53 protein-coding genes and 1 pseudogene are annotated in these 51,752 nt (G+C 73.6%); 26 read left to right on the top strand and 28 right to left on the bottom strand.

From position 1 onward, the window contains the following. The 4 genes from VKZ81_RS11220 to VKZ81_RS11205 all read left to right on the top strand — a co-directional run. A partial coding sequence (locus tag VKZ81_RS11220) for a TetR/AcrR family transcriptional regulator (protein WP_324241423.1) occupies positions 1-444 on the top strand: 444 nt, incomplete at its 5' end. Then, a complete protein-coding gene (locus tag VKZ81_RS11215; RefSeq protein WP_324241422.1) occupies positions 441-881 on the top strand; it encodes an SRPBCC family protein in 441 nt (146 codons plus the stop codon). The genes VKZ81_RS11220 and VKZ81_RS11215, both read left to right, overlap by 4 nt. Before the next feature lie 334 nt (positions 882-1,215). Then, positions 1,216-1,602 (top strand): Uma2 family endonuclease, encoded by a 387-nt coding sequence (locus VKZ81_RS11210; RefSeq protein WP_324241421.1) that lies wholly within the window; start codon positions 1,216-1,218, stop codon positions 1,600-1,602. A gap of 103 nt (positions 1,603-1,705) precedes the next feature. Then, positions 1,706-2,035 carry a helix-turn-helix domain-containing protein gene (locus VKZ81_RS11205; RefSeq protein ID WP_324241420.1) on the top strand — a complete coding sequence of 110 codons (330 nt, stop codon included), beginning with the start codon at positions 1,706-1,708 and terminating at the stop codon, positions 2,033-2,035. A 31-nt stretch (positions 2,036-2,066) separates the two neighbouring features. Here VKZ81_RS11205 and VKZ81_RS11200 read toward each other — a convergent pair whose 3' ends face one another. The 4 genes from VKZ81_RS11200 to VKZ81_RS11185 form a co-directional block, all read right to left on the bottom strand. After that, the gene (locus VKZ81_RS11200) at positions 2,067-3,386 is read right to left on the bottom strand and encodes an Nramp family divalent metal transporter (RefSeq protein WP_324241419.1); all 1,320 of its coding nucleotides are present in this window, start codon (positions 3,384-3,386) and stop codon (positions 2,067-2,069) included. Positions 3,387-3,477: 91 nt separating this feature from the next. Further along, on the bottom strand, positions 3,478-4,410 hold the full coding sequence (locus tag VKZ81_RS11195) for a TAXI family TRAP transporter solute-binding subunit (RefSeq protein ID WP_324241418.1): 933 nt from the start codon (positions 4,408-4,410) through the stop codon (positions 3,478-3,480). Then, positions 4,407-5,786: a sensor histidine kinase gene (locus tag VKZ81_RS11190; protein WP_324241417.1), complete on the bottom strand. Its 1,380-nt coding sequence runs from the start codon at positions 5,784-5,786 to the stop codon at positions 4,407-4,409. Before VKZ81_RS11190 ends, VKZ81_RS11195 begins: the two co-directional genes overlap by 4 nt. Then, positions 5,783-6,445: a response regulator transcription factor gene (locus tag VKZ81_RS11185; protein ID WP_324241416.1), complete on the bottom strand. Its 663-nt coding sequence runs from the start codon at positions 6,443-6,445 to the stop codon at positions 5,783-5,785. The genes VKZ81_RS11190 and VKZ81_RS11185 overlap by 4 nt, the downstream gene beginning before the upstream one ends. A 422-nt stretch (positions 6,446-6,867) precedes the next feature. Between VKZ81_RS11185 and VKZ81_RS11180 the strand changes: the two genes are divergently transcribed. The 5 genes from VKZ81_RS11180 to VKZ81_RS11160 all read left to right on the top strand — a co-directional run bounded on the left by VKZ81_RS11180 (position 6,868) and on the right by VKZ81_RS11160 (position 10,037). Beyond that, on the top strand, positions 6,868-7,053 hold the full coding sequence (locus VKZ81_RS11180) for a hypothetical protein (protein ID WP_324241415.1): 186 nt from the start codon (positions 6,868-6,870) through the stop codon (positions 7,051-7,053). Between the two features lie 144 nt (positions 7,054-7,197). After that, positions 7,198-7,638: an NfeD family protein gene (locus VKZ81_RS11175; protein WP_324241414.1), complete on the top strand. Its 441-nt coding sequence runs from the start codon at positions 7,198-7,200 to the stop codon at positions 7,636-7,638. Between the two features lie 2 nt (positions 7,639-7,640). Beyond that, positions 7,641-8,687, top strand: coding sequence for an SPFH domain-containing protein (locus VKZ81_RS11170; protein ID WP_414709363.1), 1,047 nt, complete (start codon positions 7,641-7,643; stop codon positions 8,685-8,687). A gap of 14 nt (positions 8,688-8,701) precedes the next feature. Further along, positions 8,702-9,757 carry a YihY/virulence factor BrkB family protein gene (locus tag VKZ81_RS11165; RefSeq protein ID WP_324241413.1) on the top strand — a complete coding sequence of 352 codons (1,056 nt, stop codon included), beginning with the start codon at positions 8,702-8,704 and terminating at the stop codon, positions 9,755-9,757. Then, a complete protein-coding gene (locus VKZ81_RS11160) occupies positions 9,645-10,037 on the top strand; it encodes a PPOX class F420-dependent oxidoreductase (RefSeq protein ID WP_324241412.1) in 393 nt (130 codons plus the stop codon). The genes VKZ81_RS11165 and VKZ81_RS11160 overlap by 113 nt, the downstream gene beginning before the upstream one ends. A 48-nt stretch (positions 10,038-10,085) precedes the next feature. Here the strand turns inward: VKZ81_RS11160 and VKZ81_RS11155 are convergent, their stop codons facing one another. From VKZ81_RS11155 to VKZ81_RS11135, 5 genes are all read right to left on the bottom strand, one after another. Further along, positions 10,086-11,477, bottom strand: a complete 1,392-nt coding sequence (locus VKZ81_RS11155; RefSeq protein ID WP_324241411.1) for an APC family permease — start codon at positions 11,475-11,477, stop codon at positions 10,086-10,088. Beyond that, a complete protein-coding gene (locus VKZ81_RS11150; protein ID WP_324241410.1) occupies positions 11,438-12,796 on the bottom strand; it encodes a DJ-1/PfpI family protein in 1,359 nt (452 codons plus the stop codon). Before VKZ81_RS11150 ends, VKZ81_RS11155 begins: the two co-directional genes overlap by 40 nt. Before the next feature lie 29 nt (positions 12,797-12,825). Next, the gene (locus tag VKZ81_RS11145; RefSeq protein ID WP_324241409.1) at positions 12,826-13,221 is read right to left on the bottom strand and encodes a hypothetical protein; all 396 of its coding nucleotides are present in this window, start codon (positions 13,219-13,221) and stop codon (positions 12,826-12,828) included. Between the two features lie 81 nt (positions 13,222-13,302). Further along, positions 13,303-13,965 (bottom strand): response regulator transcription factor, encoded by a 663-nt coding sequence (locus VKZ81_RS11140; RefSeq protein ID WP_324241408.1) that lies wholly within the window; start codon positions 13,963-13,965, stop codon positions 13,303-13,305. Further along, positions 13,962-15,053, bottom strand: a complete 1,092-nt coding sequence (locus tag VKZ81_RS11135; protein ID WP_324241407.1) for a sensor histidine kinase — start codon at positions 15,051-15,053, stop codon at positions 13,962-13,964. Before VKZ81_RS11135 ends, VKZ81_RS11140 begins: the two co-directional genes overlap by 4 nt. 19 nt (positions 15,054-15,072) lie before the next feature. On the opposite strand from VKZ81_RS11135, the gene VKZ81_RS11130 reads away from it, so the two are divergent. Continuing rightward, a complete protein-coding gene (locus tag VKZ81_RS11130; RefSeq protein WP_324241406.1) occupies positions 15,073-15,978 on the top strand; it encodes an arginase family protein in 906 nt (301 codons plus the stop codon). A 117-nt stretch (positions 15,979-16,095) separates the two neighbouring features. Further along, entirely contained in the window at positions 16,096-16,320 is a 225-nt protein-coding gene (locus VKZ81_RS11125) for a hypothetical protein (protein WP_324241405.1), read from the top strand. 103 nt (positions 16,321-16,423) lie between these two features. Here VKZ81_RS11125 and VKZ81_RS11120 read toward each other — a convergent pair whose 3' ends face one another. From VKZ81_RS11120 to VKZ81_RS11090, 7 genes are all read right to left on the bottom strand, one after another. Further along, entirely contained in the window at positions 16,424-17,590 is a 1,167-nt protein-coding gene (locus tag VKZ81_RS11120; protein ID WP_324241404.1) for a M20 family metallopeptidase, read from the bottom strand. 9 nt (positions 17,591-17,599) lie between these two features. Further along, positions 17,600-18,265 (bottom strand): DUF1028 domain-containing protein, encoded by a 666-nt coding sequence (locus tag VKZ81_RS11115; RefSeq protein ID WP_324241403.1) that lies wholly within the window; start codon positions 18,263-18,265, stop codon positions 17,600-17,602. Continuing rightward, a complete protein-coding gene (locus VKZ81_RS11110) occupies positions 18,262-18,684 on the bottom strand; it encodes a RidA family protein (protein ID WP_324241402.1) in 423 nt (140 codons plus the stop codon). The genes VKZ81_RS11115 and VKZ81_RS11110 overlap by 4 nt, the downstream gene beginning before the upstream one ends. Before the next feature lie 55 nt (positions 18,685-18,739). Next, the gene (locus tag VKZ81_RS11105; protein WP_324241401.1) at positions 18,740-20,014 is read right to left on the bottom strand and encodes a flavin-containing monooxygenase; all 1,275 of its coding nucleotides are present in this window, start codon (positions 20,012-20,014) and stop codon (positions 18,740-18,742) included. Positions 20,015-20,221: 207 nt separating this feature from the next. Then, positions 20,222-21,607 (bottom strand): MFS transporter, encoded by a 1,386-nt coding sequence (locus tag VKZ81_RS11100; RefSeq protein ID WP_324241400.1) that lies wholly within the window; start codon positions 21,605-21,607, stop codon positions 20,222-20,224. Between the two features lie 196 nt (positions 21,608-21,803). Then, positions 21,804-22,751 carry a LysR family transcriptional regulator gene (locus VKZ81_RS11095; RefSeq protein WP_324241399.1) on the bottom strand — a complete coding sequence of 316 codons (948 nt, stop codon included), beginning with the start codon at positions 22,749-22,751 and terminating at the stop codon, positions 21,804-21,806. 3 nt (positions 22,752-22,754) lie between these two features. Further along, complete coding sequence (locus VKZ81_RS11090; RefSeq protein WP_324241398.1) at positions 22,755-23,516, bottom strand: GntR family transcriptional regulator; 762 nt, start codon at positions 23,514-23,516, stop codon at positions 22,755-22,757. 154 nt (positions 23,517-23,670) lie between these two features. Here VKZ81_RS11090 and VKZ81_RS11085 point away from each other — a divergent pair, with 154 nt between their 5' ends. Together VKZ81_RS11085 and VKZ81_RS11080 are read left to right on the top strand one after the other, a co-directional pair. Further along, complete coding sequence (locus VKZ81_RS11085; RefSeq protein ID WP_324241397.1) at positions 23,671-24,360, top strand: hypothetical protein; 690 nt, start codon at positions 23,671-23,673, stop codon at positions 24,358-24,360. A 36-nt stretch (positions 24,361-24,396) separates the two neighbouring features. Next, positions 24,397-25,347: a PDR/VanB family oxidoreductase gene (locus VKZ81_RS11080; protein WP_324241396.1), complete on the top strand. Its 951-nt coding sequence runs from the start codon at positions 24,397-24,399 to the stop codon at positions 25,345-25,347. Positions 25,348-25,357: 10 nt separating this feature from the next. Here VKZ81_RS11080 and VKZ81_RS11075 read toward each other — a convergent pair whose 3' ends face one another. Then, entirely contained in the window at positions 25,358-27,028 is a 1,671-nt protein-coding gene (locus VKZ81_RS11075; protein WP_324241395.1) for an alkaline phosphatase family protein, read from the bottom strand. A 184-nt stretch (positions 27,029-27,212) separates the two neighbouring features. Between VKZ81_RS11075 and VKZ81_RS11070 the strand changes: the two genes are divergently transcribed. After that, positions 27,213-27,425, top strand: a complete 213-nt coding sequence (locus tag VKZ81_RS11070) for a hypothetical protein (protein ID WP_324241394.1) — start codon at positions 27,213-27,215, stop codon at positions 27,423-27,425. Positions 27,426-27,501: 76 nt separating this feature from the next. Then, entirely contained in the window at positions 27,502-27,768 is a 267-nt protein-coding gene (locus VKZ81_RS11065; protein ID WP_324241393.1) for a DUF3040 domain-containing protein, read from the top strand. A gap of 4 nt (positions 27,769-27,772) precedes the next feature. Here the strand turns inward: VKZ81_RS11065 and VKZ81_RS11060 are convergent, their stop codons facing one another. The 4 genes from VKZ81_RS11060 to VKZ81_RS11045 form a co-directional block, all read right to left on the bottom strand. Continuing rightward, positions 27,773-29,239 carry a DHA2 family efflux MFS transporter permease subunit gene (locus tag VKZ81_RS11060; protein WP_324241392.1) on the bottom strand — a complete coding sequence of 489 codons (1,467 nt, stop codon included), beginning with the start codon at positions 29,237-29,239 and terminating at the stop codon, positions 27,773-27,775. Beyond that, on the bottom strand, positions 29,236-29,808 hold the full coding sequence (locus tag VKZ81_RS11055) for a PadR family transcriptional regulator (protein ID WP_324241391.1): 573 nt from the start codon (positions 29,806-29,808) through the stop codon (positions 29,236-29,238). The genes VKZ81_RS11060 and VKZ81_RS11055 overlap by 4 nt, the downstream gene beginning before the upstream one ends. 219 nt (positions 29,809-30,027) lie before the next feature. Next, positions 30,028-31,086, bottom strand: coding sequence for an NAD(P)-binding domain-containing protein (locus VKZ81_RS11050; protein ID WP_324241390.1), 1,059 nt, complete (start codon positions 31,084-31,086; stop codon positions 30,028-30,030). Between the two features lie 39 nt (positions 31,087-31,125). After that, positions 31,126-32,124, bottom strand: a complete 999-nt coding sequence (locus VKZ81_RS11045; protein ID WP_324241389.1) for a threonine ammonia-lyase — start codon at positions 32,122-32,124, stop codon at positions 31,126-31,128. A 56-nt stretch (positions 32,125-32,180) separates the two neighbouring features. Between VKZ81_RS11045 and VKZ81_RS11040 the strand changes: the two genes are divergently transcribed. After that, positions 32,181-32,621, top strand: coding sequence for a hypothetical protein (locus VKZ81_RS11040; protein WP_324241388.1), 441 nt, complete (start codon positions 32,181-32,183; stop codon positions 32,619-32,621). A gap of 130 nt (positions 32,622-32,751) precedes the next feature. Here VKZ81_RS11040 and VKZ81_RS11035 read toward each other — a convergent pair whose 3' ends face one another. From VKZ81_RS11035 to VKZ81_RS11025, 3 genes are read right to left on the bottom strand one after another with little or no spacing between them, the layout of a single operon-like run. Beyond that, positions 32,752-34,461: a glycerol-3-phosphate dehydrogenase/oxidase gene (locus tag VKZ81_RS11035; protein ID WP_414709362.1), complete on the bottom strand. Its 1,710-nt coding sequence runs from the start codon at positions 34,459-34,461 to the stop codon at positions 32,752-32,754. 37 nt (positions 34,462-34,498) lie between these two features. Beyond that, a complete protein-coding gene (gene glpK, locus VKZ81_RS11030; RefSeq protein ID WP_324241387.1) occupies positions 34,499-36,016 on the bottom strand; it encodes a glycerol kinase GlpK in 1,518 nt (505 codons plus the stop codon). 29 nt (positions 36,017-36,045) lie between these two features. Next, a complete protein-coding gene (locus tag VKZ81_RS11025; protein WP_324241386.1) occupies positions 36,046-36,900 on the bottom strand; it encodes an MIP/aquaporin family protein in 855 nt (284 codons plus the stop codon). Positions 36,901-37,062: 162 nt separating this feature from the next. Here VKZ81_RS11025 and VKZ81_RS11020 point away from each other — a divergent pair, with 162 nt between their 5' ends. The 7 genes from VKZ81_RS11020 (at position 37,063) to VKZ81_RS10990 (ending at position 43,890) form a co-directional block, all read left to right on the top strand. After that, complete coding sequence (locus tag VKZ81_RS11020) at positions 37,063-37,827, top strand: IclR family transcriptional regulator (protein ID WP_324241385.1); 765 nt, start codon at positions 37,063-37,065, stop codon at positions 37,825-37,827. A gap of 31 nt (positions 37,828-37,858) precedes the next feature. Beyond that, positions 37,859-39,355: a glycerol kinase GlpK gene (gene glpK, locus VKZ81_RS11015; protein WP_324241384.1), complete on the top strand. Its 1,497-nt coding sequence runs from the start codon at positions 37,859-37,861 to the stop codon at positions 39,353-39,355. Between the two features lie 114 nt (positions 39,356-39,469). Continuing rightward, the gene (locus VKZ81_RS11010; protein ID WP_324241383.1) at positions 39,470-39,994 is read left to right on the top strand and encodes a potassium channel family protein; all 525 of its coding nucleotides are present in this window, start codon (positions 39,470-39,472) and stop codon (positions 39,992-39,994) included. Between the two features lie 163 nt (positions 39,995-40,157). Beyond that, positions 40,158-40,637 carry a hypothetical protein gene (locus VKZ81_RS11005; RefSeq protein ID WP_324241425.1) on the top strand — a complete coding sequence of 160 codons (480 nt, stop codon included), beginning with the start codon at positions 40,158-40,160 and terminating at the stop codon, positions 40,635-40,637. Positions 40,638-40,667: 30 nt separating this feature from the next. Beyond that, positions 40,668-41,990, top strand: a complete 1,323-nt coding sequence (locus VKZ81_RS11000) for an alkaline phosphatase family protein (protein WP_324241382.1) — start codon at positions 40,668-40,670, stop codon at positions 41,988-41,990. A 102-nt stretch (positions 41,991-42,092) separates the two neighbouring features. Beyond that, positions 42,093-43,490 carry a chloride channel protein gene (locus tag VKZ81_RS10995; RefSeq protein ID WP_324241381.1) on the top strand — a complete coding sequence of 466 codons (1,398 nt, stop codon included), beginning with the start codon at positions 42,093-42,095 and terminating at the stop codon, positions 43,488-43,490. 112 nt (positions 43,491-43,602) lie between these two features. Then, the gene (locus VKZ81_RS10990; protein ID WP_324241380.1) at positions 43,603-43,890 is read left to right on the top strand and encodes a hypothetical protein; all 288 of its coding nucleotides are present in this window, start codon (positions 43,603-43,605) and stop codon (positions 43,888-43,890) included. A 13-nt stretch (positions 43,891-43,903) separates the two neighbouring features. On the opposite strand, the gene VKZ81_RS10985 is transcribed toward VKZ81_RS10990, so the two are convergent. The 4 genes from VKZ81_RS10985 to VKZ81_RS10970 all read right to left on the bottom strand — a co-directional run bounded on the left by VKZ81_RS10985 (position 43,904) and on the right by VKZ81_RS10970 (position 48,840). Then, positions 43,904-45,262 carry an NAD(P)/FAD-dependent oxidoreductase gene (locus VKZ81_RS10985; protein WP_324241379.1) on the bottom strand — a complete coding sequence of 453 codons (1,359 nt, stop codon included), beginning with the start codon at positions 45,260-45,262 and terminating at the stop codon, positions 43,904-43,906. 18 nt (positions 45,263-45,280) lie between these two features. Next, positions 45,281-46,669: a glucose-6-phosphate dehydrogenase gene (gene zwf, locus VKZ81_RS10980; RefSeq protein WP_324241378.1), complete on the bottom strand. Its 1,389-nt coding sequence runs from the start codon at positions 46,667-46,669 to the stop codon at positions 45,281-45,283. A 15-nt stretch (positions 46,670-46,684) separates the two neighbouring features. Next, positions 46,685-48,274 carry a GMC family oxidoreductase gene (locus VKZ81_RS10975; RefSeq protein ID WP_324241377.1) on the bottom strand — a complete coding sequence of 530 codons (1,590 nt, stop codon included), beginning with the start codon at positions 48,272-48,274 and terminating at the stop codon, positions 46,685-46,687. A gap of 65 nt (positions 48,275-48,339) precedes the next feature. Beyond that, positions 48,340-48,840, bottom strand: coding sequence for a DUF7144 family membrane protein (locus VKZ81_RS10970; RefSeq protein WP_324241376.1), 501 nt, complete (start codon positions 48,838-48,840; stop codon positions 48,340-48,342). A gap of 180 nt (positions 48,841-49,020) precedes the next feature. On the opposite strand from VKZ81_RS10970, the gene VKZ81_RS10965 reads away from it, so the two are divergent. The 3 genes and pseudogenes from VKZ81_RS10965 to VKZ81_RS35125 all read left to right on the top strand — a co-directional run. Further along, entirely contained in the window at positions 49,021-50,853 is a 1,833-nt protein-coding gene (locus tag VKZ81_RS10965; protein ID WP_324241375.1) for a glycoside hydrolase family 15 protein, read from the top strand. Positions 50,854-50,869: 16 nt separating this feature from the next. After that, positions 50,870-51,587 (top strand): annotated as a pseudogene (locus VKZ81_RS10955) (cytochrome ubiquinol oxidase subunit I). Next, on the top strand, positions 51,476-51,752 hold a 277-nt coding region (locus VKZ81_RS35125), incomplete at its 3' end, for a cytochrome ubiquinol oxidase subunit I (RefSeq protein ID WP_414709361.1). The pseudogene VKZ81_RS10955 and the gene VKZ81_RS35125, both read left to right, overlap by 112 nt.

Here is a 51,752-nt window from a genome sequence, read left to right as displayed (position 1 = left end):
TACCATCTCGGCTCCAAGGAGGGCTTGCTAGTCGAGGTAGTCCGGGAGGTCGAGCGGCAAAAGCGCCAGGCGCTCGCGGAGCTGGAACGCGAGCTCGACGCCGGCGTCGACGGTGTCGCCGCGGCGGCCGAGCTGACACGTCGCTTCTGGTCTCGTCTGGCCGATCCAGCCATGGCTCCGTACGAGCGGCTGTTCTTCGAGCTCTACGGCCGGGCGCTGCAGGGCGACCCCGGCGCGGCGCCGATGCTCGAGTGGGTGGTGCCGTCCTGGCTCGACCAGCTCACCGCGCTCCTCGTCCGCCGGGGCTGGGCGCCCGACGACGCGGCCGCCGCCGCGCGGCTGGGGCTCGCGACCGTGCGCGGCCTGCTGCTCGACCTGCTCGCCACCGGCGACCGCGCCGGTGCGGACGCCGCCATGGAGCTGTTCATCGGGAGGATGACGTGAAACTCCAGCACATCGCCGCCGAGGCGACCAGCAGCGCCACGCCGGAGGAGGTGTGGGCGCTGCTGTCCGACCGGTCCACGTGGCCGAGCTGGTCGCCGCTCGGGTCGCACTCCGCGGAGCGGCCCGGCGCGGACGGCACCCCCGACGGGATCGGCGGCATCGCCGTGTTCGTCACCGGCCGCCACCGCGTCCGCGAGGAGATCGTGGAGCGGGAGGCGCCACGCCGGCTGAGCTACAAGCTGCTGTCCGGGCTGGCGCTGCGCGACTACACGGCGGTGGCGGAGCTCACCCCGGTCGAGGCGGGCACGCGCATCCGGTGGAGCGCCACGTTCCGCCCCGCCGTCCCCGGCACCGGCTGGATCTACGCGCGCACGCTGACGCGGGTCTTCCGCGGCATGGTCACCGGGCTCGCCGAGGCCGCGCTGGTCCGCCGCTGATCGGGGTACCCGGCGCGGGAACGCGACCCCGTGCCCGCCTGCTCTGCGGGAATCGCGGTCCCGAGGGGAGGGGCCCGTGACGATCCGGCCGGTCGCCCCGCGACACCTGCCGACCGTGGCCGAGCACCTCGAGATCGGCGAGATCGAACTCGGCTACAGCGGCTGGTGGAGCGGCGGTTGCTGACGTCGCCGAGCCCGGCGTTCGACCACGACCACGCCACCTTCGAGCCGGCCGTCATGCTCCGGGCGCAGGTGCCGGAGGGGCTGTGCAGCCGGCGCCGCTGGAAGCGCCGGGTACCGGGTCCGACCGCTCGTCACCCCCGAAGCGGCCCGGATGCGGGTACGTCGCGAGGGTGGGGTCCTCCGGGCGTCGGAGGTCGTCCTCGTGGTCGAGGTCGTCTCCCCGGGGTCGGTCCGCACCGACCACGTCCAGGAGCGCAGCGAGTACGCCGACGCCGGGATCCCGCACCACTGGACGGTGGACCCGGCCGAGCCGGTGTCGCTGCCTGCCTGCCACCGGGCGGGCGGGTTCGGCTACGTCGACGACGGTGCGGTCACCGGCACGTTCACCGCGGTCGAGCCCTTCCCCGTCGAGATCGACCTGGAGGCCCCGCGCCGACCTCGGGGACACCCCGCGTTCTGTTGCCGACATCTGCAGTCGGGACTACAGTTTTTGGTGTCCGGAGCTTCCACCGGAAGCCCGAGTGGCACGGGGAGGTGATGATCGCCTGGACGTAGCGAGATCATCTACACCGATGTCAGGTTGAAGTGCGGGCCCGGTCGGAGGCGACCGGGCCCATCCGTGTGCGGGAGGCCTTTCCGAGGTGGGAGTCGATCGGCTCGACGACGATGACTACCCATCCATGACGATGGGCCAGGCCGCCGAGCTGATCGACGTGCAGCCGGCGTTCCTGCGCAGCCTGGACGCCGCGGGCGTCCTCACCCCGGCGCGATCGGCCGGTGGCCACCGCCGCTACTCGCGGCGGCAGCTGGTGCTGGCCACGCGGATGCGCGCCCTGTTCGACGAGGGGCTGACGCTCGACGCCGCGGCCCGGATCGTGGCGCTCCAGGACGAGCTCGCCGCGGCGCGCCGGCGGATCGCGGAGCTGGAGGAGCAGCTCGCCGGGCGGGGCGGCGACGGCCCCGACCGCTGACCGGCCGGGGCCGCGCGGCCGCGAGGGCGGTTCAGGAGAACCGGTTCACGAGGTCGGTCACCAGCAGCACGACGAACAGCGCCGACGCCACCCCGAGGAGGCTGTTCGACAGCCAGCCCGACCGGCCGTCCGGCGCGATCCGCTTCGAGTTCAGAAGCAGCATCAGCGTGATGCCGAGGAACGGCATGAACGCCGCGCCGAGCACGCCGTAGACGAGCGTGAGCGCGAACGGGCGGTCGAAGAACAGCAGTGCCATCGGCGGGATCGTGAGCCAGATCAGGTACGCGCGGAACGGCAGGCTGCGCTCGGCGGCCCTGGCCTCGTAGCCGGTCTCGGTGGCGGTGGAGTGCTCGGTGCGCAGCGACTCGGCCGCGATCTCGGCGGCCGCGCCGTGCGGCATCCGGATCGCGCGGGTCCAGTCGGTGAACAGCAGGCTGACGCCGTTCCACACGCCGAGCAGGGACGTGGTGGTGACGGCGAGGAAGCCGACCAGGAACAGGATCCGCGCCCAGTCGCCGTAGCGGCCGCCCAGCTCGGTGGCGAGGACGAGCAGGCCGCGGTCGTTCTCGGTGAGGTCCTGGCCGAGCAGCAGCTCCGCGCCGACGATGAGCATCGCGATCACGAAGATCGCGGTCATCGTGTAGCCGACGGCGTTGTCGAGCCGCATCATCGACAGCCAGCCGGTGCCCTTCCAGCCCTTCGCGATCATCCAGTAGCCGTAGGCGGCCATGGTGATCGTGCCGCCGACGCCGCCGATCAGGCCGAGCACGTAGATCACCGAGCCGTCGGGCAGCCGGGGCGCGAGCCCACCGGCGAGGGCCACGAGGTCGGGCGCCACGAGGACGGCCACCGACACCACCGTGACGAACTTGATCAGCACCAGGACGGTGATGAACTTCTCGAAGATCTCGTAGCGCTGCAACCACACCAGCACGAGCCCGACGACGCCGGCGATCATCGCCCAGTAGCGGACGTCGAGACCGCCGAACAGGGCGTTGAGCGGCAGGCCGACGGCCGACATCGCGGTGGCCCCGTACACGAAGCCCCAGATCACGATGTAGACGCCGAAGAAGACCGTCGCCCAGCGGCCGAGCCGCCGCCAGCCGTCGAGCAGCGTGGAGCCCGATGCGAGGTGCCAGCGACCCACGCCCTCGGCGAGCGCCAGCTTCAGGATCGCGCCGAGCACCGCCGCCCACAGCAGCACGGTGCCGAACCGGGCGCCGGCGACCATCGTGGCGACGAGGTCGCCCGCTCCGACGCCCGCGGCCGCGGCGAGCAGTCCCGGCCCCACTTGTCTGATCTTCGCGCCGAACCCGGTGGGTGGGCTCACCGTCGTGGTCTCGGTGCTCATCTCCCGCTCCTCGTCGATGTCGGGGACTGTCCTCGCGCCGACCGTAAGGTGGCGAAAGGGGAGCGCCGCGCGTTCTTAACCGGCTCTTAGGTCAGCCGTGCAGCTCGCGGTACGCGGCCGCGGCACCGGGGTGCAGCGGGACCTCGCCGGTGCCGATGAGCGAGCGCTGGTCGAGGTACTGGGTGCCGACCGCCGACTCCGGCACCAGCGCGGGTGCGGCGGTGACGAGGGTGCGCGCCACCGCGGCCGCGGTCTCGTCGGGCAGGGCGGCGGTGCAGATCAGCAGGTTCGCCACCCCCACGGTCGGCACCGGTGCGGCGGGGCCGTACGCGTCGGCGGGCACGGTGACGGGCCCGTAGACCTCGCCGTGGCGGGCGCGCAGCGCGGGCAGGTGCTCCGCGAGCGGCAGCAGCCGCATCGGGCGGCGTGCCGCCAGCTCGGCGAGCGCGGGCGTGGGCACGCCTCCCGACCACAGGAGCGCGTCGGCGGTGCCCGCCTCGAGCGCGGCCACCGCGTCGCGCAGCGGGCGGTGGGTCACGTCGGCGGCGATGCCCGCGGTCGCGAGCAGCCGGTCGCCGAACACGGCCGCACCCGAGCCGACGGCGCCGAGCGAGACCGGGCGCCCGGCCAGGTCCGCGGTGCTGGTCGCGGGGTCTTCGGCGCGGACCACCAGCTGCATGTAGTTCTCGTAGACGCGCCCGAGCGCGAGCAGCGGGACCGGGCCGCCGAACGGGTCCTCCCCGTTGCGGGCGGCGAGGGCGATGTCGGTGAGCGCGAGGCCGATCGCGGCGGCGCCGTCGCGGAGCTGCTGGATGTTCTCCACGCTGCCCCCGGTGTTGACGACGGCCGCGGGCACGCCGGCCGCCCCGAGCGCCTCGGCCAGCAGCTCGCCGAACTCGACGTAGAACCCGCCCGGCTCGCCCGCGGCCAGCACGAGCGGGCCCGCCGACCCGCCCGTGCAGCCCGCGACGAGCGGGGCGGCGAGGAGCCCGCGCAGGAACGCGCGGCGCGACGGCCCGCTCATGCCGGCAGCTCGATCGTCACGACGAGCCCCGCCCCGGGCGGGGAGGACAGGCACAGGGTGCCGCCCCGGGCGGTGACCAGGCGCTCGGCGATGGGCAGGCCCAGCCCGGAGCCGCGGGCGGTGCTGCCGGGCGCCCGCCAGAACCGCTGCGTGGCCTGCTCCAGCTGCTCGGCGGGCAGGCCGGGCCCGTCGTCGCGCACCTCGACGAGCGCCCGGGCGTCACCCGCGGCGACCGAGATCCGGACGGTGGCGCCGCGGCCCGCGTACTTGACCGCGTTGTCCAGCAGCACGTCCAGCAGCTGCTCCACCTCGGACGCGGTGCAGGCCGCCTCCACCGGCTCGGGGTGGGGAGCCGCCTCCAGGCGCACCCCGGCCTCGAGCGCGGCCTCGCGCCACGCGTCGAGCCGCTCCGCGACGACGGCGGTGAGCTCGACGCGGTCGTCCGACGGGGCGCCCGCGGCGAGCGCGGTGGCGCGGCTCTCCGCCGAGGCCAGGTCGAGCAGCCCGTCGAGCAGCGCCTCCAGGCGGTCGAGCTCCAGCACGGTGGACCGGTAGGTGGCCCGGCCCTCCGGGACGACGTGCGGGTCGAGGGTGTCGACGCGCAGCCGCAGGGCGGCGAGCGGGTTGCGCAGCTGGTGGGAGGTGTCGGCCACGAGCCTGCGCTGCTCCTCGGCGCTGGTGGCGACGGCGTCGGACATCCGGTTGAACGTGGCGGCCAGCTCGCGCAGCTCGACCGGGCCCGCGCGCGGCGACACGTGCGCGCCCGGGTGGCCCGCCGCGACCGCGCCGAGGCCGGCCGCGAGCTCCCGGATCGGGCGCAGCACCCACCGGGCCAGCAGCAGCGCGAGCACCGCGCAGGCCAGCGCGGCGACCAGCGCGCCGAGCAGCACCACCGCCCACGCGGTGGCGATGTCGGCGGCCGCGGCGGCGGGTTCGGCCCGCAGCACGACGGCGCCGCCCACCTGGGTGCCGGTGCCGATCGGGCGGGCGAACAGGATCGGGGCGGTCGACCACGGCCGCAGCCCGACCGGCCGGGCCGTCGGCTGGTTGCGCAGCGCCGCGTCGACGGCGGCGACGACGGCCGGGTCGTCGGCGCGCAGGCCCGCCTCGACGATCGCCCGGCCGGAGCGATCGACGACCACGACGCCCTCGCCGTAGACGGCGTGGTGGGCCTGCACCTCCTGCGCGAGCTGTCCCGCCCCGGACGGCCCCGTGGCCTGCTGGGCGAGCGCGGCGAACCGGTCGAGGTCGCCGGTGCGGGTCAGCACGAACTCCTGGGTGCGGCCCGCCGCGGTGCTCTGCAGCAGCGGCACCGCGAACCCGGCGACCGCCGCCAGCGCGAACGCCGAGAGCACGACGAGGAGCCTGCGCCTCACGATCGGCCGAGCCGGTAGCCGAACCCGCGGATGGTGGCGAGCAGGCCGGGGCGGCCGAGCTTGTTGCGCAGCGACGTGAGGTGCACGTCCAACGAGCGCGAGACGGCGAGGTAGGCGTCGCCCCACACCTCGTCGAGCAGCTGCTGGCGGCTGACCGCCGCGCCCGGGCGTCGGGCGAGCGCGGCGAGGATGTCGAACTCCTTGGCGGTCAGCGCGATCTCGCTGCCCCCGACCGTCGCCCGGCGCGCGGTCAGGTCCACCCGCAGGTCCTCGATCTCCACCACGTCGGCGGGGGCGGCCGCCGCGGCGCGCGTGCGCCGCACCACGGCGTCGACCCGCGCCAGCAGCTCCCGCAGCCGCACCGGTTTGACCAGGTAGTCGTCGGCGCCGAGGCGCAGGCCGCGCACGACGTCCCGCTCGGCGTCCCGCGCGGTCAGCACCAGCACCGGCGTGGTCGTGACCCGGCGCAGCCTGCGCAGCACCTCCATGCCGTCGCCGTCGGGCAGGCCCAGGTCCAGCAGCACGAGGTCGGCGCCGCGCAGGTGCGGCCACACGTCCACCGCCCGCCCGACCCGCTCGACCCGGTGTCCGTGCGTCGCGAGCGCCTCCACCACCGCGCCGGCCACGCCGTCGTCGTCCTCGACCACCAGCACCTGCACGAACAGGAGCGTGCCACGCGGTTACGCCGGGGGTGCGTCCTACCGTCGCCGCGTGGACCGCCCGCGCGTCGTCGCCCACGTCGCGGTCGCACTCGACGGCGCCACCACCGGTTTCCTCCCGGACGTCGGCCGCTTCCACGAGCCGGCGGGAACGTGGTCCGAGGACGTCACGCTGGTCGGCGCCGACACGGTCCTGGCCGAGGAGCCGGCGCTCGCGGGGGCGCCGCGCAGGCCCGCGCCGCCCGGCGCCCCGTTGCTCGCGGTGGTCGACGGCCGGGCCCGGGTGCGCGAGTGGGAGGCGCTGGCCGGCGTCGCCACTGGTCGGGTGTGCTCGCGCTGCGCGCCGCGCCACACCGGGGCATCCGCCCCGGGCCGACGTCCCCGAGCTGGTCGTCGGCGACGAGCGGGTCCTCGCCGCCGCGTTGACCGCGCTCGCCGAGCGCCACGGCGCCCGCGTCGTGCGGGTCGACAGCGGCGGCGCGCTGATCGGCGCCCTGCTCGAGCGCGGCCTGCTCTGCCAGGTCAGCCTGCTCGGCCACCCCGTGCTCGCGGGCCGGGGCAACGGGTGTGGCACGGCGGCCGGGCCCCGGCGCGGTCGCTCGAGCTGATCTCCAGCGCGGCGCTCCCGGGCGGCCCGGTTCGGCTGCGCCACCGCATCGGCTGACCCCGCGGGGCCGCGAGCCCTTCTTTCCGCAGGTACGCGGGCGCATACTGGGGTGGTCAGCCCCCGTTGTCGTGGGCGGGAGGGTGCGATGGCCGTGGACATGTGGGTCATCTGGTTGGTCGCCGCCGTCGGTCTGATCGTCATCGAGATCTTCACGCTCACCGCGGCGGTGGGGATCCTCGGTGGCGCAGCCCTGATCACCGCGTTGGCCGCGGCGCTCGGGCTCCCGGTGCCGGTGCAGTTCGTCGTGTTCTCCGGCGCGGCCGTCGCCGGCGTCGGGTTGCTCGCCCCCGTCGCGCGGCGCCACCTGACCGGCTCGGGCAGCAGCACCCGGTTCGGGACGGAGGCGCTCGTCGGCAAGCCGGGGTACGTGGTGCAGGAGGTCACCGGGCAGGCCGGTCGCGTGCGGATCGGCGGTGAGGAGTGGACGGCGCGGTCGATCGACGACTCCGTCGTCATCCCGGCCGGGGCCGCGGTCGGCGTCCTGCAGATCGACGGCGCCACCGCCGTCGTCTACCCCAGGGAGTGACCATGACCTCCGACTACGCCCTGATGGTGGTCGGCCTGCTCATCGCGCTGTTCGCCGTGGTCACGGTGGTGAAGGCGGTGCGGATCGTGCCGCAGGCGCGGGCGCGCAACGTCGAGCGGCTCGGCCGCTACCTGCGCACGCTGCAGCCGGGCCTGAACTTCGTGATCCCCTACATCGACCGCGTCTACCCGATGATCGACCTGCGCGAGCAGGTCGTGTCGTTCCGGCCGCAGCCGGTGATCACCGAGGACAACCTGGTCGTCGAGATCGACACCGTCCTCTACTTCCAGGTCACCGACCCGCGGGCCGCGGCCTACGAGATCGCCGACTACCTGCAGGCCGTCGAGCAGCTCACGGTCACCACGCTGCGCAACGTGGTCGGCTCGATGGACCTCGAGGAGACCCTGACCTCGCGGGACCGGATCAACAGCCTGCTGCGCGGCGTGCTGGACGAGGCCACCGGCAAGTGGGGGCTGCGGGTCAACCGGGTGGAGATCAAGGCCATCGACCCGCCGCGGACGATCAAGGACGCGATGGAGAAGCAGATGCGCGCGGAGCGGGACAAGCGCGCGGCGATCCTGTCCGCGGAGGGCCAGCGGCAGTCGCAGATCCTCACCGCGCAGGGCGACAAGCAGGGCGCGATCCTGCGGGCCGAGGGGGAGCGGGCCGCCGCGATCCTCAAGGCCGAGGGCCAGTCGAGGGCGATCGACGAGGTGTTCCAGGCCGTGCACCGCAACGACCCGGACCCGAAGCTGCTCGCCTACCAGTACCTGCAGGTCCTGCCGCAGCTCGCCCAGGGTGAGGGCAACACGTTCTGGGTGATCCCCAGCGAGGTCACCTCCGCGTTGCAGGGCGTCTCGAAGGCCTTCTCCGAGGCCGTCCCGCGCTCGCCCGCCACCCGCGAGCGCACGGTGGAGTCCGACGAGCTGGCCGCGATCGCCAAGGAGGACGCCGCGCAGGCCGAGGAGGCCGCGGCCGAGGCGGTCGCCGACGCGGCCGTGCCCGAGGGCGTGCCGCACCCGAACGGCAGCCCGCAGCGTCCGGCCTAGGCGAAGGGCGCCCGGTGCCCGGCGCCGCGCGGGGCCCGGCGCCCGCCCGGCGTGTGCTCACCCGGCTGCTGGTCAGGGCGTGGGACGACGACGTGCTCGGCCAGTCCGCGTCCGCGGCGTTCTGGCAGACGCTCTCGCTGCCCCCGCTGCTGCTCGGGCTGTTCGGCCTGCTCGGGTACGCCGAGCGCTGGTTCGGCCCGGACACGGTGGTGGCCGTGCAGGAGTGGATCACCCGCACGTCGGGCGGCGTGTTCAGCCGCAACGCCGTGGAGGAGATCATCGCCCCGACCGTGGCCGAGATCCTCACCTCCGCGCGGGGCGAGGTGGTCTCGATCGGGTTCCTGCTGAGCTTCTGGTCCGGCTCCTCGGCGATGGCCACGTTCGTCGACGCGATCACCCGGGCCCACGACCAGTTCCCGGTGCGCGGCTGGCTGTGGCAGCGCAGCCTCGCGATCCTGCTCTACCTGGCCGGCCTCGCCGTCGGCATCGTGGCGCTCCCGCTCGCCGCGCTGGGGCCCGAGCGGCTGCTCCCGCTGCTGCCCGACCCGGTCGAGCCCGCGGCGTGGACGGTGGTGAACGCGGTCTACCTGCCCGCGCTCGTCGTGGTGTTGGTGCTGGCGCTCGCCACGCTCTACAAGATCGCGCTGCCGCTCAAGCCGCCGTGGCACCGGGGGCTGCCCGGGGCGGTGCTGGCGGCGGTCGTGTTCCTGGTCGGGGCCACCGGCCTGCGGCTCTACCTCGACTGGATCACCAGCACCGGCTACACGTACGGGGCGCTCGCGGCGCCGATCGCGTTCCTGCTCGGCATGTACTTCATCGCGCTCGCGGTGATCATCGGGGCGTACCTCAACGCGGCGATCCAGGCGGTCCGCCCGGCGCCGCTGCGCAGGCGCGGCCGGCTCGTCACAGCCGGCCCCGGTGCCTCGTCTCCGGTCGGGACCCGACCGACTGGAGGTGATGATGGCGATCGCACCGCCCGCGTTCACGAGCCGCCGCACCGTCGCCATGACGACGTTCCGCCGGGACGGCACCCCGGTCAGCACGCCGGTGAGCATCGCGGTGAGCGGTGACCGCGCGGTGTTCCGCTCGTTCGCGAAGGCGGGCAAGACCCGCAGGCTGCGTCGCGACCCGACCGTCGAGGTGGCCCCGTCCACCTTCTTCGGCAGGCCGCTCGGGCCCGCCGTCCGCGGCACGGCGCGGCTGCTCGACGGAGAGGAGGCGAAGCGGGCCGCGTGGCTGCTGCGGCGCAGGCACCCGTTCCTGCACGGCGTGGTCGTGCCGCTCGCCCACCGGATCGGGCGGCGGCGCACCGGCCGGACCGTGCACTTCGAGCTGGTCACGACCGGCTGACCGGGCGCACCGGTCCCGGGCCGACCCGGGACCGGTGCGCCGCGCGCGTCACTTCGGCGGGTCGATCGGGTGCGAGTGCTCGCGGCTGTCGTCGAGGTGGCTGGGGTCGAACTCCACCCGGCCCACGACGAGGTGGTTGATGCCCCACAGCACCACGCCGACCGCGAGCAGGATGCCCGCGATGAGGAACTGCACCGCCGGGCGGCCGGACAGCGGGGTGGCGAGGAAACCGCACAGGAACACGCTGAGCACGGGCGCCCACGTCGGGGCGCGGAAGTGCCGGTGCTCGACGGGCCGCTTGCGCAGCACCAGCACCGCGACGTTGACGACCGTGAACACGGCGAGCAGGAGCAGCGCGGTGGTGCCACCCAGCACGCTGATGTCGACGCTGACCACCAGGACGTAGGCGATCACGCTGCTGAAGATGATCGACACCCACGGCGTGCGGCGGGTGGGGTGCACGGTGGCGAACACCCGCGGCAGCACGCGCTCGTTGGCCATGCCGTAGAGCAGCCGGCTCGCCATCAGCATGTTGATCAGGGCGGAGTTGATCACGGCGAGGAGCCCGATCCCCGCGAACAGCTGCAGCGGGAAGCCGGGCGAAGCGACCTCCAGCACCCGAAGCAGCGCCCCGCTCTTCGCCGCGGCCAGGTCCTCGGCGGGGATCAGCATCGAGGAGACGATCGCGACGAGCACGTAGATCGTGGCGGCCACCCCCATGCCGAGCAGCATCGCCCGCGGGAAGATCTTGACCGGGTCCTTGGTCTCCTCGGCCATGTTCACCGAGTCCTCGAACCCGACCATCGCGAAGAACGCCAGCGAGACGGCGGTGGTGATGGCCAGGACCGGCCCCGTCTCGCCCGTGTTGATCTCGACGAGCCGGCCGGCGTCGCCCTGGCCGGCCCCGATCGCCCAGAACCCGAAGATGATGATGATCGCAAGACCGCTCACCTCGATGCAGGTGAGCAGCACGTTGGCCTTCACCGACTCGCCGACCCCGCGGTAGTTGATGATGGCGAGCCCGGCCACGAAGACCAGGGCCACGAGCCACAGCGGCAGGACCGCGAACTCCCTGAGGTAGGTGTCGCCGAACGCCTTGGCCGCCGACGCCGCCGAGGTCACGCCCGAGCACATGACCGTGAACGTGACCATGAAGGTCAGGAACTGGATGCCGAACGCGCGGTGGGTGTACAGCGCCGCCCCGCCCGCGCCCGGGTACTTCCCGACGAGCTCCAGGTAGCTGAACGCGGTCAGGAACGCGACGACGAACGCGCCGAGGAACGGGATCCACAGCGCGCCGCCGATCACTTCGGCGACCGACCCGGTCAGGGCGTAGATCCCCGTGCCGAGGATGTCACCGACGACGAAGAAGAGCAGGAGACCTGGGCCGATGGCCCGTTTCAGCTCGGGTTGGGCCTGGGTCGGTGCTGAGTCCGCCATGCCGACTGAGTGTGACCCCTGCCACGACGGCGGTCGAGGATCTTGGCGATGATTTGATGTAACAGCAACCCCACGAGCACCAGCGCCGCGAGCACGAGGGTCGGGAGCCACGGCCAGGCGGGGCCGTCGAGCGCGAGGTCGTCGTCGGGCAGCTCGAGCACCTTCGCCACCCAGCGCGCCGTCGCCACGTCGGTGGTCGCGGCCAGGTCGGCCACGGTCGCGTCGAAGGCGAAGCGGTCCTGGGGCAGGTACTCCGGCTGGGGCGCGCCCGGCACCGGCGCGACCGGGCCCCCACCGGGCACGATCAGCCGGTCGAGCCGGGGTGCTGCGCCGGCGAGCTCGGCGCGCGGCAGGAACGTCAGCCCGTGCCGGGAGCGCACCGGGCCGCCGTCGTCGCTGACCGCGAGCGCGCGGGTGGCGAGCGAGCGGGCCTGCGTGTTGAACACCGCGGCGAGCGCGAGCTCGCCGACGCCGTCGGTGAGCGCCACGCCGACCGTCGGGGGGTCGGGCAGGAAGCCGCCGTTCAGGATCACCGCCGGGTCGGGGACGGGGGGCCCGGTGTGCACCGGGGAGTCGGCGCCGTAGTGGCGCCAGCCGATCGCGGTCGCGGCGTCGCGGGCCACGGCCGGCCCCAGCATCCGCTCCACCACGTGCAGCGTCCCGTCGATGCCGGACAGGATGCCCGCGGTGCTGACGACGTCGCCGTCGTCGACGAAGCGCCGGCCGGGCACCCAGCGCACCTGCGGGTACTCGGCCTGCATGCCGCGCAGCTGCATCCAGTGGGCGGCCGCGGGGCGGCCGTCGAGCAGGCCGGCGGAGGCGAGCACGCCCGCGCCGTTGCAGATCGACAGCAGCCGGGCGCCGCGGCCGGCCTGAGCGGCGAGCCACTCGGTGACCGGTGCGGTGGTCGGCTCGCCCAGGTCGGGCAGCGCCGGGACGACCACGAGCGCCGGGTCGGCCAGCTCGGCGAGCTCGTCGAACGTGAGGTCCGGCACGAGGTCCAGGCCGCCGGTCAGCGTGACCGGCGTGCGCTGCGGCCCCACGGTGTAGACGTTGAAGCGGTCGGTCGCAGCGAGGATCTCGTACGGGGCGAGGGTGTCGGAGACCTCGGCGCCCACGGCGCCGACGACGACCACGGCGGTCGGCTTGGCCGGGTCGTGCCGGACCGGCGCGGCCGCGGGGACGGGCCGCTGCGGGCCGGGTGCGTAGTAGGCGCCGAAGGCCGCCGTGGCGGAGACGGTCGCGACCGCCGCGGGCAGCGCGAGCACGGCGACCAGGACGGCGAGGATGCGGACGGTGTGGCGGAGGACGCGGTCCATCTCGGTGCCCGTCTCGGGGTCGGTGGGGCTCAGTGCCAGTAGTCGCAGCGGCGCCAGATCATGACGACGAGCATCAGCGGGAACATGATCACGTGGGCGGCGACCATGACGGTCGTCGCGGAGATCGCGCCCAGCCAGTAGGGCACCAGCAGAACCGCGAACGGCACGACCATCGCCGCGCACATCTCGGCGGTGCGGGCCCACGAGTGGCCGCGGACGCTCATCCACAGGCCCATCGCGATCGTCATGTTCAGCGCCATCGCCATCGCGTGCACGTCCGGGCGGACCACCCAGTCGGCGGGCCAGAGCGGGCCGAGCGCCACCATGCCGACGACCATGGCGACGACCATCTCGACGTAGTGGGCGACGAAACGCAGCAGGCGGCGGGAGGTGGTGCGGCCGAGGTTCGGGTGCGTGGTTGTCATGGCCGGAAGCCTCGCCGCGGACGGCCGTGCAGCCACGTGCCGGAAGTCATGACCGGGGGTCATGACCCGGCATGACCCCCGCTACAGCAGGCCGAGGGCGCGGGCGCGCAGCGCCGCCTGGGTGCGGTCGCGGGCGCCGAGTTTCGACAGCACGTTCGTCACGTGGTTCTTCACCGTGCCCTCGGCGAGGAACAGCTCTCCGGCGATCTCCCGGTTGCTGCGGCCGTCGGCCAGCAGCCGCAGCACGTCCAGCTCGCGCTCCGACAGCGGCACGACCAGCGGCTGGGCGGCCGGGCGCTCCGGCTGCGCCGTGTCGGGCAGCTGCGCGAACCGGGCCACCACCTTCGCCGCCACCGACGGCTGCAGCACCGACTCGCCGCGGGCGGCCGCCTGCACGGCCTCGAGGAGCCGCGCCGAGGACACGTCCTTGAGCAGGTAGCCCACCGCGCCCGCCCGCAGCGCGGCGAACACGTCCTCGTCGTCGTCGAACGTGGTGAGGGCGATGACCCGGATCTCCGGATGCTCGACCCGCAGCCGCCGGGTGGCCCCGATGCCGTCCAGCACGGGCATGCGCAGATCCATGAGCACCACGTCGGGCGCGAGCTCGGCGGCCTTGCGCAGCGCCTCGTCCCCGTCGCCCGCCTCGCCGACCACCTCGACGCCCTCGTGCACGGCGAGCAGCGTCGCGAGGGCCTCCCGGAACAGGGACTGGTCGTCGACGAGCAGGATCCGGACGGGGCTCATCCCGGCACCTCCATCGTGAGCGTGTGCCCATCGCCCGGCGCGGACTCGACGCGCAGCTCGCCCCCGAGCAGCGCGGCCCGCTCCCGCAGCCCGACCAGGCCGAAGCCCGCTGAGCGGCCGTCGCTCCCCACGCCGTCGTCGCGGACCTGCACGCGGACCGCGCCGTCGCCGTAGTCCAGCAGCAGGTCGGCCCGGCCGGCGCGGGCGTGCTTGCGCACGTTCGTGAGCCCCTCCTGGGCGGCCCGGTACAGCGCCTCGTGCGCCTCGTCGGGGAGCGAGCGCGGGGTGCCGGAGACGGCGAGCCGGGTGGGCACGCCCGCGGCGGACGACTCGTCGGCGAGCGTCCGCAGCGCGTCGGGCAGCGGTTCGGCCGAGCGCGGCTCCCGCAGGGCCCCCACCGACCGGCGCACCGCACCGAGGGCCTCCTCCGCCTGGTGCTGGGCCTTCGCGAGCACCTCGTCAGCTTTCGCCGGGTCGGTGGCGAGCACGGCGCGGGCGGCCTTGACCTGCATCTGCACGACGGTGAGGGAGTGGCCGAGCCCGTCGTGGATGTCGCGGGCCACCCGGTTGCGCTCCTGCGCGGTGGCGAGCCGCTCGGCCTGCGCGGCGTGGTCGCGCAGCTGCTCGTGCGCCTCCGCGAGGTCGCGGCGCAGCTGCTGTTCGCGCCGCAGCAGCTCGGTGATGACCGCGGCGAACAGCACCGAGGCGATCAGGCCCGTCCCCTCCCGCAGCGCGTGCTGCCAGGAGTCCATCGGCGCGTGGACGAACGGGATGATCACGATCACCGCTGCGGTGGCGGACCGGGGGAGCAGCAGGACGCACTGGCTCACCAGCACCACGAAGAACAGCGTGGTGGCCACGCCCGGATCCAGGCCGAACGTCGCGAAGGCGAGCGAGAGCTGGACGACGACGTACGCGGCCGACCACGCGAGCCGCGCCGTCCTGCGCACCCACCCGAAGGCCGCGACGGACAGCAGCGCGTACGCCGCGCCGAGCGCGATCGCCGCCATCGGCCCGCCGTCGCCGACGACCCCGATCACCAGCGTGAGGAACGCGCCGCAGGTCAGCACGGCGAGCGCCCTGTTCACGGATGTCACCCTAAGGGGCATGAGCATCGTCGTGGTCGACGCGCCGTCGAACCTCGGGCTCCGCCCGCCGCGCCCCGGCACCGTGCCCGGCTGCTACAAGCTCGCCGGGGCGCTGCGGGATCAGGGCCTGCTCGCCCGGCTCGGCGCCCAGGAGGGCGGCGTGGTCACCCCGCCCCGCTACGACCGCGGGGGCTGGGTGGAGGGCGACGGCGTCTTCAACGCGGCCGCGATCGCCCGCTACTCCGTGGCGCTGGCCGACCGCGTGCAGAAGCACACCGCCTCCGGCGGGTTCGTGCTCGTGCTCGGCGGCGACTGCAGCATCCTGCTGGGCGCCCTGCTCGGGCTGCGCCGCCGCGGCCGCACCGGCCTGGTCTACCTCGACGGGCACTCCGACTTCCGCCACCCCGGCAACTCGCCCGCCGTCGGCGCCGCGGCGGGCGAGGGGCTCGCGCTGGTGACCGGGCGCGGGCAGCCCGACCTCACCGACCTCGAGGGGTTGGGGCCCTACGTCCGCGGCGAGGACGCGGCGGCCCTCGGCATGCACGAGCCGGGCGATCCGCTGCTGGCCGAGGCCAGGGCGGCGGTGGCCGTGCTGGCGACGGTCGAGGAGATGCGCGCCGCGGGCTGCGCCGCGGCGGCCGGGCGGGCGCTCGCCGCGATGGGGCCCGGCGTCGAACGGATCTGGGTGCACCTCGACGCCGACGTCCTCGACCCGTCGGTGATGCCCGCCGTCGACAGCCCGGACCCCGGCGGCCTCGAGCCCGGCGAGCTCGTCGAGACGCTCGTCCCCCTCCTCTCCGACCCCCGGGTGGCCGGCCTCGATCTCGCGATCTACGACCCGGACCTGGACGAGCCGGGGTACGGCGCCCGCCTGCTCGCCGACCTGCTCGTCGAGGCGCTGGGAGCGGCGGGGCGCATCGCGTGATCGGCGGGCCCGCATGTCGCGGGCGTCGATCGGGTACGCAGCTCTGGCTCCGGCGATCGGTCCCCTGCGATCGGTCGGACGGCGGAGCCGCCTGCACACCGTCTCGAGGAGGAGAACGTGGCCGTCACCGCTGACCTGGCGAAGGTGCTGGACAAGGAGTGGGAGGACAAGTCGCTCGACGAGATCCTCAAGGCCCCGGTGAGCGCGCTCGCCGGCGTCACCGACAACGACGCCGACCTGCTCAAGCAGGCCTTCAACATCAAGACCGTCGCCGACCTGGGCAAGAACAAGTACTTCCGCGCCGCCCAGGCGCTCAAGGCCCTGGGTGACGCCGCGAAGTAGCGCCCGTCTCGTCGATCGAGCTGCTCTCCGGCGCCGGCCCGCTCTCGTCGAGAGGTCGAGGGCGGGCTGGTCCTTCCGGTGCGGCCGTGCGGCGAGCGGTGTCTCAGCGCAGCCCGCCGTCGGCGCCCCGGTCGCACCCGGTCCAGGCCAGCGCGATCGCGCCGTCGAGCAGGGCCCGTTCCGCGGTCGGCCCGACGCAGTGATCGGCGAACTCGCGCTGGTGGTTCGTGGCCGGCAGCGATCCGACCCCGATGTACGGGTGGATGGCGGGGACGACCTGCGACACGTTGCCCATGTCGGTGGAGGCCCGGTTCATCCGGCCCGCGAGCCCGGCGGGGGCGAACTCGCGTCCCAGCTCCAGCGCGTTGGCCCGGTAGCGCTCCAACGTCCGGGTGTCGGTGCGGAACTCGGCGTAGGGCTTGCTCTCCGCCTCGATTTCCAGCGTGCACCCGGTGGCCAGGGCGCCCGCCTCGAAGCACCGCATCACCTTCGGCTCGATCTCGGCCAATTCGGCCAGGGTCTCCGCCCGCACGTACCACCGCCCCGACGAGCTGTCGGGGATCGCGTTGGGCGCCGACCCCGCGGACGTGACGATCCCGTGCACCCGTGAGCTGGGCGGCAGGTGCTGGCGCAGCAGGCCGATCGCGACCTGGGCGACGGTGAACGCGTCGGCCGCGTTCACACCCTCCTCCGGGTACGCCGCCGCGTGCGCCGAGCGACCGCGGTAGGTGATCCGCGAGTGGCTGACCGCGAACGGCCTGGCCTCCGCCACGTCGACCGGGGCCGGGTGGACCATCATCGCGAGGTCGACCCCACCGAACGCGCCGCGGTCCAGCAGCTCGATCTTGCCGCCGCCCCCTTCCTCCGCCGGTGTGCCGTACACCTCGACGGTCAGGCCCAGATCGTCGGCCACCTCGGCCAGCCCGAGCGCGGCGCCGACCGAGGACGCGGCGATCAAGTTGTGCCCGCAGGCGTGGCCCAGGCCCGGAAGGGCGTCGTACTCGGCGCACAACGCGATCCGTGTCGGCCCCGAGCCGTACGTCGCGAGGAAGGCCGTCGCAAGCCCCAGGTAGTTCGGCGTCACGGTGAACCCGCGCCGCTCCAGGGGCTCGGGGACCGTCGCGGCGGCGTGGTGCTCCTGCCAGGCGGTTTCGGGTCGGGCGTGCAGCGACCTCGACAGTTCGACCAGCTCGTCGGCGGCGGCGTCCACGGCGGCGCGGGCCGCGGCCTTCGCCCGGGTCAGCGCGCTCGGCACAGGCTCTTGCGGCACAGCTTCCTCCTAGACGTCACCGGGGACCCCGTACGACGGCGCCGTGGCCGGCTGGAGGCCGCGGCGGACGTAGTCGTCCCGCTGCGGCAGCCAAACCTCGAGCGCCTCGGCCAGGCGGTCGATCGGTGCGTCGTCCCAGTCGACCCGCAGGTCGGTCACCCGCCACTCCACGTCCGCGACGACGGCGAGGCCCGCCGAGTGCACAGGCCCCGCCTCGCCGCCGGCGCGGAGGCCGGCCTGCAGCGCGGCGAGCAACCGCTCCTCGAGCTCGCCCGCCGCCGACTCGAAGGCGTCGACCATGACCGACGGGACGTCGCTGCCGGCGAGCAGGTTGCCCGCGGCCACCGAGTGCGGGCCGACCACGGCACCGTGGGTGCCGAGCGTCCGCTCCCCGCTGAACCAGGCGGCCGGCCCCGCCGCTCCGAGCGCGGTCAGCTGCCGGTACTCCAGGTCGGTCGCGGTCTCGCCCACCTCCTTCAGAGCCCGTTCGGCGTCGCCGTGGGCCGCGAGGCGGTCGAGGATCCGTCCGCCCAGCCGGGGGTCGGTCACGTTCTGCGACGCGGCCGCGCCGACACCCGGCCGCAGGTGTACGCAGCGCGCGGCCACCGCCGGGCTGGAGGAGCTGACCGCCATCCCGAACCGCCCGGCGTGCCGGGCCGCGATGGAGAACGTCATCGTTCGTCCTCCGGGATGACGGCGATGGCGTCGATCTCGCACAGCCACTCCGGGCGCGCCAGCGCCGAGACCACGACTCCCGTGGATACCGGGTGGACGCCCTTGGTCCAACGCCCGACGGTCCGGTAGACGGGCTCGCGATAGCGCGGGTCGACCAGGTAGATGGTCAGCTTGACCAGGTGTTCCATCCGGCTGCCCGCCTCGCGCAGCAGCATGTCGATGTTCGCCATCGCCTGCTCGGCCTGCGCCTCGACGTCGCCGATCCCGACCGACTCGCTGGTGTCGAGGTTCTGCCCGATCTGGCCCCGCAGATAGACCGTGTTGCCCGCGACGACGGCCTGGCAGAGGTCGTTGTCGAGGTTCTGTTCGGGGTAGGTGTCGCGGGTGTTGAAGGGACGGATCCGGGTGTGCGTCGGCATCAGACTGCTCCTGGTGACGTGACGATTGGTTGTCCTGCTCCGCATGGCATCGGCGTCAGGCCAGCGCCGCCCGCGGGCTCCTGGCGTCGTGGTAGGCGGCGTAGCTGCGTTGGATCGCGATGTGCTCCGCCACGTACGCGGCGTCGTGCCAGACCCCCCAGATGAAGCTCGACCCGCGCCGCGAGAGCCATGGGAGCCCGAGGAAGTAGATCCCGGGCTCGGTGGACACCCCGCGCAGGTGCTGCGGCTTGCCGGCGGCGTCGAACGCGTCGACCTCCAGCCAGCTGTAGTCGGACACGAAGCCCGTCGCCCAGACGATCGATGTCACCCCCGCACGGGCGAGGTCGAGTTCGGAGAGCGGGTCGACCACGCAGTCCGGGGCCGGGCCGAGGTCGCGGGCGTGCGGCTCCTCGGGCAGGTCCAGGCCGTTGCGAGCGACGTACGCGTCGGCCTCGTCGAGCATCGCGAGGTAGTCGGCGTCGCCCCTGGCGATGTTGTCGCGCAGGTCGTCGGCGAACCGGATCCGACCGTCGTCGAACGCACGGGTCATGCCGACGAGCGTGATGCCGTCGGCCGCGAGATTCCGGAAGTCGATCGTCTTACCGCCGTCCGCACCGCTGACCGCGATCGTGACGTGCTCGGCCCCGCGCGGGGGCGTCGCCGCGTCCCACTTGCCCAGCACGCCGAGCCACCAGCAGAAATCGCGTTCGCGATACCGCCGCGGCGGCCGGTTGTGCGGGCCGACCGAGAGGTAGACCTCCCGGCCGGACCGCCGCAGCTCGTCGGCGATCTGGACACCCGACGAGCCCGATCCGACGACGAGGACCGCGCCGTCCGGGAGCTGGTCCGGGTTGCGGTAACCGCTGGAGTGGATCTGCACGACATCCGCCTCCCGGGGCACGATCGGCGGGATCGCCGGCTTCTGGAACGGCCCGGTCGCCACGACGACGTAGCGGGCGTCGATGCCCCCCTCCGAGGTCTCGACGTGAAAGCCGGGCCGACCGGTGCGTTTGCGCACGCGTTCGACGTTCACCCCGCAGCGGATCGGCGCCGCGATCTTCTCGGCGTACGCGACGAAGTAGTCGGCGACCTGGTCCTTCGTCGCGAACCCATCGGGATCGAGGTCGGGGAACTCCATCCCGGGGAACCGGTCGTGCCACGCGGGTCCGTTGGCGACCAGCGAGTCCCACCGCTCGGTGCGCCACCGCTCGGCGATCCGATCGCGCTCGAGCACCAGGTGGGCGATCCCGCGCTCGCCCAGGTGCTCGCTCATCGCGATGCCGGCCTGTCCTCCGCCGACGACGACGACCTCGGTGTCGTGGTGCGACATCCCAACCTCCGTAATCGATCACGACGTACCGCTCCCGGAGGACGTCCCGCGTTCCCCCCGACAGCACCCGCGGTGACGTAGACGTCGACGAGCCACCTGGGGCCGGGACTCGGTGCACCGACTCCCGGTGCACCGAGTCTCGGAGATCCCGGTACAACAGGCCAACAGATGTTTTCGAAGCAGTAGATCTGAAAGGTAGATGCAGACTCAGGGGCGAGCGCCGTCGGCGACCCGGGACGACGGCGCGCTCGGCGCGGCGACGCCGTGGAGGTCCTGCTGCTTGATCAGGCTGGTTCCCACGGTCTCACGCAGGCTCAGCGCGGCGATCAACCCGATCGCCCCGGCGACCATGAGGTAGGGGCCCGGAACGAGCAGGCTGCCCGTGACGGAGATGAGGACCGTCATGAAGAACGGGACCGTTCCGGCGAAGAGCGCGGCGGTGACGTTGTAGGCGATCGACAGCCCGCTCTGCCGGGTCCGGGTCGGGAAGATCTCCGCGGACCACACGGCGTAGGTGCCGAGGATCGCCGAGAGGATCGTCGACAGCCCGAGCACCGCGACGACCGTGCCGAACATCCCCGTCTGCATCAGCAGGTACGCCGGGGTCGCCACGATCACGAGCGCTGCGGCGGCGCTGACCATGATCGGCCGGCGCCCGACCCGGTCGGACAGCCAACCGAACAGCGGCACCAGGAACAGCCCGAGCATCGAGGCGAACGTCGAGAGCAGCGCGGCGGCATCGTCGGGGTGCTCCAAGTGCTCGGTCTCGTAGTTCACCTGGTAGGTGAGCACCGCGTAGAACAGCACGTGCATGCACGTGATGAGGCCGGCGGCCTGCAGCAGCTGGCGGAGGTTGTTGCGGAGCAGCTCCCGGGCCGGTTGGCGCGACACCGACCCCGTCATCTCCAGCGCGCGGTACTCCGGGGTGTCTTCGATCTTGGTTCGGATGACGTAACCGATGACGCCCAGCGGCGCTGCGATGAGGAACGGGATGCGCCAACCCCACGCGGTGATCTGCTCGGGCGTGAGCAACACCGAGATCAGGTAGAACGTGAACGCCCCGGCGAGGAAACCGAGCAGCGACCCCACCTCGAGCCAACTCACCCCGAACCCGCGGCGGGCGCGGGGCGAGTACTCGGCCAGGAAGCTCGCGGCGCTGCCGAACTCGCCGCCGGCGGCGAAGCCCTGGATCAGCCGGAGCGCGACCAGCAGCACGGGCGCGGCCAGGCCGATCGTCGCGTACCCGGGCAGGATCCCGATCCCGAGGGTGGCTGCGGCCATCACGATGATGACCAGCGACAGCGTGCGCCGCCGGCCGATGCGGTCGCCGAGCGGGCCGAGCACGAGGGCGCCGAGCGGGCGGATGCCGAACGAGACCGCGAACACCGCGAACACCGACAGCACCCCGGCGAGCTCGTTGTCGCTCGGGAAGAACACGGTCGCGATGGTGGTGGCGAGATAGGCGTAGACGGCCCAGTCGAACCAGTGGACGAAGACGCCGATCGCGCCGGCGGCCACGCTCCGGCGCAACGAGGCGGGATCCACGGGGGCGATGTCGGCGGGCGTGGCTGGGCGTGCGGTGGGGTCGGACACGGGGGCCTCCAACGGATGGGCAGGGGAGGACGGCAGGCCCGTGCTGGCGTCCCTGCCGGGAGGGGCCGTCAGACGCCAGCGGCTGTGCGGGGCACGCTATGCAAGCACCAGGAATCGTTCAAACAGAGATAATTTGTCCAACGCATCAGAATTTCTGATGCAGAGTCTTTTGTGTTGCAGGGAGGTGTCGCAGCCGTTAGGGCGGTGTGGGACGCCCGCCCCAGGTCGCGGAACGGAGTCGTTGGACGACCTCGCGCACGGTGTCGGTGACGGCGCGGGCGCGGGCGCTGCGTCGGATCGACTCCATCCACGCCACCACGACCGACAGCGCCGGAACGTCGTCGGCGATCGGTCGCGCCTCGACGTGACCCCCGTTGTAGGTCCCGTTCAGCACCGGACGCTGGTTGAGCAGGGAATAGCCCAGGCCGCGGGCGACCATCCCGCGCACCGCCTCCACGCTGCTCGACCGGTAGGCGATCCACGGGGGCGTGCCGGACGTCGCCACCACGTCGCGGAAGTAGTCGCGGCTGTGGGGGAGGTCCAGCAGCACCATCGGCTCGCCCACCAGCTCGCCCAACCGCACCTCCGGCTGGTCGGCCAGCCGGTGGCCCGGCGGCAGGATGACGTACGGCGGGACCTCGGCGATGACCTCCCGCGCTACCCCGGGGCCGAGCCCGAGGTCGTAGGTCACGGCGGCCTCGACGGTTCCGCTGCGCAACGCGTCGCTCACCGCACCCGCTTCGAGCTCGAGGACTTCGACCTCGAGCTCCGGGTAGTTCGCCCCGAGCTCGGCGAGGAGGTCGGGCAGCACGAACGGGACCAGGGTGATCATGAAGGCCAGCTTGATGTGGCCGCGGACCTCGTCGCCCCGACCGCGCGCGGCATCCAGCACCTCGCCCACGTGCGCGAGCAGCCCGCGCGCATCGCGCAGCAGCTCCTCGCCGGCCGCGGTGAGCACGAGACCCCGGGCATGCCGGCGGATGAACAGCGCAGTGCCCACCTGTCGTTCGAGCTGGGCGATCGCCGCCGACACGGCCGACTGGGCCACCCGCAGCTCCTCGGCCGCCTTCGTCATGCTCAGCGCCGACGCCGCCTCGACGAAGTAGCGCAGCTGGGTGAGGGTGACGTCCGGTTGCCTGCTCAACCGTCAGTCCCCGAGCCCGCTCGCACGCAGGTGATCGATCATCATCGACTGGGACCGCATGATGTGATCGCGCATCGCCCTGCGGGCCTGCGGGCCCCGCCCGTTCGCGATCCGATCCAGGATGACGTCGTGGTCGTCCACGTAGATGGCCTGCAGCGCCTCCGGTGTGCGGATCGCCCGCCGGACGGTGTCCTTCGGGAAGTACCGGTGCAGCTCCTGGATCATCTGCCCCAGCCGCCGGTTCCCGCCCGCGTTGTGGATGATGCCGTGGAAGGTGTCGTTGAAGTGGCGCAGCCGCTCGCCGGCGGCCGCGTCGGATTCGTCGTCCAGCTCGTCCAGCGCTGCGACGGCCGCCGGTAGGAGATCGGAGAGCGCCTCGTGCGCCTCCCTGAGGCGCCGGGTGATCTCGGGATCGTCCGCCTGCGCCGCCAGCTCCGCGGCGAACCCCTCGAGCTCGGCGCGGACCTGGTAGACCTCCTCGAGTTCGCGCAGGGTCGGCACCCGCACCCGAGCCCCGCGGTTCGGGATGAGCTCGACCAGGTTGAGCGCCTGCAGCTTGCGCAACGCCTCGCGGGCAGGGGTGCGGCTGACGCCGAACCGCCGGCAGACCTCGTCCTGCTGGAGGTGTTCGCCACGTGCGTAGCGGCCCGCCAGGATCTCGCCTTCCAGGATGCGCGCGATCTGGTCGGCGTAGCTGGTCGGGGTCTGGAGCCCGACTCCCGGGCGCATGACGCCGTCGCTCATGTGGCCCTCACATCTGGTCATCGTAGGCAGCTGACCGGGACCGACGGGCCTCGCCCGGCGCCGGCCTGCGACCGCGCCGCTGCCGGCCCGTCTCGCGGAGGGCCTTGACAGCGGTCACGCCGCCGGATTGTATCCATGGATACATGGATCCAAATCGAGTCCGGAGGAGGCGGCGATGGTCGATGTGCGGAAGGTGCGGGGCGGGGGCGGCCTGGACCCGATCCGGGCGGAGGTCGACGAGCTGCTGGACTCGGTCGTCGAGTCCACGGCGAAGGCGACCGAGGCGTTCTTCGCCTCGTACGACGAGAACCCGGACCCCGCCCGGCTCGCCGCGTGGCTCGCGCCGAGGTGCTGGCGGGAGATCGACTACGTGTTCCTGCTGAACGAGGAGATCGCCCGGTACGGCATGCGGTTCGAGCGCCGGCACATCACCCTGCTGGCCAAGCAGTCGTTCCAGGAGGCCGAGCACTACGACATGGTCGGGCGGGCCATCGAGTCCCTCGGCGGCACCGTGCCCACGTCCGTCCCGCCCGAGGCCGAGCCGTGGAGCAAGTTCCTCTGGGAGTGCCTGGACCGCCATCCCCTCGCCGCGATCGCCGCGTGGAACCTGTCGGAGACCTCCGCATCCGGCAGCTTCGAGCCGACCTTCCGGGGCGCGGAGCGGCACGGCCTCGACGAGGTCATGCGCATCTACAAGCGGATCGAGACCGATGAGAAGTTCCACGTCGGTCTCGGCCTGCAGATGCTGTCGACCTACGCCGAGGACGACGAGGACCGGGCGGAGATCCTGCGCGCGATGCGCGGTATGCGCGACATCGCCTGGAAGACGTTCACACCGGAGTCCGTCGACGCGGCGAGGGCCTGATCGGATCCCGGTCGCTACGAGGAAGCGGGAAGGGTCGTGACGGACACCTGGACCACCCTCGAAGTCGAGTCGGCGCAGCTGTGCGCCACGGACGTCATGGCGATCACGCTCGTCGACCCCGGTGGCGAACCGCTGCCGGGGTGGGCGCCCGGAGCGCACATCGACGTCGATCTCGGCGCCGGCTTCGTCCGGCAGTACTCCCTTTGCGGAGACCCCGGCGATACCGGTCGGTGGCGGATCGCTGTCCTGCGCGAGCGGGCGGGCAGGGGCGGTTCGGAGCGGGTGCACAGCCTGGTCCGGGCGGGGGTGAAGCTGCCGGTGCGTGGGCCGCGCAACCACTTCCCGCTCGTCGACGCCGACCGCTACCTCTTCATCGCGGGCGGTATCGGCATCACGCCGATCCTGCCGATGGTCCGCCGGGTCGCGGCGCAGGGGCGGCCGTGGACGCTGCGCTACGGCGGCCGGTGCCGCGGCGCGATGGCCTTCGTCGACGAGCTGCGCGCCGTACCCGGTGGTGATCTGGACGTCGTGCCCGAGGACGAGCGCGGGCTGCTCGACCTGCGGGCCGTCCTCGGGTCACCGACCGAGCGCACCGCGATCTTCTGCTGTGGCCCCGAGCGGTTGATCGCGGCCGTCGAGCGCGAGGCGGCGCACTGGCCGGCGGGCTCGCTGCACCGGGAGCGCTTCAGCGCGGCGCTCGTCGACACCGGGAGCGGGGGCGGGGCGTTCGACGTCGTGCTGCAGCGCAGCGGGCTGCGGCTGACCGTGCCCGAGTACGACTCGCTGCTCGAGGTCATCGAGAGCGCCGGAATCGACGTGGAGAGCTCCTGCCGGGCGGGCATCTGCGGAACGTGCCTCGTGCGGGTGTGCGCCGGCGAACCCGATCACCGCGACGACGTGCTCTCCGACGACGAACGCGCGCGGGGGGACGTCGTGCTGCCCTGCGTCTCCAGAGCACGCGGGCAGGTGCTCGTGCTCGATCTGTGAACGACGGCCGTCAGTGCTCGTCGGCCGCAGGGCCCGGGCCGAAGGTCGAGAGGAAGCGGTCCCGGAAGTCCTCCATCGGCCAGACCGGGGCCGCAGGGCCCGGCCGCAGCCCGTCGTCCCATCCCCAGCCCGCGATCCGGTCGAGCACGGCCGGGTCGCGGGTGATGATCGAGATCGGGACGTCGTGGCCCGCCCGCGGCCCGGTGATCATCGGCGCGGCCTGGTGGTCGCCGAGCACGATCAGCACGAGGTCGTCGTCGCCCGCGTGCGCCGCCCACGACACGAGCGTCTGCATCGAGTACGCGATCGAGCGGCTGTAGGCGTCGCGAACGGCGTCGGTGCCCTTCGCCCACACCGCGTCGCGCGGCTCGCCGGTGGCGAAGGAGGAGAAGACCGACCCGTCGCCGACCTGGTCCCAGCCGATCACCGGGGGGATGAGCGGCCACGGGGCGTGGCTGGAGGCGAGCGCGATCTCGGCCAGCAGCGGCGGCCGGTCCGGCCGGCCGTGCTCCATGCGCTCGAACGCGGCCATCGTGTACTGGTCGGGCACGCTCGCCCAGCCGAGGTCGGGGCCGCGGTAGCCGAGCGCCGGGAAGTCGAGGACGTGCTGGTGGCCGTAGAAGCGCGCCTCCGGCCACTCCCCGGTGGTGCCCGGCATGACCGCGACGGTCCGCCAGTCCGCCTTGGCGAACGCGCTCACCAACGTCAGCCGGTCGCTCGCCATGAGCGCGTCGTGGCGGGCCTGGTTTGCCACCCGCATCCCCGACAGCAGGGTGGCGTGCGCGAGCCAGCTGCTGCCGCCCGCCACCGGCGAGGTGAGGAAGCCGCTGCGGGCGGCGAAACCGGCGGCCGCGAGCTCGGCGTCGCCCGCCTCCAGCGCTGCGACGACCGGGCCCGCGAGCTCGGGCCGTTCCAGCGCGCTGCGGCCGTAGCTCTCGACGAACGCGAACACGACGTCCTTGCCCCGCAGCGCCGTGAGCAGCTCGTCGCCGGGCACGTCGCGGAACGGGTCGTCGGTGAGGGCCGCCGAGAACGCCTGCTGGTCGAGCAGGCTCGCGGGCAGCTGCTGCGCGCGGTGCGCGGCGGCGATCGCCGCCGACGCCGACGCGACCGGCACGTCCGGCACCAGCTGGGCGCCGAACACCGCGCACGCCACCCAGAGCGGGGTGAGCACGGCGATCGCGCGGGCGGCGGGGCGCGGGTGGCGTACCGTGACGCGGGCGAGCCGCACCGCCGCGAGCGTCACGAGCGCGAGCAGGCCGACGGCGAGGAGGATCGCGCCGACCACCACGGCGACCTGCCCGGCCGGGCCGATCGACGAGCCGAGGAAGCCGAGGCCGTCGTCGAGCAGCGCCCAGTCCAGCACGGGGTCGAAGGGCCGGGCGAGCACCGCGGAGAAGCCGAGGTCCATCAGCTTCCCGAGCGCGACCAGGCCGAGCACGGCGCCGCCCACCAGCGCGACCGGCCCGCGGGCCCGCGCCGGGAGCACGAGCAGCACGGCGACGGCCACGAGCGCCTCGACCGGCAGCCTTAGGAACGCGGCCGGGGTGAGCTCGGCGGCCTCGTCCGGCGCGACGAGGACGACCAGCACCAGCAGCGCGGCCAACGCCGTGACCAGGCGGGCCGCCCATCGCGGGCGAGGCGGATCCGCGTTGCCGACCGCCTCGGGTCGAGGGATCATTCGGTCGTGCTCCTCCGGCTCGGCGGACCCCCGTGGCCCGCATGTGGGACACGCGGTCCCGAGGCGAAGAGTTCACCACCCCCGTGATCGGCGGTCTCCGGGAGGTCACATCTCGGCCACGCCGTTAACGGAGATCGACAGCGTTCCGATATGTGGACGCAACAGGGGGGGGCTCGGGGGGAACATGACGATCACGTCGCCGTGGCAGCCGAGCGGGTCCGCGCAGAGCGGGCCCGAGCGGCTCAAAGCGCTGTGGAAGTGGCTCACCACGTGCGACGCCGAGGGCTGCGCAGAACGCCCGGTGCACCTGGGCTGGTGCGCCCGCCACGCCCCCGCCTACGACCCCGGGCCCGACGAGTACTGGGGCGACGAGGAGACCGATCAGCCCGCCGTTTGATCGCGCTCCTCGCGGGAACCCGCAGACCACCCCGACCTGAGACGTGTGCGCGGGGCCCAGCCGGGGAGACGATGCGATGCTCAACCAGAACGAACGGCGGCGTCTCGAGGAGATCGAGCGCCGGCTGCAGGCCGAGGACCCCGAGTTCGCGCAGCGGTTCACGCGGTGGACCGCGCCGCCCAGCGGGGGCGGCGGCTCGACCCTGCTGCCCCTCCTCCTGATCGTCGTCGGCGCGCTCGGGCTGACGCTGTCGCTGCTCGTGGCGTTGCCCGCGGTCTTCATGCTGTCGCTCGCCGCCACGGTCGGCGGCGGACTCTGGTTGCGCCGCAAGCGCCGGCTGTAACCCGTCAGTCGCCCGCGACGACCGCGGGGCCCCGGCGCAGGTGGACCGGCCGCGCGAAGCACAGCACCGCGACCAGCCCGAACAGCAGCACGACGGCGGGCAGCAGCAGTGACTGCCCCATCGCGGCCGCGAACGCGGCGTGCTGCTCGGGGGGCAACCGGGTCACGGCCGCCTCGGCGTCACCGGTCATGCCGGGCAGCAGCGCGGCGAGCCGCGCCTCCATGATCGCCGCGATGCCCGCGCTGCCCAGCACCGCGCCGACCTGCCGCGTGGTGTTGTAGACCCCCGACGCGCCGCCCGCGTGCGCCATCGGGAGGTTGCGGGTGGCGGTGCTGCCGATCGGGGCCCACACGAACGCGCTCGCGGCCCCGACGAGCACCAGGGGGAGCACCAGCTGCCAGATCGGCGCCCCGGGCACGAGCGCGCCCGCGAGCCAGAACAGCGCGGCCGAGAAGCCGGTGATCCCCACACCCGCGAGGTAGCGCGGGTGGTGGCGGTCGGCCATCCGCCCGGCGAGCGGCGCCAGCAGGCCCGAGACGACCGCCATCGGGGCGAGCAGCAGCGCCGCCTCCGTGGGGCTGAGCCCGCGCACCCCCTGCGCGTACAGCATCAGGGGGAACGACATCGCCGTCACCGTGAACCCGACGGTGGTGATCGCGACGTTCGCGAGGCTGAAGTTGCGGTCGCGGAACAGCCCCATCGGCAGCAGCGGCTCGCCGGAGTTGCGCAGCTGCCAGAACACGAACGCGACGAGCAGGACCAGCCCGGCGGCGATCAGCGTCCACACCGAGATCGGGCCCGCGATCGTCCCCCAGTCGTAGGTCTGCCCCTCCTGGATGCCGAACACCACGAGGAACATCCCGGCCCCGCTCAGCGCGACGCCGATCAGGTCGAACCGGTGGACGTGCGTGGGCAGGGTCGGCACCAGCCGCGTGACGAGCACGAACGCGACCGCCCCGACCGGCACGTTGACGAAGAAGATCCACTCCCAGCCGAGCCCGTCGACCAGCACACCGCCGAGGATCGGGCCGACCAACGTGGCGATCCCCGCGACCGCGCCCCACAGGCTCATGGCGCGACCCCTGCGGTCGGCCGGGAACGTGCGGGTGATGACCGCCATCGTCTGCGGGTTCATCAGCGACGCCCCGAGGCCCTGGACGATCCGGGCGAGGATCAGCTGCTCGACGGTCGTGGTGAGCCCGCACCACAGCGACGCCAGGGTGAAGATCACCAGGCCGACGAGGTAGACCTGCTTGGGCCCGAACCGGTCGCCCAGCCGTCCGGTGACGAGCAGCGGCACCGCGTACGCCAGCAGGTAGGCGCTCGTGACCCACACGACCGACGCGACGTCCGCGCCGAGGTCGGTCATGATCGCGGGCGTGGCCACCGACACGATCGTGGCGTCCACGAGGATCATGAAGAACCCGATGGAGAGCGCCCACAGCGCGGGCCACGGCGAGGCGCCGGTCACCGCTCGTCCTCGTTCGGCCACCGCAGCTCCTCGCGTTCGAGCCGACCGATGAGGTCGGTGAGCCAGTTCAGCTCGGTTCTGAGCTGTTCTCGCTGGTAGTGGGTGTCGAGCAGGTACGCCTCCGGCACACCCCGTTCGGCGGCCGACCGCAGCAGCGCGTCGCACTGGGCGACCTCGCCCTCGATCCGGCGCGTGCGCGTCCGCAGCAGCTCCACCGCCTCCGCGCGGGGGAGGTTGTGCGCCTCGCCGAGCGCGACCGGGAACTGCGGGTACTCGTTGACCGGCACGGCCAGCAGCGTGCGGATCCGCTCGGCGAGCGCCTCCCGGCCCGCCTCGGTGATCTGGTAGGTGGTGCGCTCGGGACGGCCCCCGTTGCGCTCGGTGCCGGTGGCCTCGACCAGCCCGACCTCGGCCATCCGGTCCACCGTGTGGTACAGCGAGCCGGGCCTGACCTTCACGCGCCGGTCCTCGTGCCGCTCCAGCAGCAGCCGGTACATCTCGTAGGGGTGCATGGGCCGCTCGGCGAGCAGGGCCAGCACCGAGATGCCGAGGGGGGTCACGGGCGTCACGGCCCCTCCTGATCACTCCGCACCAAATACTCCGCGCCGAATATTAGGGGTGGAGTGAGGCTGGGTCCAGCCGGTGTGAGGGCCGCCTCGGTGCGGGCACAGGGGATCGATCGGGGGCCGGTGATCCGGTGTTACGGGCCGGCCACCATCAACCCGTGGAGTCGTCCGGAGGGGCGGCCCCGCACGATGCGCGGCGCCACCAGGTCGTCCAGCGGCGGGTCAGGCCGCCGCCTGTCCCCGCAACAGCGCAACCACCTCGCGCGCCGCCGCCTGCCCCGCCCGGTTCGCCCCGATCGTGCTGGCGCTGGGCCCGTAGCCGACGAGGTGGATCCGCGGGTCGGCGACCACCCGCGTGCCCTCGACGGCGATGCCGCCTCCCCGCCCGCGCAGCCGGAGCGGGGCCAGGTGGCCGAGGGCGGCGCGCCACCCGGTGGCCCAGAGGATCACGTCGGCGGCGGCCGAGCTGCCGTCGGCCCAGGCGACGCCGTCCGGGGTGATCCGCTCGAACATCGGCAGCCGGTCGAGCACCCCCGCCTCCTGCGCCGCGCGCACCTCGGGGGTGAGCGGGAGCCGGGTGACGCTCACGACGCTCTGCGGCGGCAGCCCGGCCCGCACCCGCTCGTCGACGCGGGCCACGACGGCGCGGCCGTAGTTCTCGTCGAACGGACCCTCGTGGAACTCCGGCGGGCGCCGGGTGACCCACGTCGTCGCGGCGGCCACGGGCGCGATCTCCATCAGCAGCTGCACGGCCGACGTGCCCCCGCCGACGACCACGACCCGCTTGCCCGCGAACTCGTCCGGGCCCGCGTAGTCGGCGGTGTGCAGCTGCCTGCCGCGGAAGGTCTCCGCGCCCGGGTAGCGCGGCCGGAACGGCCGGGTCCAGGTCCCGGTGGCGTTGATCAGCGCCCGCGTGATCCAGGTGCCCGCGTCCGACTCCACCCGCAGGTCGGAGCCGGCCTCGCGGACCGCGGTCACCCGCACCGGCCGGCGCACCTGCAGGTCGAAGGCGCGCTCGTAGGCGTCGAAGTAGGCGGGCACGATCTCGGCGGCGGGCAGGCTGCGGTCGGCCGGCTCGAACGGCAGGCCCGGCAGGTTCGAGATCCCGTGCACGCGGTCGAGCCGCAGCGTCGGCCAGCGGTGCCGCCACGCGCCGCCCGGCCCGTCCTCGCGGTCGAGCACCACGAACCCGGAGCCGGGGGCGAGCCCGGCCCGGCGCAGCCCGTACGCCGCCGACAACCCGGCCTGCCCGGCCCCGATCACCACCACGTCGCTGCGCACGCCCACCCCAACGCGCGCCGGGCGCGGAGAAGTCCCGGGTCAGCGGGATGCGGGGGTCCGCGCCGGCAGCGGCGTGGCCGCGAACCGCTGCACCCAGCCCGCGACGTCCTCGGCTGTGACGTTGCCGCCGCAGATCACGAGGCCGAGCCGGGCGTCCGGCCCGACCCGGTCGAGCACCCGGTGCGCGGCGGGGACGAGGCAGCCCGCCGCGGGCTCGGTCCACACCTTCGCCTCCTCGGCCAGCGTGAGGCAGCCGCGCACCGCATCGGCGTCCGGGACGACGATCACGTCCTCGACGAGCGCGGCGACGTGGGCGAGCGTCAGCTCCGAGACGTACGGGGGAGCCAGCGTGGTGGCGATGGAGGTCGGCGCCATCGGGACCGGGGCCCCCGCGGCGAGCGCCCGCGACATCGAGTCGGCCCCCTCGGTCTCCACCCCCCACACCCGCACGCCGGGCCGCTGGGCGCGCACCGCGGTGGCGATGCCGGAGATCAGCGCGCCGCCGCCGATGCTCACCAGCACGTCGGTGACGTCCGGTGCGTCCGCGGCGAACTCCAGCCCCACGGTGCCCTGGCCCGCGATCACCACCGGGTCGTCGAACGGGTGCACCAGCGTCCGCCCGCCGGCGACGAGCTCGTCGAGGAGGGTGAAGGCCGTGGAGACGTCCGGGGTGAGTCGGACGTCCGCGCCGCGGGCCCGGGTGGCGGCGATCGAGCGCTGCGACGCCGTCTGCGGCATGACCACGGTCGCGGCCACCCCGAGCACGGCCGCGGCGTCGGCGACCGCGATGGCGTGGTTGCCGCCGCTGACCGTGGCGACCCCGGCCGCGCGCTCGGCCGCGGACAGCCCGAGCAGCTTGGTGACCGCGCCGCGCGGCTTGAACGAGCCGGTGCGCTGCAGCAGCTCCAGCTTGCACGTCACGGGCACGCCGAGGTGTTCGGCCAGGCCGGGGCTGGGCACGGTGGGGGTGCGCACGACGTGCGGGGCGATGCGCTCGGCCGCGGCGGCGACGTGGTCGAGCGTGATCAGGTTCGGCACCCGGCCAACGGTAGTGAGGGCTGGCGCAACGCGGCGCGGGATGATGGGGTTGGTACGTGCTGCGCGCCTCCCGGGCCGGGCTGCTGAGCACCCGCTACGACATCACCCGAGACGATGAGGCGATCTCCACCTGGAAGCCGTCCGCCTTCATCGGTGGTGGGAGCTTCGAGCTCGGCGGACACCGCTACGACGTGGCCCGCGGCGGGTGGACGGGCCGCCGCTACCGGTTGTGCGACGAGACCGGACGGGTGGTGGCGCTCGCCGACGGCGTCGGCCGATCCACCTGGACCCTGGAGACCGGCGGCCAGGTGCACACGTTCGAGCGGCCCTCGCCGTGGCGGCGCGACCAGGTGCTGGTGCGCGACGGTGCGCAGGTCGGCACGGTGCGGCGCACCAGCGCGTGGTTCGGGGAGGCCGAGGCGGAGCTGCCCGGGCTGCCGCAGGCGGTGCAGGTGTTCGTCCTGGTCAGCCTGCTCGCGGTGTGGGACGAGGACTGACCCTGCATCCCGCCGCGGCTGCACCCGCACCCCGACTCGCGCACACCGAGACCACGACTCGCCCGCACGCACACCGCGACTCGCATGCACCGAGGGCGCGACTCGCCGACATCGAGAGCGCGACTCGCCGTCAGACCACCGGGACGATCTCGGGTGCGCCCATCCGGGCGGCGTCGGCGGTCTCGTCGTCTGGCATCTTCTGGCTCTCGCGCTCGGCCTCGACGCGCTTGCGGTAGTGCTCCACTTCGCGCTCGATCTGCGCCTCGCTCCACCCGAGCACGGGGGCGACGAGCCGGGCGACCTCCTCCATGGCGCCGATGCCGCGGTCGAACGTCTCGATCGAGATCCGGGTGCGGCGGGCGAGGAAGTCGTCCAGGTGCCGGGCGCCCTCGTGCGACGCGGCGTAGACGATCTCCGCGCGCAGGTGGTCGGGTGCGCCGGTGAGCGGCTCGCCGAGGCTCGGATCGGCGACGATGAGCTCGAGCACCTCGTGGATCAGCGACCCGTAGCGGTTCAGCAGGTGCAGGATGCGCGCCTCGTGCAGCCCGTACTGCTCGGCGAGCAGCGGAGCGGCGTTCTTGAGCGCCTCGTAGCCGTCGGCGCCGAGCAGCGGCACCTTGTCGGTGACCGACGGCGGGACCTTCACGTGCAGCGCGTGCACCGCGGCGTCGACGGCGTCCTTGGCCATCACGCGGTAGGTCGTGTACTTCCCGCCCGCGACCACCACCAGGCCGGGCACCGTGTGCGCGACGGCGTGCTCGCGCGACAGCTTCGACGTGGACTCCGACTCGCCGGCGAGCAGCGGGCGCAGCCCGGCGTAGACGCCTTCGACGTCTTCGTGGGTGAGCGGCTGCTCGAGCACCGCGTTGACGTGGTTGAGCAGGTACTCGATGTCGGCGGCGCTCGCGGCGGGGTGGGCGAGGCCGAGCTTCCAGTCGGTGTCGGTGGTGCCGATGATCCAGTGCCGGCCCCACGGGATGACGAACAGCACCGACTTCTCGGTGCGCAGGATCAGCCCCGAGTCGCCGCGGATGCGGTCGCGCGGGACGACGAGGTGGATGCCCTTGCTCGCCCGCACGTGGAACTGACCGCGTTCGCCGGCGAGCGCCTGCGTCTCATCGGTCCACACGCCGGTGGCGTTGATGATCTGCTTGGCGCGCACCTGCAGCACCCGCCCGGACTCCAGGTCGTGGACCTCGGCGCCGGTGACCCGCTCGCCCTCGCGCAGCAGCCCGACGACCCGGGCCCGGGACGCGACGTGCGCGCCGTAGGCCGCGGCCGTGCGCGCGACGAACAGCGTGTGGCGCGCGTCGTCGACCTGGCCGTCGAAGTAGAGCAGGCCGCCGACCATGGCGTCCTTGCGCAGCGAGGGGAAGATCTTGCGCACGCCGCGGCGGGTGAGGTGCCGGTGGCCGGGCACCCCGCGGGAACGACCGGACAGCAGCGCGAGCGTGTCGTAGAGCGCGACGCCCGTGCCCGCGTAGAACCGCTCCCACCCGCGGTGGGTGAGCGGGTAGATGAACGGCACCGGCCGCACGAGGTGCGGCGCGAGCGTCTGGATGAGCAGCCCCCGCTCCTGCAGCGCCTCGGCGACGAGCCGGAAGTCCAGCATCTCCAGGTAACGCAGGCCCCCGTGGATGAGCTTGCTGGACCGGCTCGACGTGCCCGAGGCGAAGTCGCGTGCCTCGACGAGCCCGACGGACAGGCCGCGGGTGGCGGCGTCGAGGGCGGTACCGCTGCCCACGACGCCGCCCCCGACGACCAGCACGTCGAGTTCGGTCGAGCTCATTGCCTCCAGCGCCGCCTCGCGGGCCTGCGGGGAGAGCGCGACCGATCTCATGGTGTTCCTCTTCTCCTCGCGGGAAGGTGAGCGTCGCTCAGTCGACGTCCACCCAATCCAACGTCCGCTGCACGGCCTTCTTCCAGCGCTCGTACCCGGCCGCGCGCTGTTCCTCACTCCATTGCGGCGTCCAGCGCTTCGACTCGTTCCAGTTGGCGCGCAGCTCGTCGGTGTTCTTCCAGAACCCGACCGCGAGGCCCGCCGCGTAGGCCGCGCCGAGCGCCGTGGTCTCCGCCACGACGGGCCGGCTGACCGGCACGCCGAGCACGTCGGCCTGGATCTGCATGCACAGCTCGTTGGCGGTGACGCCGCCGTCGACCTTGAGCACCTCCAGGTGGACGCCCGAGTCCTTCTCCATGGCCTCGGCGACGTCGCGGCTCTGGTAGCAGATCGCCTCGAGCGTGGCCCTGGCCAGGTGGGCGTTGGTGTTGTAGCGGGACAGGCCGACGATCGCGCCGCGCGCGTCCGAGCGCCAGTACGGGGCGAACAGGCCGGAGAACGCCGGCACGAAGTACACGCCGCCGTTGTCCTCCACCTGCCGGGCCAGCGCCTCGCTCTGCGCCGCCCCGGAGATGATGCCGAGCTGGTCGCGCAGCCACTGCACGGCCGAGCCGGTCACCGCGATCGAGCCCTCCAGCGCGTACACCGTGGGCTCGTCGTCGAACTTGTAGCAGACGGTGGTGAGCAGGCCCGACTTCGACCGCACGAGCTCGGTGCCCGTGTTGAGCAGCATGAAGTTGCCGGTGCCGTAGGTGTTCTTCGCCTCGCCCGGGGCGAAGCACACCTGCCCGACCGTGGCCGCCTGCTGGTCACCGAGGTCGCCGGTGATCAGCAGCTCGCCCGCGAACGGCCCGTTCGCCCGCGTGGTGCCGTACCCGTTCGGGTTCGAGCTGGGCCGGATCTCCGGCAGCATCGAGCGGGGGATGCCGAAGAACCCGAGCAGCTCGTCGTCCCAGTCGAGCGTCTCGAGGTCCATCAGCATCGTGCGGCTGGCATTGGTCGGGTCGGTGACGTGCACGCCGCCGTCCCGGCCCCCCGTGAGGTTCCACAGCAGCCAGGTGTCGGTGTTGCCGAAGATCGCGTCGCCGCGCTCGGCCGCCTCCCGGACGCCGTCGACGTTCTCCAGGATCCACTGGATCTTGCCGCCGGAGAAGTACGTGGCGGGCGGCAGGCCGGCCTTGCGCCGGATGACGTCGCCGCGGCCGTCGCGTTCCAGCGCGGACGCGATCCGGTCGGTGCGCGTGTCCTGCCAGACGATGGCGTTGTAGAGCGGCCGCCCCGTCGTGCGGTCCCACACGACGGTGGTCTCGCGCTGGTTGGTGATGCCGATGGCGGCCAGGTCGGACGCGCTGAGGTTGGCCTTGTTCAGCGCGCTCTGCACCACCGCGGAGGTGCGTTCCCAGATCTCGGTCGGGTTGTGCTCCACCCAGCCGGCCTGGGGGAGGATCTGCTCGTGCTCCAGCTGGTGGCGCGCCACCTCGTTCCCGGAGTGGTCGAAGATCATGAATCTCGTGCTGGTCGTGCCCTGGTCGATGGCACCGACGAACTCGGCCATGCGTGTCTCCTCTGCGTCGGGGAAGGCCCTCAGGACTGCTTCTGGTGCCGTGGCTCGGCCGTGTCGCCCGCGGACGGGTTGTCGGCAGGGGTGGGCTCGAGGGTGATCTCGGGCGCCTCGGTCGGCTCGGACGGCAGGTACCGCTCGATGCCGTACTTGAATGCGGCGGCGCCGAGCAGGCCGCCGAGGATCGGCGCGACGATCGGCAACCAGAAGTACGGTGTGCCGTTCTGGTCGAGCATCGCCGTTTCGTAGCCCGTGAGCAGGGACGCGAGCCGGGGGCCGAAGTCGCGGGCCGGGTTGATCGCGTAGCCGGCGTTCGCACCCCACGCCATGCCGATCCCGACCACGAGCAGGCCGATCACCACCGGCGTCATGTTCGCCAGCGGCGGGTTGTTCGCCACGTTGATCAGGGCGAAGACGACGAACACGAGGATCGCGGTGCCGACGATCTGGTCGAAGAACGCGGTGGTGATCGTGACGTTGGCGCCCTCGGCGTTGTTGCCCGGCAACGTCGAGAAGATGCCTTGCGACGCGATCGTGTGGTCCGGGTCGATCCGCGCGATCAGGTCGGCGTAGACGAACCGGACGATGAGCGCGGCGACGAACGCGCCGAGCGTCTGCGCGAGACAGAACGGGAGGACCTTCTTCCACGGGAAACCCTTGAACGCGGCCAGCGCGATCGTGACCGCCGGGTTGATGTGCCCGCCGGAGATGCGGCCCGACACGTAGACACCGAGGATCACGCCGATCCCCCATGCCCAGGCGATGGAGTCGTGGTCGCCCATCGCGCCGTCGGGGTTGGTCACGACCTGCGCGACCACACCGACGCCGAACAGGATGAGGATCATGGTGCCGAAGAACTCGGCCCAGAGCTCCCCCATCAATGAGTTCTTCGCCATCGAAGTCCTCCTCGGGTGTGTCCCGCCCCCTCAGCGGGTCGATCGGACGCTAGGGAGGCCGGAGAAGCCGGTCAACGGCTGGTGTTCGGCATTGTCGAACCGCCGATCGGACGAACATCACATCGGATGTCGTAGAGTCGCGCCGTGCCCGGCTCCATCCAGTCCATCGAGCGGGCCGCGGCCGTGCTGCGCCTGCTGGGGAGCACCGGCCGACCGCTCGGGTTGAACGAGCTCGCCGCCGCGCTGGACCTGCCGCGCCCCACCGCCCACGGGATCGTCCGGACGCTCCGCGAGGTCGGGTTCGTCGAACAGGACCCCGCGTCCGCCCGCTACCGGCTGGGCTCGGCGCTGCGCGAGCTCGGGCGGGGCGGCTGGGACTGGCACGACCTGCGCGCCCGCGCGATGAACTGGGCCGACTCGCTCGCCGGCAGCACCGGGCTCGCCGTGCACCTCGGCGTCGCGGACGGGGGAGCGGTCCGGCTCGTGCACCACGTCTTCCGCCCCGACGGCAGCCCGCAGCGGATCCGCACCGGCGAGGAGCAGCCGCTGCACGCCACCGCGCTCGGCAAGTGCCTGCTGGCGTTCGCCCCGATCGCCACCCCACCCGCCCGCGACCTGGACCTGCAGCCGTGGACCGGGCGCACCTGCGTCACCGTCGCCGCGCTGGAGGCCCAACTCGCCCTGGCCAGGAGGCGGGGGTGGGCGACCGACACGGGGGAGTACGAGTCCGGCGTCGGCGGCGCGGCCGCGCCGCTGCGGGCGAGCGGCGGGATCGTGGTCGCCGCGCTCGGCGTCGTCGGCCCGGTCGAGGATCTGTACGGCCTCGGCGGCGAGCTGCGCCCGTGGCTCGCCGAGCAGCTGGTGGCCGCCGCGCGGGAGATCTCGGCGGCGCTGGTGGCAGGCCCGTGAAGGACGCTGGGACGCGGGGAGGCAACGCGGCATGAGCGAGCGCGTCGTCGCCGCCATCGACCAGGGCACCACCTCCACCCGGTGCCTGCTGTTCAACCGGGCCGGGCGGATGCTCGCCGTGGCCCAGCGCGAGCACCGCCAGCACTACCCGAGGCCGGGGCTCGTCGAGCACGACGCGGCGGAGATCTGGCGCAACGTCACCCGGGTCGTGCCCGCGGCGCTCAAGAGCGCGGGGCTCACCCCGGACGACATCGTGGCGCTCGGCATCGCCAACCAGCGCGAGACCACCGTGATCTGGAACCGCCACACCGGGGCCCCGCTGGCGCGGGCGATCACCTGGCAGGACACCCGCACCGACGGCATCGTCGCCCGGCTCGTCGAGGACGGCCACGCGCCGTTGATCAAGGAGATCTGCGGGCTGTCGCCCGCCACGTACTTCGCGGGCCCGCGGCTGCGCTGGCTGCTCGACCACGTGCCCGGCGCGCGGGAGGGCGCCGAGGCGGGGGACGTGCTGTTCGGCACGATGGAGAGCTGGCTCATCTGGCGCCTCACCGGACGGCACGTCACCGACGTCACGAACGCCAGCCGCACCATGCTCATGGACGTCCGCACGCTGGAGTGGTCGGACGAGCTCCTCGCCATCCTGCGGGTGCCGCGCCGGATGCTGCCGGAGATCCGCCCGAACGCCGAGGTCTACGGCACCTGCTCGACGGTGCTGCCCGGCGTGCCGGTGGCCGGCGCCCTCGGCGACCAGCAGGCGGCGCTCGTCGGGCAGGTCTGCTTCTCGCCCGGCGAGGTCAAGTGCACCTACGGCACCGGCGCCTTCCTGCTGATGAACACCGGGACGAGGCTCGCCGAGTCCACGCACGGGCTCATCCCGACGGTGGGCTACCTGTTCGACGACAAGCCCGTGTACGCCCTGGAGGGCGCGATCGCGGTGACCGGCTCGCTCGTGCAGTGGTTCCGCGACTCGCTCGGCATGATCGGCACCGCCGCGCAGATCGAGACGCTCGCCTCGAGCGTGCCGGACAACGGCGGCTGCTACATCGTGCCGGCGTTCTCCGGGCTGTACTCGCCGCGCTGGCACCCGGAGGCGCGCGGGGTGATGGTCGGGCTCACATCGTTCATCAACCGCGGCCACCTCGCCCGCGCGGTGCTGGAGGCCACCGGGTGGCAGACCCGCGAGGTGGTCGACGCGATGAACGCCGACTCCGGCGTGCCGGTCACGCGGCTCAAGGTCGACGGCGGGATGACCGCCAACCACCTGCTCATGCAGTTCGTCGCCGACGTCCTGGACGTCCCGGTCGAGCGGCCGCTCGGCTCCGAGGCCGTGTCGCTCGGGGCCGCCTACGCCGCGGGCCTCGCCGTCGGGTACTGGCCGGACCTCGAGGTGCTGCGCTCGAACTGGCACCGCGCCGCCGCCTGGGAACCCGCGATGGACGACGAGCTGCGCCGCCGCGAGCACGAGAACTGGGGCCGCGCGGTCAACCGCTCCTACGGCTGGGTGCAGAGCCCGGCCGAGGAGTGATCCGGCGGCGCCGGCGTTCGGAACCGGCGCCGGCCCGGCTCACCCCGGCCGGATGAGCACCCGCCGCCGCGCGCCGCGGGAGCATCACCCGCCCCGGGACGGTGGGAGAGTCGGATGCGAGGGCTGGTGGGCGCGGTCGCGCGCTCGGTCGCGGTCGTCGTGCTGCTGGTCGTCGCCTACTACAACGCGCCGCTCGACCAGCCGCTCGACCTGGCGACGGCGCTGCTGTTCGGGGCGGCCCTGCTCGCGCTCGCCGCGGTGGTCGCGGCCGAGGTCCGGGGGATCCTCCGCTCGGCGCGGCCCCGGCTGCGGGCGGTGCGGGCCCTGCTGGTGGGCGTCCCGATGTTCCTCGTGGTCTTCGCGGCGGTGTACGTCGTCATCGGGGCGGCCCAGGAGGACGCGTTCTCCGAACCGCTGAGCCGCACCGACGGCCTGTACTTCGCCGTGACGGTCTTCGCCACGGTCGGCTTCGGCGACATCACGGGCCGCTCCGAGCTGGCCCGCGTCCTCGTGACGATCCAGATGATCATCGGCCTCCTGGTCGTCGGCGTGATCGCGCGGCTCGTCGTCACCGCCGTCCAGGTCGCCGAGTCGCGGCACGGCGGTTCACCCCTGCCGGGCGAGCCGGACCGCGGCTGATCGCGCCAGGCTCGCGCCATGCCCGCAGGTCACCCGTCGCGGCGGCGCCGAGGCGTGCCCACCGTGCGCGACCTGGTCGTGCTGGTCCCCGCCGGATGGGCCGCGCTGGGATGCACGATCGCCCTGCTGCCCGGCGTCTCCGCGGACTCGGCCCCCCGACGTCCTGCTGGCCACCGTCGTCCTCGGGCTGCTCGCGGCCGCGCTGCGGCCCGTGTTCGTGGTGGTGGCGGCGTGGCTCGGCTGGGCGGGTGTCGTCGCGGGGTGGCTCGTGGCCCAGGGCGCGCTGGTGTACGTCGCGCTCGCCGTCGCCCCGGGCATCTCCGTCGACGGCTGGTGGGACGCGTTCTGGGCGTCCTGGAGCTACGCGATCCTGGTGAGCACCGCCAGCTGGTTCGTCACGGCGGGCGACGACGGCGCGGTCGTCGCGCACCTGCTGCGCAGCACGCGCCGCGCGAACCCGGCCACCGGGCGGACGGCCGAACCCGGGGTCGTCGTGATCCAGATCGACGGCCTCTCGGCGCCGCTCGCGCGCCGGGCGATCCAGGCGGGCAACCTGCCGACGTTGAGCCGCTGGATCCGCTCGGGCAGCCACGTGCTCGCGGAGTGGCACGCCGAACTGCCTGCGACGACCCCGGCGAGCTAGGCCGGGCTGCTGCCCGGCGCGAGCCGCGAGGTGCCCGCCTTCCGCTGGTGGGAGAAGGAGCCGGGGCGGCTCGTGGTCACCAACCACCCGCGCGACAGCGCGTTGGTCGAATCGCGGCTGTCGAACGGGCGCGGGCTGCTCGCCGACGGCGGGGTGAGCCTCTCGAACGTCTTCTCCGGCGACGTGCCGACCAGCCTGCTCACGATGAGCACGATCGGGGCGGGCGCCGCCCGCCGCGGCCCGGCGCCCGCGCTCGCCGCCCTCTTCGTCAGCCCCTTCGGGCTGACCCGCGCACTCGTGCTCACGGTGGGGGAGGTGCTCGAGGAGCTCCACCAGGCCCGCCGCCGGCGGCTGCGCGGCGTCGAGCCGCGGATCCGCCGCGGCGGCTCCTCCGCGGCCCTGCGCGGCGTGACGAACGTGCTGCTGCGGGAGCTCACCACCTACCTCGTCGCGGTGCACCTGCGCAGCGGCGCGCCGTCGCTCTACTGCGACTTCGTCGACTACGACGAGATCGCCCACCACGCGGGCCCGACCCGGCCCGAGGCGCTCGCCTCGCTCGACGGGATCGACCGCGTCCTCGGCACGCTCGAGCAGGTCGCGAAGGCCGCGCCGCGGCCGTACCGGTTCGTGGTGGTCTCCGACCACGGTCAGAGCCAGGGCGCCACGTTCCGGCAGCGCTACGGCCTGCGGCTGGAGGACCTCGTGCGGCAGCTGATGCGCACCGGCGCCGTCGAGGTCGGGGTGGCGACGCACGCCGACGAGCAGCGGGGCCGGGTCGGCGCGCGGCTCGCCGGGCTGGACGCCGAGCGCCCCGACCTCGTCGTCGTCGCGTCGGGCAACCTCGCGATGATCTACTTCGCTCGCGTGCCGGGGCACCTGACCGTCGAGGAGATCGACCAGCTGCACCCGAGGCTGCTGTACGGGCTCGCGATGCACCCCGGCATCGGGTTCGTCGCGGTGCGCTCGTGCACCCACGGCCCGCTGGTGCTCGGGGCGCAGGGCCTGCACCTGTTGGACGACGACAGCGTGGAGGGCGCGGACCCGCTGGCCCCGTTCGGCCCCCGCGCGGCCGACGAGCTGCGCCGCCACCTGCGGCTCCCGCACGTCGGCGACATCGTCGTCAACAGCCGCCTCGACGCCTCCACCGGCGAGGTCGCCGCGTTCGAGGAACTCGTCGGATGCCACGGCGGGCTGGGCGGCCGGCAGTCGTCCGCGGTACTGGTCCACCCCGCGGGCTGGTCCGTCGACCGTCCCCTCGTCGGGGCCGACGCGGTGCACCACCAGCTCGTGGCCCGGCTGGAGCGGGTCGGGCAGCGGCGGCGCCTCAGGCAGGTGCACCGGACGGCGGGGTAGCGGCTCACCCGGCGGGGGCGATGCCCGGCCCGCCCGCACGGGGCACCGTCCGCCCGCGGCGGGCGCGACCAGGGGCGGGCGACGAGAGACCGGGGTGCGGTGATGGCGGACGGTGCGGGGAAGGCGGCGGGCGACGCCGCGCGCGGCGGCCCGCCCGCGGACCCCGCCGACCACCTGCGGTCCCCGGCCTACCTGCGGCTTCTGCTCCTCGCGGCGCTGGTCGGCGCGCCCATCTCGGCGGCGGCCTACTTCTTCCTGCACCTCGTCGACGGGCTCCAGGAGTGGGTCTACGCGGACCTGCCGCGGGCGCTCGGTTTCGCCGGGACGCCGCTGTGGTGGCCGCTGCCCCTGCTCGGGATCGCGGGCGTGCTCGTCGGCCTGGTGGTCCGCCACCTGCCCGGAGGGGGCGGTCATTCCCCGCTCGACGGCTTCGCGACTGGGCACACCCCGCAGCCTGCCGACCTCCCGGGCATCCTGCTCGCCGCACTCGCGAGCCTGGGGCTGGGTGCGGTGCTCGGGCCGGAGGCGCCGTTGATCGCCCTCGGCGGCGGGCTCGCCGTGCTCGCGGTGCGGCTGAGCCGCCGCGACGTGCCGGACCAGGCCGCCGCGGTCGTGGCGTCGGCCGGGAGCTTCGCGGCGATCAGCGCCCTGCTCGGCTCGCCGCTGCTCGGCGCGTTCCTGCTCATGGAGTCGGCCGGCCTGGGCGGCCCGGTCCTCGGGCTGGTGCTCCTGCCCGGGCTGCTCGCCTCGGGCATCGGGGCGCTGGTCTTCGTCGGGCTCAACCAGGTGTCGGGCCTCGGGACCGCCGCGCTGGAGCTGCCGGGCCTGCCGCCGTTCGCCCACCCCGACGTCGCGCAGTTCGGGTGGGCCCTGGTCATCGGCGTGCTCGCCGCGTTCCTCGGGTCCGGGATCCGCCGGCTCGGGACCCTCCTGCGCGGCTGCGTCGAGCGCCGCACCGTGCTCCTGACGGCGGCCGCCGGGCTCGGCGTCGCCGCCCTCGCCGTGGTCTACCCGGCCGCCACCGGCCGCGACGCGGCCGACGTGCTCGGCTCGGGCGAGGAGGACATCGGCGTCCTGCTGGAGCGCAGCGCCGAGTACTCGGTCGGCGCGCTGCTCCTGCTCATCGCGTGCAAGGGCCTCGCCTACGGCCTGTCGCTTCCGGCCTTCCGGGGCGGGCCGGTGTTCCCGGCGATGTTCATCGGCGCCGCGGGCGGGATCGCGATGTCGCACCTGCCGGGGTTGCCCCTGGTCGCGGGGGTGGCGATGGGGATCGGCGCGATGTGCGTCGTCATGCTGAGGCTGCCCCTCACCTCGGTGCTGCTGGCCACGCTGCTCATGTACGAGGACGGCCTCGCGGTCGCCCCGATCGTCATCGTGGCGGTGGTGGTGGCGCACGTGACCTCGGCCCGGCTCGCGCCACGGCCCGGCGCACCGGACCGGCGCCCCGGGAGCGAGGGCACCCCCGCGGCGCCTGCCCCCGAGCAGCGGCCGGCCACCTGAGACGGGCCGCGGGACCACCCGGCGGTCGGTCATCCGCGTCGGGTGAGGCGGGGCGGTCGGTGGCGCAGCACGGTGCGTGGAAGCGGACGTGCCGAGCCAGGGGAGCAGGGACATGGACGAGCGTCGGACCGACCCGTCGGTGCAGGACCTCAACCGGGGCGTGTTGATCGCCGCAGCGGTGCTGTTCGCCGTCGCCGGGCTCGCCGGGCCGGCCGGGTTCGCGATGTTCTGCGCCGCGCTGTTCGGAGCCACGCGCAGCTGGGTCCGGCGCGCCGATCTCGGCCCCCGCGAGCTCGCGACGCTGAAGTGGCGCCAGGCCGAGGCCGCGGCCGGCGCGGGCGCGGGTGCCTGGCAGGACCACGAGAAGCACGCCTGGTCGCCGCGGTCGGCGCGCAGGTGACGACCCGGCCCGCTCACGACGGGACCGGTGGCCGCTCCCCCTCCTGCGGTGAGCCGTAGACGTCGCGCAGCCGCTCGATCTGCTGCGTGGTGAACGCCCGCTCCCGGCGGGCGTCGCGCGCGAAGGCCGCGGCCCAGGTCAGCACCGCGCCGACCCGGTTGCGGTAGCCGGTGAGGAAGGCGATGTGGATGACGAGCCACGCGAACCACCCCGGCAACCCGGCGAACTTCGCCGGGCCCGCCGACACGACCGCGTTGCCCCGCGAGAGGTAGGCGGCCGACCCGAGGTCGAGGTAGCGGAACGGGCCGACCCGCCTGCCCTCGGCCCGGCGCCGGATCCGGCGCCCCGCGTACGAGCCGGACTGCATGGCCACCTCGGCCACGCCGGGCAGGTGGTCCCGGCTCATCAGGTCCCCGACGACGGAGATCTCGGGGTGACCGGGGATCGTGAGGTCCGGCTCCACCTCGATGCGCCCGGCGCGATCCTGGTGCGCACCCGTGGCGTTCGCGAGCGCGCCGGCCACGGCGGGCGCCTCGACCCCCGCCGCCCAGAGCACGGTGCCGGCCTCGTGGCGGGCCGTCGCCCCCGCGTGGTCGCGGGTCTCGAGCCCAGTGCCGTCCACGCCCGTGACGATCGTGCCCATGTGCAGCTCGACGCCGAGGTCGCGCAGCGCGTCCGCCGCCTTGCCCGACAGCGCGGGCCCGAACGACGCCAGCGGCGCGTCGCCGCCGTCGAAGAGCAGCACCCGGGCGTCCTCGGGCCGGATGCGCCGGAACTCCGAGCGCAGCGTGCGGGTGGCGAGCTCGCGGATCTGCCCGGCCAGCTCCACCCCGGTCGGGCCACCGCCGACGACGGCGAACGTGAGCCGGCGGCGCTGCTCGTCCGGGTCGGTGGCGGTCTCGGCGAGCTCGAACGCCCCGAACACCCGCCGCCGGATCGCGAGCGCGTCGGCGATCGTCTTCATCCCCGGCGCCCACCGCGCGAACTCGTCGTGCCCGAAGTAGGACTGGCGCAGGCCCGCCGCGACGACCAGGTCGTCGTAGGGCAGGGTGATGCGACCGCCGAGCGGTCGCTCAGCGACGACCTGGCGGGCCGCGGCGTCGACGTCGACGACCTCGGCCAGCACGCACTCGACGTTGCGGTGCCGCTTGAGGACGTCGCGCAGCGGCGCCGCGATCTGGCCCTCGGACAGGATCCCCGTGGCCACCTGGTAGAGCAGCGGCTGGAACAGGTGGTGCTGCGCGCGGTCGACGAGCGTGATCGCGAACCCGTCGCGGCGCCGCAGCGCCCGCGCCGCGAACAGGCCGGCGAACCCGCCTCCGACGATGACGACCCGACGCACGGGCGCCCGGATCCCCGGGGTTCGGCTCATCGTGGCCTCCGGGGTGCTTCAGGCGGGGTCGTGCCAGTGGTCGCCCTCCGGGAGCAGGGCGTCGGCCTCCTTGGGCCCCCAGCTGCCCCGCGGGTAGGTGTGCACCGGCACGACGTCGCCGAGCACCGGGTCGACGACCCGCCACGCCGCCTCGACGGTGTCCTCGCGGGCGAAGAACACCCGCTGCCCGGCCAGCGCCGCCCCGATGAGCCGGTCGTACGGGCGCATGTCCTCGCCGCTGTGCTCGGCGAAGACGAGCTCGTTGGCCTGCGGCTGGGCCCCGGGGCCCGGCTTCTTGCCCGCGAGCGAGAGGCTGATCCGGGCGGTCGGCCAGATGCGGAACCGCAGCGCGTTGGTGACCTCGTGGCCGGTGACCCCGAGCATCGCGAACACGTTGTAGGGCACCGGGCGGAACCGGATGCTGACCTCCGTGGCGGTCACGGGCATGGTCTTGCCCGCCCGGATGAGCATGGGCACGCCCGCCCACCGCCACGACTCGAGCGCAAGCCGGACCGCGACGTAGGTCTCCACGCTCGACAGCGGGTCGACGCCCTCGACGTCGCGATAGCCGTCGTACTGGCCGCGCACGGTGTCGGCGGGCGTGAGCGGGCGCAGCGCGGCGATCACCCGCGACTTCGCGTCCAGCCACGAGTTCGCCCCGGAGCCGTCCGGTGGGTCGGCGACCACGGTGGCGAGCACCTGCAGCATGTGGTTCTGCACGACGTCGCGGATGGCGCCGGTGCGGTCGTAGAACCGGCCCCGGTCGGCCACGTCGAACGCCTCGGCCATGGTGATCTGGATGCTCTCGACGTGGGTGCGGGTGAGCAGCGGCTCGATCATCGAGTTGGCGAACCGGGCGACGAGGACGTCGTTGAGGGGGTCCAGGCCCAGCCAGTGGTCCACCCGGTAGATCGCGTCCTCCCCGAAGTGCTGGTGCAGGGTCTCGTTGAGCGCGACGGCGCTCGCCAAGTCGGTGCCGAACGGCTTCTCCACCATCACCCTGGCGCCCTCGGCCCGCCCCGCCTTCGCGATGCCCTCGGCGATGCGGCCGAACAGCAGCGGGGGCACCTCCAGGTAGTAGAGGACTCGCCGCGCATCGCCCAGTTCGCGGGACATCGCCGCATAGGTGACGTCGTCGCCGAGGTCCCCGTCCACGTAACGGAGCAGGCCGAGCATCTTCCGGGCCGGCGGCGAGCCCGGGTCCATGCGGTTGTCCCGCAGGGACCGCACGGCGTAGTCGCGGAACTGGTCCAGGCCCCAGCCGCTCGCCGCGACCCCGATGATCGGGACGTCCAGCACGCCCCGGTCCACCAGCCCCACCAGGGCCGGGAAGGTCTCCAGCTTGGCCAGGTCACCGGTCGCCCCGAAGACGACCAGAGCGTCCACGTCCACTCGGTCCGTCGCCATGGCTTCTCCTCGCCATCATCCGAGTCGTTCGAGCACGCGTTCTGCGACCCGCAGCGCGTTCGCGATCGCCGTCAGCGACGGGTTCACCGCGCCGATGCTCGGGAAGAAGCTCGTGTCGACGACGTAGAGGTTGTCGAGCTCGTGCGCCTTGCAGTCGACGTCGAGCGCCGAGCTCGCCGGGTCGGTGCCGAACCGCACGGTGCCCGCCTGGTGCGCGGTGGCCCCGATCGGCATGCCCTTGTGCAGGTAGATGCTCCTGTCCAGCAGGTGGTGCTCGTGCATGCCGAGGTCGCCGAGCCGCCGTTGCAGGGCGTGCCGCAGCCGCTTCACGCCCTCGACGTTGTTGTCCTCGTCGATCGAGAGGTGGATGCGCCCCTCGCGGTCGAGCGTGACGCGGTTGTCCGGGTGGGGGAGGTCCTCACCGCAGAGCCAGAAGTCGACCGCGTGGTGCGCGAGCACCTCCAGCGGCACCTCGGGGACGAGGTGCCCGGCCCAGCGCGGGGCGTTCGCGTGGATCTGCTCGGCGTCGGACTTGCCGAGCATCTGGACGCCGCCCATCGGGTAGACCCAGTCGGCCGAGGCGGAGTACCAGTCGTTGAGCGCGAGCGTCTTCTGGAAGCGGGTCGGGTTCGGCTCCTTCGAGACCGCCATCACCGCCAGGTTGTTGTGGCGCATGTAGTGGCGTCCGACCACGCCGGAGCCGTTGGCCAGCCCGTGGGGGTGCCGGTCGTTCGCCGACCGCAGCAGCAGGGCGGCCGAGTTCACCGCGCCGCACGCGACGACCACGACGTCCGCGCCGAACCGCACGGTGTCGCCGCCCAGCTCGGCGACCACCGCGGTGACGGTGCGCCCGCTCGGGTCGGTCTCCAACCGGGTCACGCGGGCGCCCGTGCGCAGCTCGACGTTCGGGTGTGCCAGGGCCGGGTCGACGCACACCACCTGCGCGTCGGCCTTCCCGTTCACCAGGCACGGGAAGCCGTCGACCCGGTCGCAGCGGATGCAGACGCTGTCGTGGGTGGCCATGCCCTGCGCGTCCTGGGTGAGGTGGACCCCGATCGGCAGGTGGAACGGGTGCAGGCCCTGCTTCTCCAGGTCGTCGGACAGCTGCTGGATCCGCGGCTCGTGCCGCACCGGGGGATGGGGGTAGTCCCGGCTCACCGGCCCCTCGGTCGGGTCCTCGCCGTGCCGGCCGTGCACCTGGTAGAGGTGCTCGGCCTCGCAGTAGTACGGCTCGAGGTCGGTGTAGGAGATCGGCCACGCGGGCGAGATCCCGCCGTGGTGGCGGATCTCGGTGAAGTCCTCCGGGCGCAGCCGGAACAGCGCGGCGCCGTAGAACTTGGTGTTGCCCCCGACGTAGTAGTTGACCTCGGGCGGGAACTCGCGGCCGTGGCGGTCGTACCAGAACTCGGGCGCCCGGTACCTGCCCTTCACGAACACCTCGGTCGAGTCCCAGTTGGCGCGCTCGCGGGGCAGGTAGCCCCCGCGTTCCAGCATCAGCACGCGTGTGCCGGACGGGGCGAGCCGGTGCGCGAAGGTGCCGCCGCCCGCGCCGGTGCCGATGACGATGACGTCGTGGTACCGGTCGCTGGACACGGGAACGGACACGGTGCCTCCTCGAGGGCCGCGGGTCTCTCGCCGGTCACCGTGTGGGCACCACCGGCGCGCCCGCATCACCTCCTGGGGGTGATCGGGCCCGGACCTCCAGCCGAGCCCGGACCTCGGTCGAGCATCGTCGGGGCGGCGGCCGACGCGGACTCGTCGAAGACGCAGAGCGCCCAGATGACGAGGATCCCGATGGCGATGCCGATGACCGACCAGCCCGGGTGGTGGGACACCGAGAGGAAGCACGCGACGACGCTCGCCGCGGCCAGGACGATGCCGGCCACCCGGCCCCACCGCACGCCCGCGATCACGAACATGCCGGCGAGCCCGACGAGCGCACCCAGGCCGAGGTGGACCCACCCCCACGTGGCCGCGCTGAGGGAGAACACGTTGCGCCCGGTCGCGTCGGGCGCCTGCCCCGTGAACAGGGTCGTGGTGGCGGCGATGAGCTGCACCACGCCGAGCAGCGCCATCGCGAGGCCGGCGAAGCGCGCGAGGCCCGTCGCGAGGGCCGGGGCGGCGCGCCCCTCGCCCGCGGTGGACGGTCCGGTCGACCGGTCGGTCGTCATGGCCCCTCCCGGTGGCGCGGCGGCGGGTCTGCTGGTCCCGCGGAGGGTCGTCGCGTGGGCCGCGCGGATCGTCACCCGTCCCGGGTGAAGCGGGCGGCCTCCTCCTCGACGGGTGATGCGCGCGCGCCCGCCCGACGTGACGGTGCCGCGGCGGGACCCACCGACGCGCGGGAGGCAGCCATGACCGAGGCAGCGATCGCCGACCACGGCCTCATCGGGGACCTGCAGACGGCGGCGTTGGTCAGCACCGACGGCTCGGTCGACTGGTTCTGCTGCCCGCGGTTCGACTCGCCGAGCGTCTTCGGCGCGCTGCTCGACGACGAGCGCGGCGGGCGTTTCCGGATCCGGCCGCAGCGCGCCTACGAGTCGCGGCAGATGTACTTCCCGGACACCGCCATCCTCATCACCCGGTTCATCACCGAGGCCGGGATGGGCGAGGTCGTCGACTTCATGCCGCCCGCCGGGGCGGTGGCCACCGCGAACCACCGCATGGCGCGGATGGTGCGCTGCATCCGCGGGGAGATCACGTTCGAGGTCGACGTCGCACCCCGCTTCGACTACGGGCGCCGCTCCCACCGGCTGGAGGTGTCCGAGACCGGCGCCGTGTTCTCCACCGACGCGCTGACCCTCACCCTCCACCCGGTCCGGGAACCGGGCGACGAGCGGATCGCCCACGTCCGGGTCGACGAGCGGGACCTGCACGTGACCATCGCGCTCACGGCGGGCCAGGTGCGGGGCATGGTGCTGGAGTCGGGCGCCGACGGGCCGCCGCGGGTGGTGCGGGTGACGGATTTCGAGCAGATGTTCCACGAGACCGTCGCGTTCTGGCGCACCTGGCTGCGCCGCTGCACCTACACCGGGCGCTGGCGCGAGACGCTGCAGCGCTCCGCGATCACGCTCAAGCTCATGACCTACGCCCCGAGCGGCGGCCTGGTCGCCGCGCCGACCACGGGGCTGCCCGAGCAGGTCGGCGGCGAGCGCAACTGGGACTACCGCTACACCTGGGTGCGCGACGCGTCGTTCTCGGTCTACGCCCTGCTGCGGCTCGGGTTCACCGAGGAGGCGGCGCAGTTCAGCGCGTGGATGCGCGACCGGGTGGCCGAGCGCGCCGGGGGCGACGGCAGCCCGCTCAACATCATGTACCGGGTCGACGGATCGTCCGACCTGAAGGAGGAGACGCTCGAGCACTGGTCGGGCTACCGCGGCTCGCGGCCGGTGCGGATCGGCAACGGCGCCGCCGACCAGCTGCAGCTCGACATCTACGGCGAGGCGCTCGACAGCATCTACTTCGCCGACCGGCGCGGCCTGCAGATCGGGCACCGCGGCTGGGGCTCCGTCCGGGAGCTGCTGGACTGGCTCGCCGCGAACTGGGACCAGCCGGAGGAGGGCATCTGGGAGACCCGGGGCGGGCGCCAGGACTTCACCTTCGGGCGGCTGATGAGCTGGGTCGCCTTCGACCGGGGCATCCGGATGGCGGCCGAACACGGCAGGCCGGCCGCGGTCGGCACGTGGGTCGAGGCCCGCGACGCGATCTACGACCAGATCATGGACAAGGGGTGGGACCCCGAGCGCGGGGCGTTCGTACAGCACTACGGCAGCCCCGTGCTGGACGCGGCGCTGCTGCGCATGCCGAGCGTCGGGTTCATCACCCCGCGCGACCCCATGTGGACCTCGACGCTGCGGGCGATGGACTCCGAGCTCGTCACCGACAGCCTCGTCTACCGGTACGACCCCGCCGCCTCCCCCGACGGCCTCCTCGGCTCGGAGGGCACGTTCTCGCTCTGCTCGTTCGCCTACGTCGACGCGCTGGCGCGGGCGGGTCGGCTGGAGGACGCGCGGCTGGCGTTCGAGAAGATGCTCACCTACGCCAACCACGTCGGGCTGTTCTCCGAGGAGATCGCCCTCACCGGCGAGCAGATCGGCAACTTCCCGCAGGCGTTCACCCACCTCGCGCTGATCGACGCCGCGATCACGCTCGACGCGGAGCTCGACCGGGTCGGGGCCCGGGCGTGACGGGGGTCCGCCCGCCGTGTCCGCGGTCGACCTGGCCCGCCTCCAGTTCGCCTCGACCTCGATCTACCACTTCCTGTTCGTGCCGCTCACGATCGGGCTGGCGTTCCTCACCGCGTTCCTGCACACGCGGTGGCACCGCACCGGTGAGCCGGGGCAGCGGCGGCTGACCCGGTTCGTCGCACGCTGCTGGTGATCAACGTCGCGGTCGGCGTGGTCACCGGCCTGGTGCAGGAGTTCCAGATCGGGATGAACTGGTCGGGCTACTCCCGGTTCGTCGGCGACGTGTTCGGGGCCCCGCTCGCGATGGAGGGCTCGCCGCGTTCTTCCTGGAATCGGTCTTCCTCGGGCTGTGGCTCTTCGGCTGGGATCGGCTCCCACCGCGGGTGCACCTCGCCACGATCTGGGCGGTCGCCGTGGGCGGGGCGTTGTCGGCGGCGTTCATCATGGCCGCCAACTCGTGGATGCAGAACCCGGTGGGCTACGCGATCGCCCCCGCGACCGGGCGGGCGCAGCTCACCGACATCGGGGCGGTGCTCACCAACCCGGTCTTCCTGCGCAGCTACCTGCACGTGGTGCTCGCGTCGCTGGTCACCGCGGCCGTGGTCGTGCTGGCGATCTCCGCGTGGCACCTGCGCCGCGGCGGGCCGGGGAGTTCGACCCGGCGCGGATCGCGCTCGCGGTGCTGGCGCCCGCCACCGCGCTCAACCTGCTCGTGGGTAGCGAGCTCGGCGTGACCGAGGGCGTCCACCAGCCGGTGAAGATCGCGGCCGCGGAGGCGCAGTGGGAGACGTGCCAGCCGTGCTCGTTCTCGCTGTTCCAGATCGGCGGCGGGAACGACGACCAGAACCCGACGAAGGTGATCCAGGTGCCGCACCTGCTCTCGGTGCTCGCGACGAACT

Source organism: Pseudonocardia sp. (genome assembly GCF_035305885.1).
In the GTDB taxonomy this organism is placed as follows: Bacteria; Actinomycetota; Actinomycetes; order Mycobacteriales; family Pseudonocardiaceae; genus Pseudonocardia.
Note: the sequence above shows the minus strand (reverse complement) of the source record. Positions and strands in the feature narration are given on the sequence as shown.

What these genes read in the sequence shown, in the direction of transcription:
- VKZ81_RS10970 (WP_324241376.1), bottom strand. Translation starts at nt 48,840, where the DNA reads ATGACGACCGACCGGTCGACCGGACCGTCCACCGCGGGCGAGGGGCGC.
- VKZ81_RS10990 (WP_324241380.1), top strand. Translation starts at nt 43,603, where the DNA reads ATGGACGAGCGTCGGACCGACCCGTCGGTGCAGGACCTCAACCGGGGC.
- zwf (WP_324241378.1), bottom strand. Translation starts at nt 46,669, where the DNA reads ATGGCGACGGACCGAGTGGACGTGGACGCTCTGGTCGTCTTCGGGGCG.
- VKZ81_RS10985 (WP_324241379.1), bottom strand. Translation starts at nt 45,262, where the DNA reads ATGAGCCGAACCCCGGGGATCCGGGCGCCCGTGCGTCGGGTCGTCATC.
- VKZ81_RS11160 (WP_324241412.1), top strand. Translation starts at nt 9,645, where the DNA reads ATGATGGCGATCGCACCGCCCGCGTTCACGAGCCGCCGCACCGTCGCC.
- VKZ81_RS11010 (WP_324241383.1), top strand. Translation starts at nt 39,470, where the DNA reads ATGCGAGGGCTGGTGGGCGCGGTCGCGCGCTCGGTCGCGGTCGTCGTG.
- VKZ81_RS11170 (WP_414709363.1), top strand. Translation starts at nt 7,641, where the DNA reads ATGACCTCCGACTACGCCCTGATGGTGGTCGGCCTGCTCATCGCGCTG.
- VKZ81_RS11140 (WP_324241408.1), bottom strand. Translation starts at nt 13,965, where the DNA reads ATGAGCCCCGTCCGGATCCTGCTCGTCGACGACCAGTCCCTGTTCCGG.
- glpK (WP_324241387.1), bottom strand. Translation starts at nt 36,016, where the DNA reads ATGGCCGAGTTCGTCGGTGCCATCGACCAGGGCACGACCAGCACGAGA.
- VKZ81_RS11200 (WP_324241419.1), bottom strand. Translation starts at nt 3,386, where the DNA reads ATGAGCACCGAGACCACGACGGTGAGCCCACCCACCGGGTTCGGCGCG.
- VKZ81_RS11035 (WP_414709362.1), bottom strand. Translation starts at nt 34,461, where the DNA reads ATGAGATCGGTCGCGCTCTCCCCGCAGGCCCGCGAGGCGGCGCTGGAG.
- VKZ81_RS11150 (WP_324241410.1), bottom strand. Translation starts at nt 12,796, where the DNA reads ATGGACCGCGTCCTCCGCCACACCGTCCGCATCCTCGCCGTCCTGGTC.
- VKZ81_RS11175 (WP_324241414.1), top strand. Translation starts at nt 7,198, where the DNA reads ATGGCCGTGGACATGTGGGTCATCTGGTTGGTCGCCGCCGTCGGTCTG.
- VKZ81_RS11115 (WP_324241403.1), bottom strand. Translation starts at nt 18,265, where the DNA reads ATGACGTTCTCCATCGCGGCCCGGCACGCCGGGCGGTTCGGGATGGCG.
- VKZ81_RS11025 (WP_324241386.1), bottom strand. Translation starts at nt 36,900, where the DNA reads ATGGGGGAGCTCTGGGCCGAGTTCTTCGGCACCATGATCCTCATCCTG.
- VKZ81_RS11070 (WP_324241394.1), top strand. Translation starts at nt 27,213, where the DNA reads ATGACGATCACGTCGCCGTGGCAGCCGAGCGGGTCCGCGCAGAGCGGG.
- VKZ81_RS11110 (WP_324241402.1), bottom strand. Translation starts at nt 18,684, where the DNA reads ATGCCGACGCACACCCGGATCCGTCCCTTCAACACCCGCGACACCTAC.
- glpK (WP_324241384.1), top strand. Translation starts at nt 37,859, where the DNA reads ATGAGCGAGCGCGTCGTCGCCGCCATCGACCAGGGCACCACCTCCACC.
- VKZ81_RS10965 (WP_324241375.1), top strand. Translation starts at nt 49,021, where the DNA reads ATGACCGAGGCAGCGATCGCCGACCACGGCCTCATCGGGGACCTGCAG.
- VKZ81_RS11210 (WP_324241421.1), top strand. Translation starts at nt 1,216, where the DNA reads ATGCGGGTACGTCGCGAGGGTGGGGTCCTCCGGGCGTCGGAGGTCGTC.
- VKZ81_RS11075 (WP_324241395.1), bottom strand. Translation starts at nt 27,028, where the DNA reads ATGATCCCTCGACCCGAGGCGGTCGGCAACGCGGATCCGCCTCGCCCG.
- VKZ81_RS11085 (WP_324241397.1), top strand. Translation starts at nt 23,671, where the DNA reads ATGGTCGATGTGCGGAAGGTGCGGGGCGGGGGCGGCCTGGACCCGATC.
- VKZ81_RS11155 (WP_324241411.1), bottom strand. Translation starts at nt 11,477, where the DNA reads ATGGCGGACTCAGCACCGACCCAGGCCCAACCCGAGCTGAAACGGGCC.
- VKZ81_RS10995 (WP_324241381.1), top strand. Translation starts at nt 42,093, where the DNA reads ATGGCGGACGGTGCGGGGAAGGCGGCGGGCGACGCCGCGCGCGGCGGC.
- VKZ81_RS11105 (WP_324241401.1), bottom strand. Translation starts at nt 20,014, where the DNA reads ATGTCGCACCACGACACCGAGGTCGTCGTCGTCGGCGGAGGACAGGCC.
- VKZ81_RS11090 (WP_324241398.1), bottom strand. Translation starts at nt 23,516, where the DNA reads ATGACCAGATGTGAGGGCCACATGAGCGACGGCGTCATGCGCCCGGGA.
- VKZ81_RS11195 (WP_324241418.1), bottom strand. Translation starts at nt 4,410, where the DNA reads ATGAGCGGGCCGTCGCGCCGCGCGTTCCTGCGCGGGCTCCTCGCCGCC.
- VKZ81_RS11145 (WP_324241409.1), bottom strand. Translation starts at nt 13,221, where the DNA reads ATGACAACCACGCACCCGAACCTCGGCCGCACCACCTCCCGCCGCCTG.
- VKZ81_RS11065 (WP_324241393.1), top strand. Translation starts at nt 27,502, where the DNA reads ATGCTCAACCAGAACGAACGGCGGCGTCTCGAGGAGATCGAGCGCCGG.
- VKZ81_RS11130 (WP_324241406.1), top strand. Translation starts at nt 15,073, where the DNA reads ATGAGCATCGTCGTGGTCGACGCGCCGTCGAACCTCGGGCTCCGCCCG.